This is a genomic window from Pseudomonas sp. P1_F7, assembly GCF_056405655.1.
The window spans coordinates 1-55,392 of record NZ_JBFUBR010000011.1 but is presented as its reverse complement, the minus strand read 5'-3'; the positions used below and the strand labels follow the sequence as shown (position 1 = coordinate 55,392).

Annotated in this window: 56 protein-coding genes, 1 tRNA gene, 2 pseudogenes and 1 riboswitch (1 of these 60 only partly in view); of the genes and pseudogenes, 33 read left to right on the top strand and 26 right to left on the bottom strand. The window is 59.9% G+C overall.

Features of this window, described 5'->3' with window-relative positions; translation table 11 throughout:
- The 17 genes in view from AC1D1M_RS17360 to AC1D1M_RS17280 are tightly spaced (at most 23 nt apart) and all read left to right on the top strand, a layout consistent with a single transcriptional unit that may run on beyond the window.
- Nucleotides 1–352, top strand: the 3' portion of a protein-coding gene (locus AC1D1M_RS17360; RefSeq protein ID WP_477776601.1) for a D-Ala-D-Ala carboxypeptidase family metallohydrolase. It extends 41 nt beyond the left edge of the window; only the last 352 of its 393 coding nucleotides appear in the window; the start codon falls outside the window, past its left edge; it ends in the stop codon at nt 350–352.
- Nucleotides 353–568, top strand: a complete 216-nt coding sequence (locus tag AC1D1M_RS17355) for a hypothetical protein (protein WP_477776600.1) — start codon at nt 353–355, stop codon at nt 566–568.
- Complete coding sequence (locus tag AC1D1M_RS17350; protein WP_477776599.1) at nt 558–920, top strand: DUF1353 domain-containing protein; 363 nt, start codon at nt 558–560, stop codon at nt 918–920. Before AC1D1M_RS17355 ends, AC1D1M_RS17350 begins: the two co-directional genes overlap by 11 nt.
- A 16-nt stretch (nt 921–936) precedes the next feature.
- Complete coding sequence (locus AC1D1M_RS17345; RefSeq protein ID WP_477776598.1) at nt 937–1,179, top strand: hypothetical protein; 243 nt, start codon at nt 937–939, stop codon at nt 1,177–1,179.
- On the top strand, nt 1,176–1,463 hold the full coding sequence (locus tag AC1D1M_RS17340) for a putative phage tail assembly chaperone (RefSeq protein ID WP_477776597.1): 288 nt from the start codon (nt 1,176–1,178) through the stop codon (nt 1,461–1,463). Before AC1D1M_RS17345 ends, AC1D1M_RS17340 begins: the two co-directional genes overlap by 4 nt.
- 23 nt (nt 1,464–1,486) lie before the next feature.
- Nucleotides 1,487–1,627 (top strand): DUF6890 family protein, encoded by a 141-nt coding sequence (locus tag AC1D1M_RS17335; RefSeq protein ID WP_033043937.1) that lies wholly within the window; start codon nt 1,487–1,489, stop codon nt 1,625–1,627.
- Between the two features lie 6 nt (nt 1,628–1,633).
- Nucleotides 1,634–3,616: a phage tail tape measure protein gene (locus AC1D1M_RS17330; protein ID WP_477776596.1), complete on the top strand. Its 1,983-nt coding sequence runs from the start codon at nt 1,634–1,636 to the stop codon at nt 3,614–3,616.
- The gene (locus AC1D1M_RS17325; RefSeq protein WP_477776595.1) at nt 3,613–3,930 is read left to right on the top strand and encodes a DUF2590 family protein; all 318 of its coding nucleotides are present in this window, start codon (nt 3,613–3,615) and stop codon (nt 3,928–3,930) included. Before AC1D1M_RS17330 ends, AC1D1M_RS17325 begins: the two co-directional genes overlap by 4 nt.
- Nucleotides 3,927–5,102 (top strand): baseplate J/gp47 family protein, encoded by a 1,176-nt coding sequence (locus tag AC1D1M_RS17320; RefSeq protein WP_477776594.1) that lies wholly within the window; start codon nt 3,927–3,929, stop codon nt 5,100–5,102. The genes AC1D1M_RS17325 and AC1D1M_RS17320 overlap by 4 nt, the downstream gene beginning before the upstream one ends.
- Nucleotides 5,095–5,688 carry a phage tail protein gene (locus AC1D1M_RS17315; protein ID WP_477776593.1) on the top strand — a complete coding sequence of 198 codons (594 nt, stop codon included), beginning with the start codon at nt 5,095–5,097 and terminating at the stop codon, nt 5,686–5,688. The genes AC1D1M_RS17320 and AC1D1M_RS17315 overlap by 8 nt, the downstream gene beginning before the upstream one ends.
- An 8-nt stretch (nt 5,689–5,696) precedes the next feature.
- Nucleotides 5,697–7,307, top strand: coding sequence for a phage tail-collar fiber domain-containing protein (locus tag AC1D1M_RS17310; RefSeq protein WP_477776592.1), 1,611 nt, complete (start codon nt 5,697–5,699; stop codon nt 7,305–7,307).
- A gap of 9 nt (nt 7,308–7,316) precedes the next feature.
- Nucleotides 7,317–8,027, top strand: a complete 711-nt coding sequence (locus AC1D1M_RS17305; RefSeq protein ID WP_477776591.1) for a DUF4376 domain-containing protein — start codon at nt 7,317–7,319, stop codon at nt 8,025–8,027.
- A complete protein-coding gene (locus AC1D1M_RS17300; protein WP_477776590.1) occupies nt 8,024–8,944 on the top strand; it encodes a hypothetical protein in 921 nt (306 codons plus the stop codon). Before AC1D1M_RS17305 ends, AC1D1M_RS17300 begins: the two co-directional genes overlap by 4 nt.
- Nucleotides 8,941–9,483 (top strand): baseplate complex protein, encoded by a 543-nt coding sequence (locus tag AC1D1M_RS17295; protein ID WP_477776589.1) that lies wholly within the window; start codon nt 8,941–8,943, stop codon nt 9,481–9,483. Before AC1D1M_RS17300 ends, AC1D1M_RS17295 begins: the two co-directional genes overlap by 4 nt.
- Nucleotides 9,480–10,190: a hypothetical protein gene (locus tag AC1D1M_RS17290; RefSeq protein WP_477776588.1), complete on the top strand. Its 711-nt coding sequence runs from the start codon at nt 9,480–9,482 to the stop codon at nt 10,188–10,190. Before AC1D1M_RS17295 ends, AC1D1M_RS17290 begins: the two co-directional genes overlap by 4 nt.
- Nucleotides 10,163–11,113: a hypothetical protein gene (locus AC1D1M_RS17285; RefSeq protein ID WP_477776587.1), complete on the top strand. Its 951-nt coding sequence runs from the start codon at nt 10,163–10,165 to the stop codon at nt 11,111–11,113. Before AC1D1M_RS17290 ends, AC1D1M_RS17285 begins: the two co-directional genes overlap by 28 nt.
- 1 nt (nt 11,114) lies before the next feature.
- On the top strand, nt 11,115–14,015 hold the full coding sequence (locus tag AC1D1M_RS17280; protein ID WP_477776586.1) for a hypothetical protein: 2,901 nt from the start codon (nt 11,115–11,117) through the stop codon (nt 14,013–14,015).
- 802 nt (nt 14,016–14,817) lie between these two features.
- Here the strand turns inward: AC1D1M_RS17280 and AC1D1M_RS17275 are convergent.
- A complete protein-coding gene (locus AC1D1M_RS17275; RefSeq protein WP_477776585.1) occupies nt 14,818–15,114 on the bottom strand; it encodes a hypothetical protein in 297 nt (98 codons plus the stop codon).
- 14 nt (nt 15,115–15,128) lie between these two features.
- Nucleotides 15,129–15,374: a hypothetical protein gene (locus AC1D1M_RS17270; protein WP_477776584.1), complete on the bottom strand. Its 246-nt coding sequence runs from the start codon at nt 15,372–15,374 to the stop codon at nt 15,129–15,131.
- 688 nt (nt 15,375–16,062) lie between these two features.
- Between AC1D1M_RS17270 and AC1D1M_RS17265 the strand changes: the two genes are divergently transcribed.
- The gene (locus AC1D1M_RS17265) at nt 16,063–16,893 is read left to right on the top strand and encodes a hypothetical protein (protein ID WP_477776583.1); all 831 of its coding nucleotides are present in this window, start codon (nt 16,063–16,065) and stop codon (nt 16,891–16,893) included.
- A 748-nt stretch (nt 16,894–17,641) separates the two neighbouring features.
- Here the strand turns inward: AC1D1M_RS17265 and AC1D1M_RS17260 are convergent.
- The 12 genes and pseudogenes from AC1D1M_RS17260 to AC1D1M_RS17205 form a co-directional block, all read right to left on the bottom strand.
- Nucleotides 17,642–17,715 (bottom strand) — tRNA-Gly (locus AC1D1M_RS17260).
- A gap of 178 nt (nt 17,716–17,893) precedes the next feature.
- Nucleotides 17,894–18,778, bottom strand: a complete 885-nt coding sequence (locus AC1D1M_RS17255) for an alpha/beta fold hydrolase (protein WP_477776582.1) — start codon at nt 18,776–18,778, stop codon at nt 17,894–17,896.
- Between the two features lie 314 nt (nt 18,779–19,092).
- The gene (locus AC1D1M_RS17250) at nt 19,093–19,785 is read right to left on the bottom strand and encodes a pseudouridine synthase (protein WP_477776581.1); all 693 of its coding nucleotides are present in this window, start codon (nt 19,783–19,785) and stop codon (nt 19,093–19,095) included.
- A 37-nt stretch (nt 19,786–19,822) separates the two neighbouring features.
- Entirely contained in the window at nt 19,823–20,038 is a 216-nt protein-coding gene (locus tag AC1D1M_RS17245; RefSeq protein ID WP_477776580.1) for a cysteine-rich CWC family protein, read from the bottom strand.
- Nucleotides 20,035–20,175: pseudogene (locus tag AC1D1M_RS17240) on the bottom strand (GGDEF domain-containing protein); the annotation flags it as partial. The pseudogene AC1D1M_RS17240 and the gene AC1D1M_RS17245, both read right to left, overlap by 4 nt.
- A gap of 60 nt (nt 20,176–20,235) precedes the next feature.
- Nucleotides 20,236–22,014, bottom strand: coding sequence for an allophanate hydrolase (atzF, locus tag AC1D1M_RS17235; protein ID WP_477776579.1), 1,779 nt, complete (start codon nt 22,012–22,014; stop codon nt 20,236–20,238).
- Nucleotides 22,015–22,039: 25 nt separating this feature from the next.
- The gene (gene uca / locus AC1D1M_RS17230) at nt 22,040–25,684 is read right to left on the bottom strand and encodes an urea carboxylase (protein ID WP_477776578.1); all 3,645 of its coding nucleotides are present in this window, start codon (nt 25,682–25,684) and stop codon (nt 22,040–22,042) included.
- Between the two features lie 305 nt (nt 25,685–25,989).
- Entirely contained in the window at nt 25,990–26,631 is a 642-nt protein-coding gene (locus AC1D1M_RS17225; RefSeq protein WP_477776577.1) for an urea amidolyase associated protein UAAP2, read from the bottom strand.
- Between the two features lie 11 nt (nt 26,632–26,642).
- Entirely contained in the window at nt 26,643–27,368 is a 726-nt protein-coding gene (locus tag AC1D1M_RS17220) for an urea amidolyase associated protein UAAP1 (protein ID WP_477776576.1), read from the bottom strand.
- A 13-nt stretch (nt 27,369–27,381) separates the two neighbouring features.
- On the bottom strand, nt 27,382–28,170 hold the full coding sequence (locus AC1D1M_RS17215; protein ID WP_477776575.1) for an ABC transporter ATP-binding protein: 789 nt from the start codon (nt 28,168–28,170) through the stop codon (nt 27,382–27,384).
- On the bottom strand, nt 28,167–28,982 hold the full coding sequence (locus tag AC1D1M_RS17210; protein WP_477776574.1) for an ABC transporter permease: 816 nt from the start codon (nt 28,980–28,982) through the stop codon (nt 28,167–28,169). Before AC1D1M_RS17210 ends, AC1D1M_RS17215 begins: the two co-directional genes overlap by 4 nt.
- Before the next feature lie 15 nt (nt 28,983–28,997).
- The gene (locus tag AC1D1M_RS17205) at nt 28,998–30,065 is read right to left on the bottom strand and encodes a putative urea ABC transporter substrate-binding protein (RefSeq protein ID WP_477776573.1); all 1,068 of its coding nucleotides are present in this window, start codon (nt 30,063–30,065) and stop codon (nt 28,998–29,000) included.
- A gap of 60 nt (nt 30,066–30,125) precedes the next feature.
- Nucleotides 30,126–30,226: riboswitch (guanidine-I (ykkC/yxkD leader) on the bottom strand.
- 296 nt (nt 30,227–30,522) lie between these two features.
- Between AC1D1M_RS17205 and AC1D1M_RS17200 the strand changes: the two genes are divergently transcribed.
- Together AC1D1M_RS17200 and AC1D1M_RS17195 are read left to right on the top strand one after the other, a co-directional pair.
- A complete protein-coding gene (locus tag AC1D1M_RS17200) occupies nt 30,523–30,795 on the top strand; it encodes a hypothetical protein (RefSeq protein ID WP_477776572.1) in 273 nt (90 codons plus the stop codon).
- 167 nt (nt 30,796–30,962) lie between these two features.
- Nucleotides 30,963–31,391, top strand: a complete 429-nt coding sequence (locus AC1D1M_RS17195) for a hypothetical protein (RefSeq protein ID WP_477776571.1) — start codon at nt 30,963–30,965, stop codon at nt 31,389–31,391.
- A gap of 127 nt (nt 31,392–31,518) precedes the next feature.
- On the opposite strand, the gene AC1D1M_RS17190 is transcribed toward AC1D1M_RS17195, so the two are convergent.
- The gene (locus AC1D1M_RS17190; RefSeq protein WP_477776570.1) at nt 31,519–32,631 is read right to left on the bottom strand and encodes an enoyl-CoA hydratase/isomerase family protein; all 1,113 of its coding nucleotides are present in this window, start codon (nt 32,629–32,631) and stop codon (nt 31,519–31,521) included.
- A gap of 132 nt (nt 32,632–32,763) precedes the next feature.
- On the opposite strand from AC1D1M_RS17190, the gene ung reads away from it, so the two are divergent.
- Complete coding sequence (gene ung, locus AC1D1M_RS17185) at nt 32,764–33,456, top strand: uracil-DNA glycosylase (protein WP_477776569.1); 693 nt, start codon at nt 32,764–32,766, stop codon at nt 33,454–33,456.
- A 102-nt stretch (nt 33,457–33,558) separates the two neighbouring features.
- Here the strand turns inward: ung and AC1D1M_RS17180 are convergent, their stop codons facing one another.
- The 5 genes from AC1D1M_RS17180 to AC1D1M_RS17160 are packed head-to-tail and all read right to left on the bottom strand — an operon-like array spanning nt 33,559 to nt 38,931.
- A complete protein-coding gene (locus AC1D1M_RS17180; RefSeq protein ID WP_477776568.1) occupies nt 33,559–34,599 on the bottom strand; it encodes an AbrB family transcriptional regulator in 1,041 nt (346 codons plus the stop codon).
- Complete coding sequence (locus AC1D1M_RS17175; protein ID WP_477776567.1) at nt 34,592–36,106, bottom strand: tripartite tricarboxylate transporter permease; 1,515 nt, start codon at nt 36,104–36,106, stop codon at nt 34,592–34,594. Before AC1D1M_RS17175 ends, AC1D1M_RS17180 begins: the two co-directional genes overlap by 8 nt.
- A 1-nt stretch (nt 36,107) precedes the next feature.
- Entirely contained in the window at nt 36,108–36,566 is a 459-nt protein-coding gene (locus AC1D1M_RS17170) for a tripartite tricarboxylate transporter TctB family protein (RefSeq protein ID WP_046041541.1), read from the bottom strand.
- Between the two features lie 58 nt (nt 36,567–36,624).
- Complete coding sequence (locus tag AC1D1M_RS17165; protein WP_110662037.1) at nt 36,625–37,602, bottom strand: Bug family tripartite tricarboxylate transporter substrate binding protein; 978 nt, start codon at nt 37,600–37,602, stop codon at nt 36,625–36,627.
- Nucleotides 37,603–37,641: 39 nt separating this feature from the next.
- On the bottom strand, nt 37,642–38,931 hold the full coding sequence (locus AC1D1M_RS17160; RefSeq protein WP_477776566.1) for an OprD family porin: 1,290 nt from the start codon (nt 38,929–38,931) through the stop codon (nt 37,642–37,644).
- A 237-nt stretch (nt 38,932–39,168) separates the two neighbouring features.
- Between AC1D1M_RS17160 and AC1D1M_RS17155 the strand changes: the two genes are divergently transcribed.
- Complete coding sequence (locus tag AC1D1M_RS17155) at nt 39,169–39,840, top strand: response regulator (protein ID WP_007979804.1); 672 nt, start codon at nt 39,169–39,171, stop codon at nt 39,838–39,840.
- Nucleotides 39,833–41,221, top strand: coding sequence for a sensor histidine kinase (locus tag AC1D1M_RS17150; RefSeq protein WP_223533470.1), 1,389 nt, complete (start codon nt 39,833–39,835; stop codon nt 41,219–41,221). Before AC1D1M_RS17155 ends, AC1D1M_RS17150 begins: the two co-directional genes overlap by 8 nt.
- A gap of 101 nt (nt 41,222–41,322) precedes the next feature.
- On the opposite strand, the gene AC1D1M_RS17145 is transcribed toward AC1D1M_RS17150, so the two are convergent.
- Entirely contained in the window at nt 41,323–42,144 is an 822-nt protein-coding gene (locus tag AC1D1M_RS17145; RefSeq protein ID WP_477776565.1) for an HDOD domain-containing protein, read from the bottom strand.
- 34 nt (nt 42,145–42,178) lie between these two features.
- The gene (ygfZ, locus tag AC1D1M_RS17140; protein ID WP_477776564.1) at nt 42,179–43,120 is read right to left on the bottom strand and encodes a CAF17-like 4Fe-4S cluster assembly/insertion protein YgfZ; all 942 of its coding nucleotides are present in this window, start codon (nt 43,118–43,120) and stop codon (nt 42,179–42,181) included.
- A 149-nt stretch (nt 43,121–43,269) separates the two neighbouring features.
- Between ygfZ and AC1D1M_RS17135 the strand changes: the two genes are divergently transcribed.
- Nucleotides 43,270–43,524 (top strand): FAD assembly factor SdhE, encoded by a 255-nt coding sequence (locus tag AC1D1M_RS17135; protein WP_057716026.1) that lies wholly within the window; start codon nt 43,270–43,272, stop codon nt 43,522–43,524.
- Nucleotides 43,508–43,960 carry a protein YgfX gene (locus AC1D1M_RS17130; protein ID WP_477776563.1) on the top strand — a complete coding sequence of 151 codons (453 nt, stop codon included), beginning with the start codon at nt 43,508–43,510 and terminating at the stop codon, nt 43,958–43,960. The genes AC1D1M_RS17135 and AC1D1M_RS17130 overlap by 17 nt, the downstream gene beginning before the upstream one ends.
- Here the strand turns inward: AC1D1M_RS17130 and nadB are convergent.
- Nucleotides 43,929–45,545: an L-aspartate oxidase gene (nadB, locus tag AC1D1M_RS17125; RefSeq protein ID WP_477776562.1), complete on the bottom strand. Its 1,617-nt coding sequence runs from the start codon at nt 45,543–45,545 to the stop codon at nt 43,929–43,931. The genes AC1D1M_RS17130 and nadB overlap by 32 nt on opposite strands.
- Nucleotides 45,546–46,097: 552 nt before the next feature.
- On the opposite strand from nadB, the gene rpoE reads away from it, so the two are divergent.
- The 4 genes from rpoE to AC1D1M_RS17105 all read left to right on the top strand — a co-directional run bounded on the left by rpoE (nt 46,098) and on the right by AC1D1M_RS17105 (nt 49,869).
- Nucleotides 46,098–46,679, top strand: coding sequence for an RNA polymerase sigma factor RpoE/AlgU (rpoE, locus tag AC1D1M_RS17120; RefSeq protein ID WP_003172477.1), 582 nt, complete (start codon nt 46,098–46,100; stop codon nt 46,677–46,679).
- 31 nt (nt 46,680–46,710) lie between these two features.
- Nucleotides 46,711–47,298, top strand: coding sequence for a sigma-E factor negative regulatory protein (locus AC1D1M_RS17115; protein ID WP_477776561.1), 588 nt, complete (start codon nt 46,711–46,713; stop codon nt 47,296–47,298).
- Nucleotides 47,299–47,306: 8 nt separating this feature from the next.
- Nucleotides 47,307–48,266 carry a MucB/RseB C-terminal domain-containing protein gene (locus AC1D1M_RS17110; protein WP_477776560.1) on the top strand — a complete coding sequence of 320 codons (960 nt, stop codon included), beginning with the start codon at nt 47,307–47,309 and terminating at the stop codon, nt 48,264–48,266.
- Nucleotides 48,267–48,444: 178 nt separating this feature from the next.
- Complete coding sequence (locus tag AC1D1M_RS17105; protein ID WP_477776559.1) at nt 48,445–49,869, top strand: DegQ family serine endoprotease; 1,425 nt, start codon at nt 48,445–48,447, stop codon at nt 49,867–49,869.
- 77 nt (nt 49,870–49,946) lie between these two features.
- Here AC1D1M_RS17105 and AC1D1M_RS17100 read toward each other — a convergent pair whose 3' ends face one another.
- On the bottom strand, nt 49,947–51,380 hold the full coding sequence (locus AC1D1M_RS17100) for a M48 family metalloprotease (RefSeq protein WP_477776558.1): 1,434 nt from the start codon (nt 51,378–51,380) through the stop codon (nt 49,947–49,949).
- A gap of 98 nt (nt 51,381–51,478) precedes the next feature.
- On the opposite strand from AC1D1M_RS17100, the gene AC1D1M_RS17095 reads away from it, so the two are divergent.
- On the top strand, nt 51,479–51,718 hold the full coding sequence (locus AC1D1M_RS17095; protein WP_223463000.1) for a sulfurtransferase TusA family protein: 240 nt from the start codon (nt 51,479–51,481) through the stop codon (nt 51,716–51,718).
- A gap of 31 nt (nt 51,719–51,749) precedes the next feature.
- On the top strand, nt 51,750–52,820 hold the full coding sequence (locus AC1D1M_RS17090; protein WP_150727526.1) for an AI-2E family transporter: 1,071 nt from the start codon (nt 51,750–51,752) through the stop codon (nt 52,818–52,820).
- 52 nt (nt 52,821–52,872) lie between these two features.
- Here AC1D1M_RS17090 and AC1D1M_RS17085 read toward each other — a convergent pair whose 3' ends face one another.
- Together AC1D1M_RS17085 and AC1D1M_RS17080 are read right to left on the bottom strand one after the other, a co-directional pair.
- Nucleotides 52,873–53,346: a peroxiredoxin gene (locus AC1D1M_RS17085; protein ID WP_477776557.1), complete on the bottom strand. Its 474-nt coding sequence runs from the start codon at nt 53,344–53,346 to the stop codon at nt 52,873–52,875.
- Between the two features lie 10 nt (nt 53,347–53,356).
- Nucleotides 53,357–53,917, bottom strand: a complete 561-nt coding sequence (locus AC1D1M_RS17080) for a glycine cleavage system transcriptional repressor (protein ID WP_007984753.1) — start codon at nt 53,915–53,917, stop codon at nt 53,357–53,359.
- Between the two features lie 328 nt (nt 53,918–54,245).
- Here AC1D1M_RS17080 and dapA point away from each other — a divergent pair, with 328 nt between their 5' ends.
- Nucleotides 54,246–55,124, top strand: a complete 879-nt coding sequence (gene dapA / locus AC1D1M_RS17075; protein WP_477776556.1) for a 4-hydroxy-tetrahydrodipicolinate synthase — start codon at nt 54,246–54,248, stop codon at nt 55,122–55,124.
- A 17-nt stretch (nt 55,125–55,141) separates the two neighbouring features.
- Nucleotides 55,142–55,392: pseudogene (locus tag AC1D1M_RS17070) on the top strand (outer membrane protein assembly factor BamC); the annotation flags it as partial.

Sequence of the window (55,392 nt, the reverse complement as noted above, 5' to 3'; positions counted from 1 at the left end):
GCGCTGTAAGTGTGGCAAGTGCAACAGCACCGGCGCCGAAATGGATCCGGCATTCATGTCCGAGCTGGTGACCCTGCGTCAGCAGTTTGGCCGCCCGATGGCGTTGAGCAGCGCTTACCGCTGCCCGAAACACCCGGTGGAGGTGAACAAGCCTGCACCAGGTGAGCACTGCACTGGCTTGGCGGTTGACGTGCGCTGCCGTGGTGAAGACGCGGTGGAGATCCTTCGCCTGGCCATGAACCTGAAGTTCACCCGCTTCGGCATCAGCCAGCGCGGCAACGCTCGTTTCCTGCACCTGGGCATGGCGCCGGCCGGTGGCCGCTTCCCCAGCCCCGCGATCTGGAGCTACTGAATGACACGCCTGTTGATGATTGCCGTGTTCACCGCCGTCGTCCTGGTCGGCTGCGTCTTCAGCGACACCCATGCGGTGGTGGCGCGCAGCGCTTCCACGTTGGTGGCGTTGTATTGCAAGGCCCCGGAGACCGGGCGCGTGCTGCTACGCACACAGATTGCCAACGACACGGCCCCGAACAAGATCCGCGTGGAGTGCACCGCCGATGGCCTTTAAAAGCGAGCTGGTCGTCAAGGCCGTGAAGGGCACCAAGCAATGGCAGTTGATCAGGCCGCTGTTCTACCTGACGGCCAGCAACAAGATGGTGACTGTACCCAAGTGCTACCGCACTGACTTGGCCAGCGTACCCCGGCCAGTCTGGTGGTTGATCCCCCGTGACGACGAGTGCGCCCGTCGTCCGTCGGTGGTGCACGACTTCATTTACACCCACGGCACCTGGTCCTTCACCAAGGCCGAGGCTGACCAGATTTTTTACGACGCCTTGCTCGAGGAGGGCATGCCCAAGCCTCTGGCCTGGCTGATGTACGCCGCCGTCCGGATCGGCGGGCGTGGCAACTGGAGCGCGTGAAATGGAGCTTTCAGCCATGGCCGTGAGCGTACTGCTGATGTTGACCGAACTGGTCCTGACCGGTGTGGTGGGCTTTCAGATGTACCTCTTCAAACAGATCAGCGCGGCCCGTCGTGAGCACCTGGAGTTTCGCATCGAGGTTGCCGAGCGATACGTGCGGGCCGAACACATCGACAAGGCCATGGAAAAGCTGGAAGACCGGCTGGAACAGCGCCTGCAGCACCTTTTTAACCAACCCCTGCAACGGAAAAGAACATGACCGAAAAACGCGATATCACCCTGGAAGTCGGCGAAAAGGAATTCACCTTCACCCTGACGCCTCAGGACGTGACCAAGTACTTCAACGCCATGACCGCGAACAACAAGGTGGCGCCTTCTCACAACCTGCTGAGCAACACCGTGGTGGCCGATCAGCGCGCCGATCTGCGTGCGCTGCTGGCCAATCCGGTGATGACCATGCAGATCGCCGGCGCGCTGCTCGAGGAGTACGCGCCGGACGTTGAGATCATCGTAAAAAAGCACTCGACCACGCTGAGCGCCTAAGCGAAGACGGGCTTGGCCAGCTACTGGCCCTGTCCAGTCGCTGGCTACCTGGTCAAGAGCCCACACCCGAGGTGATGGGCACGGCCAAGTGGCTGGAAGACGAACACTGGAAACGCATGGAAATCGCCGTGGCTAACGGCATCGCCCATGCACTGAACGGATAAAAACACATGGCTGACCGCGCCGCCCGCCTGGCCTTTATCTTGAGCCTGACCGACAAGGTCACCGCGCCCCTGGGCAAGGTGAAAATGGGTTTTTCCGACCTTGCCGAGCAGAGCGAAAAGAACATCAAGACGATGGGCCTGGGCTTGGGCGGCATGGTCGGCGCCGGTGTGGCAATCACCCAGTCATTGGCCCCTGCGCTGGAGATGAACCGTGCCCTGGGCGAGGTGAGATCGCTGGGTGTGGCTGAAGACGCACTGTCTGCCCTCAATCAAAAGGCGCTGGAGTTCTCCGTGGATTACGCCGCCAATGCCCGGGATTTTGTGGCATCGGCGTCGACGATCGATGGCGCCATCAAAGGCCTGTCCGCCAGCCAGCTGACCTCGATCACCAACACCAGCAACGTGCTGGCCAAGGCGACCAAGGCCGACGCGGAAACCACCAGCGCCTACGTGGGCACCATGTACAACCTGTTCAAAGGCCAGGCTGACGCCTTCGGCAAAACCGAGTGGATCGAGAAGCTGGGTGGGCAGACGGCACTGGCGGTGAAACTGTTCCGCACCGATGGCGCCCAGTTGAAGGATGCCTTCAAGGAAGTCGGCTCGATCGCGACCACGGCGGGTGTGGACCTGGCTGAGCAGTTCGCGGTGATCGGCTCGCTGAGCAGCACCATGGAAGGTGGCGATGCCGGCGGCATTTACAAATCGTTCTTCGAGAACATCGGCAGCGCCTCGGAAAAGCTGGGGATGAAGTTCGTCGACCAGAACGGCAAGTTGCTGCCGATGCTCGACATCCTCGGCAAGCTGGAGGGCAAGTTTGGCGATCTGAACAGTGCCAACGCAGGGGCCAAGCTGATCGACGCCTTTGGCGGCGAGGGCGCGCGCGTGATCACGGCACTGGCCAAGGACACTGATCGTCTGCGCATTGGCATGGACCAGCTGGGCAAAGTTCGGGGCCTGGAGAATGCCGAGCAGATGGCCAAAGCCATGGTGGATCCTTGGGCGCAATGGGCGGCCCTGGTGGAAAGCATGCGCGCCCTGTTTGGCCAGGTGCTGATTCCGGTATTGGCGCCGTTTATGGAAAAGATGGTGGCGATCGGTAAGACGCTGATGCGCTGGGTCACCTTGTTTCCGAACATCACCCGCGTGATCGGAATTACCACGCTGACCATCTTCGGCATCATCGCCGGCATGTCTCTGCTGACCCTGTCTGTAGGCATGTCGAAAATGGTTTGGCTGGGGATGCTGACCGTCTGGAAGCTGTTGACCTGGACCGGTTACCGCAGCATCGCGATGTTCCTATATCACTCCGTGATGACGATCGCCTTCGTTGCCGGCCTGGTCCTGCTGTACAGCTGGATGAGCCTGGTCAAAGTCGGGATGTTGGCGTGGCAGGCCGCTATCTGGCTGGTGAACGGCGCGCTGCTGGCCAACCCGGTCCTTTTGATCATTGTCGGGATCGTGGCCCTGGTCGCGGCGTTGGTTGCCGCCGTCTATTACTGGGACGAGTGGACCTCAGCACTGCTCAACAGTGACGCCTTCAAGTGGGTCAGCGACCAGTTCAAGACCTTGTCCGATTGGTTCAACTCCATGGGCGGCTGGTCAGCCATGGCCAAAGGCGCGTGGGACAGCATCGTCAGCGTCTTTTACAAAGCCATCAACAGCTTGATCGAGATGATCAACAGCATCCCCGGCGTAAATATCGAAGCGCGGTTTGGCGGCATGCCAGAAGTGCCGGGTGTCGACGCAGCGGTAAATGCGGCCAACTCCGCAAGCAGTGCGCAAAAGGCGCAGCAAACCATTAACGCGGCAATACCGAGTCTTTCCCCGACGCGAGCATCAGCTGTGCCCCCAGGCGGATTGCTCACCAGCATTCAGAACACCAGCAGCCAGAACAAGGGGGCGCACGTTGAGAACGTGAACATCCACACCGCCAAGCCAATGACCCCGTTGGAGTTGGAAAACATGGTGGCGATGGGGGTTGGCGGATGAGCCTCTACATCGATCTGCTGATCACCGATAACGACCTGACCTTGGACCCCTCGAACCAGCCGCTACTGGTGGACGACCGGGCCAGTATTGCCCAGGACATTGCTCACATGATCCGCGAAAGCGGGCTGCTGTTCACGCTGGTCGCTGAGCGCGATCGCTTCCGTCAAGCCGACTGTATCCAGCAACTGGAACTGCTGGCTGAGGCTGACGTGCGCCTGGTTCCGGGCACTGTCCGGATTCTTGAAGAAGAGAAGGGCAAGTACCTGGTCACGGCCAAAACCGTTGAATTTGGATCTGTCGAGGTAGTGCTGTGAGTGACGTAGATTTCAAACAGGCGTTGAGTGACGCCGGCATTCCGATCACCGAGGCCAAGTTGCGTGCGGCCTGGGAACTGGAAGTCGTTGCCCAGGGCAGCAAATTGAGCAACACCAGTGCATGGTCGCCGTTCTGGCGGGTGATCACCGCGTTGGTGACCAAACCGGTGATGTGGCTGATCGACTTTATCGCCGGCACCGTGTTGCCGAACTTCTTCGTGAAGACCGCTACCGGTTCCTGGCTGGATATGCTGGCCTGGGCGGTCAACGTCACCCGCAAGCCAGCGACCAAGGCCGAGGGGTTGTTGCTGTTCACCCGCAGTGCGCTGGCCGGCCTGCTGGAAATTTCGGCCGGTACCCGTGTGCAATCGATCGCGATCAACGGCAACGTGTACGAACTGGTGACCGTGGCAGCAGCCAGCTTTGCTGATGGTGAATCCCAGATCCGGGTGCTGGCCTGGGCAAAAAAAGCTGGCAGCGGGTTCAATCTCGCACCAGGTTACTTTTCGATTCTCCCGGAACCCGTGCCCGGGGTTGTCCAGGTAGTGAATGCTGACGGTTGGCTGAGCCAGCCCGGCGCCGACACTGAGCCTGACGATGAGTTACGCCTGCGCGTGCGCAATCAGTTTTCTGCGGTCAACCAGTGGCACACCGACGCCGTGTATCGCGCCATGATCGCGGCGTTCCCCGGTGTGCAGCCTGACGGCGTTTACTTTGAGCACAACGCTCCCCGGGGCCCCGGCAGTGCCAACGCCTTCGTGTTGTTCGAAGCCGACTCGCCGGCGCAGTCCTACCTGACTGAAATCAACAACTACATTCGCGACCAGGGCAACCATGGCCACGGGGATGACCTCCTGGTGTTGGAGATGCCCGCCACACTGCACGCTGTCAGTTTGACGGTCTGGACCAAGGCCGAGGTCGGCGCCGAGCGCTGGCCAGCGCTGAAAGCTGACATTGAGCTGTTCATCCGGGCCGCGTTTCGCGAGAGCACGGACAGCGACTATCAGCCGACGCAGACTCATCCCCAGTCGCGTTTTTCGTTCAGCCGCCTGAGTGAGGAGCTGCACCAACAATTTTCCGGCATCGACTCGCTTGACTTCGACAACGTCGACATCATTTCCGAACTGACCATCCCGCGCCTGTCCGGGGTTGAGGTGGAGCTGAATGCTTAAGTTGAGCCTGCCTTTTTGGCTCGACGGGCCGGAGTTGGCCAAGGTCAAAGCGGCCGCGCAAGCCTGGTGGAGCAAGGTCGAAAACTGGCTGCACTGGCCGTTGCTGCAAATGGATGCCGAGACTTGCCACCTGAGTATGCTCGATCTGTTGGCCTGGCAGCGCGACATTCAGCGCTTCCATGTCGAGCCTGAAACGCTGTACCGCCTGCGGGTCAAATACGCCTTCATTAATGCCGTGGACGCTGGCAGCACCGCCGGCATGGCTCGTATTTTCGAACGCCTGGGCGTGGGCTACGTGGAGATTCAGGAACGTCAGGATGGGCTGGACTGGGACATCGTCCTGCTGCTGCTTTCCGACACTCAACTCAGCCAAAACCCAGAACTGCTGCGCGTCCTGATGCAGCAGTACGGCCGCACCTGCCGGCGTTATGACTTCGTCACGATCACTCCCGTATCGATGCACATCACTGTCGCGGACTTCAACGACGACCAACAGACGTTGCTGGCTGCCCTGGACGACAGCACAAGCCGTTTGGCGGTGATCAACGAACTGACCGTGGTCGCCTCTTTGACCGATTCTTTTTAGGAGCCCCCATGGCAGCTAGCATTACCCTTGCCGGAGAAAGCCTCATTGCCCAAAAGCAAGGCGCCCAGGAGGTTCTGGACGTTGCTCGCTTCGTACTGGCCAACGTGCCGGCCCTCGATCCGAATGCGCCCGTCGACCGTGCGGCGCCCAAACCACCCGCCGACCAGATCGTCTACACCGCCAATGTCGACCGCAAAGGCTATGTGAACCCGCGCCAGGTGATTTACAGCCTGATGGTCGGTTCTGATGTCGGTGACTGGGACTACAACTGGATCGGCCTCGAGTCGGCCGAAGGGGTGCTGGTCGCAGTGGCTTACGTGCCGCTGCAGCAAAAGCGCAAGAACATCCCGCCGCTGCAGATCGGCAACAACATCACCCGCAACTTCTTAGTGGAGTTCAACGGTGCCCAAGCACTGACTGGGATCACCGTCGATGCCAGCACTTGGCAACACGACTTCACCGTTCGGCTGAACGGCATCGATCAGCGCGAGCGCTTGAACAATCGGGACACATTCGGCCGAGTTTGCTTTTTGGCTGACAGCCTGCAGATGAAACGTAGCTTCGGTCTGTACCAACTCAAAGCGGGCATTGCTTACGTTGAGGGGATCCGCGTCGAGTTGTCTGAGCCGACCCTGGTGCAGTTGCCGGCGTTGCCGGTTAAAGCCTGGCTGGACGTTGCGCTGGCCCGGGATACCAATGATGTGGTCGCCACCTGGAACGTCGTCTTTGGTGCGGCGAAGGCTGACTACACCGACGGCAATGGGATCGTGCATTACGTGGTGGAGCTGGCCAGCGTGGCCATCTCGGAGGAGATCTCAGACCTTCGCGTGTTCGAACCGATCACCGGCGCCCTGGTGAAACACTTCGCTGCACAAAATGGGGATTACGAGAACCTGCGCGCCCGGGCTACGACCAAGGACGACGTCGACCTGGGCAACCTGCCTAATTCCAAAAGCGACGACCCGGGTACCGACAGTAGCGAGATCCTGGCGACTACCAAGGCGCTGAACGCGCTGCGCAAGGTCATCGATGACTCCGAAGTAGGGCGCATCGGCACGTTTGCTATGGCCACACCGCCGGCCGGCTGGTTTCGGGCCAATGGTGCCGCGGTATCGCGCACGACGTATGCCGCGTTGTTCGCCAAGATCGGTACCACCTACGGTGCCGGCGACGGCGTCAGCACCTTCAATCTGCCGGATCCACGCGGAAAGTTTGTTCGCATCTGGGATGACGGACGGGGAATCGATGTCGGGCGAGCGTTTGGCAGCAACCAGGCTGATGAAATGCGCAGCCACAATCACTCGGGCAGCTCCGCTGGCGCCGGCGGCCATACACACGGTGCATCGAGCGACACCCAGGGCGCGCACACCCACAACGTCCACTACGGCGACCTCACCCCGGACGGTGCGGACTTTGGCACTCCGGGAGAACCACGAAACCCACTGAACGGGAGCGACTCTCCCGCCTTTGTAACCGCCACCACGTCAGCAGGTGCGCACGCGCACAACATCACCATAAATGCTGTGGGCGACCACTCGCACGTTATCACCGTCAACGCCACCGGTGGCAGCGAAACGCGCCCCACCAACATCGCGTTTCTCGCTTGCATCAAGTACTGAGGCCATCCCATGGACACGAAAATCGTCTATCAAACTGATCACCTGGGTATCTACACCGGCACAACCGTGGCCGATCGTTCGCCGCTGGAGCCGGATGTTTGGCTGATTCCTGGCGGGTGTGTCGAAGTTGCGCCGCCGGTGGTACCGCAACACAAGGCCGCGCTCTGGAATGGGAAGTGCTGGCAACTGGTCGACTCTTACCAAGGGCTGACGGTATACAACATCACCACCCGCGCTCCGATGGTGATCGAGCGTGTGGGCTCGCTTCCCGCCGGCTACACGCTGGAAGTGCCAGGCCCGGGGCAGATCTGGGGTGATAGTCACTGGATCGATGACATCCCGGCCGTGGTCGAGTTGCGCTACAGCGCGCAGCTTTTGATGGTTAATGCGGCCTGTCTGCAGGAGATCACTGGCGGATTTTGGTCGACGGCTCTGGGCGATCGGTATTTCTACGATTCCGAGCTTGAGGACCAGCTAAACCTGACTGGCATGATCTTGCGTGGCCTGGGTGGCGTGTATGCCTGCCGCGATGAGTTTGGGGTGAAAACCTTCCTGGATCACTCCAGCGATCAGCTTCGGCAGATTGGCGACGAGTTCACCGAGTTCAAGCTGCAGCGCCTGCGCAAAGCCAACGACCTCAAGCGAGCCTTGGCAGCGGCGCGATCGGCTTCGGATGTGGGCGCGCTCAACGCAGTGGCCTGGGAGACTGACCCGGTATGAGTTGGGACTCTATCACCCTGCGTTGGCCGGAGCAGTCCACCCAGTGGCTCAGCGGCCTCGATGCCGCCAAGGTCTTGGCCAGTAACGAACTGACCAGCACGGCACTGCGCCTGGACGGTCTGGCCGACTTGGCCACCACCTCACCCGGTCCCGTCGGTGCCGCCGCTGAAGCCGCCGTAGCCGCCGGCCGTGCCGCGCTGACCGAAGCCTTGGGCGAAGTGCCGGCTAGCCTGGTCGTGACGCCGTTTCAAAGTGGCGTGGGCCAGGGGCGCGGCTACCAGCGCTACCTGTCGGCTCCCAATCTGCTGCAGCAGCTGGGGGAGAAGCTTGAGGACACCGGCGATGATGGACGTCCGGCTGGCTCGCAATATGCGCTGGCGGTGATGTTCCTGGGCACGCGGTACGACCAGTTTGCCGCGACCCTGTCCCGATTTAATGCCGTGCTGCCGGTGCCAGACCTGCAGCGCGCAGAACGCCGAGCCAAAAACCTGTTCGCGCTGGACGCTGAAAAGTGGGAGCTGCCGACTGCTGGCACGCTGCCGCGTTGGGGTGAGTTGCCCCTGGAGCGGTGCACCGTGACCAAAGCCGCGACTCAGGCCCTGAACAGCCAGTTATCGGCCTTGGAAAGCTACGCGGACAGTTCGCCGATGGCCGATCTGGGTCGGTTGGCCACTCGCAAAGCCAACCAGGCGCTGGCACAGGCGCAGAAATTGGCCGATCTCAAGACTCAATTCGCCAATGGCAACGCCGACGACACCATGCGTGCGCGCCTCATCGGCCCAGGTAATGCCGCCGAATTGCGTCGCCAGCTGCTGCAGGGCGAAGCACCAGGTCACGAATGGGGGCTGTCTGCAGGATTGCTCCTGGTCGGGTCCCTGAAAGGGTTGGGCTTTGTTCGGGAATTGGTGGGCCTATGACCTTATTGCTCGATGGTGAACAGGTACGCGGCAAAAACCTCAAGGTCACCGCCAACCTGAGAATCGAAAGCGACGACTTGTCGGGACAGACCAGCAATACCGATTCGGCTCACAAAGGGTTCAAGCCCAAGACGCTGGCGGTCACTTTGCTGATCCCATTTATCGATGAGTCGAACCTGCGCAACCTGATGAGACTGGCCGAGGCGACCGGCACCGGTGGCCAGCTAAAAACCTACCGAGTCGTCAACGACACCGCGTCAGCGTTTGGTGTGCGCCAGGTGCAATTCTCCGACGGCGTCAGCGCCCGCGAAGACGATTCGATGAGGGCCTGGCTGGTTCAATTCACGCTGTCGGAAAAGCTCTCAAACCCGGAGCGTGTCGAGACCCGTCGAGCCGGGAAAGGTGTGACACAGCAAGGCGCCCCGGGGCAGTCCGTAACTGCACCAGGTGCAGCCGGAACCGGCGCGGCAGGGGAGGAGCTCACCGGCTTCGAAGTCACGTTGAAAAAGCTGGATAACTACTTGGGTGGTGGGTCATGAGCATGAAGCTGCATAAGGTGCTGACCATCGGCGGAGTGGTGTATCCGCTGGTCACGGATGACGTTCGCCTTGAACTGCGAACCCCCGGACGGGCAACGCTGACCATTCAGGCAGCGGCGCCGGTAAAGGGCTTGGTGACGCTCGATATTGGGTACAACGACAACCCGCTGCAGCGCCACTTTATCGGCTACGTCGAGCGCTGCACACCGTCCAACGCGATCGAGCAGGTGCTGTTCTGTCGCGAGCTGGCGGCGATCCTGGCCACCCCTTTACCGCTCAACCTGCGCCATGCGGATCTGAGCACGGTGCTGGGTGAAATCAACCAGAAAACCGGGCTGAGCTTTCGAGTCCCTGACAAGGCCTACGCCAAGGTTAAGGCCCCGTTCTTCTTCAACCTGGCGTCTGGATACCAAGCCATGGACAGCTTGGCCAAGGTGTTTGGCATCGCCGACTTCATGTGGCAGCAGCAGGGTGACGGCGAAGTGTTCGTGGGGAGTTGGAGCGACAGCTTCTTCGGTATCCGATCGTCGCTGCAGCTGCCGGTCGAGCTGTTCAATGGTTATCAAAACAATCAGAGCGCGATGATCGCGGCCCTTCCTGGGTTGCGTCCTGGTGCATCCATCAACCAAGGCGAGCGGATCACCAACGTGACGCTCACCGGCAACCAAATGGCGATCCGATGGAAGACGCAATCCGCCGCAGCGTAGAGCGGCAGTTTCCCGAACTCTCTGGTGGTTATCACCTGCCGCGATATGCCCGGGTAGCGGGGGTAGCTGATGCCCCGGCAGGTGCCGGGATCTGCGACGACTTCCGTCCGCGCTTCGCCGTCGACCTCGAACTACTGGGACCGGACGACGAGCCGGATCCAGATCTGCCAATGCTGGCCGGCGTGCCGCTGCCCATGCCCATGGGCGGGGATGAGATGGGGTTCTTCGGTTTTCCCGGGGAGGGCACGCGGGTTGTGGTGTGCTTCGCATATGGCATGCCCAGCAAGCCCTATGTTCAAACGATCCTGCCGCACGGTTTGAGCCTACCCAAGGTGCCCAAGGGCGACTTGGTGTGGCAGCACAGCGATGCCGCGCAGCAACGCGTCGACGCGGACGGCAACTGGCTGCGCCAGACCGATGGCCGGATCCGTGACCAGTCGATCGAGCGGGATGTGGAGAGCCTGACCAACACCGAACACCACCAGAGCAGCACGGTGGAGGTCGACGACCATTCGACTGAGTCAGTCGGTGGCATCAAGACGATCGAGGCGATTGGCGCGCTCAAGCTGCTGTCGGGTGGATCCGCCAGCCTGGCCGCATTGGATGACCTGCACCTGGCCAGCGGTCGAGATATCAACCAGGTCGTGGGCCAGAAACTGAACCTGGCGGTGGGTGGTGAGCTGCAGGAGCGAATCAAAGGCGCCCGCCGCAGTATCGCCCCCAAGACCTGGCTTGGCTCTGAATCGGTGAACGTCCTGCAGGTGCTGTGCGATTTGATCGACCTGGTCACCGAGATGAACGGCCAAATCGCTGCCCATGTCCACGGATCCGGTCCTGCCCCGACCAACGCCGCCGCCTTCACCACCAACGCCGGTACCGGCCTAGAGCTTAATGGGCAGCTTAAGCCCATCACCGGAGCCTAATTTGGAACTCAAGAACTACTTTGTCCAGGACGACGCGGGGAACATCCTTAGCGGAGCAACTTGTTACCTGTATGTACGGGGCACCGAGAGCCTCGTAGAAGAGCTACAGGAAGCTAACGGCTTGGCTCTGGGCAATCCTTTTGTGTCCGATTCACAGGGTCTAGTCCAGTTTGCCGCGCCCAACGGGCTTTATGACCTGCGGGCGGTAAAAGGTAACCGGGATTATCGGCTTCGGTTGCAGTTCAATGATGTGACAGAGACATCAGAAGCTATTCAGAATGCGGTCGGAGCGCTTGAGGAAAGGCTGAAAAATTCAACCGACCCGAGCAAAGGGGTAGGGATTCTGGGCTACCTGCCGGGCGGAGCTGGTGCGGTGGGCACTACTCTTGGAGAGCGGCTCCGGCGCGTCATCTACGTTGTGGACTACATGAGTCCTGCGGAAAGAGCGGACGCACTGCGATCCGCCCCCCTGCTCGATCACACCTTGGCTTGGCGCAAGGCCGTGGCAGCTTGCGCGGAGGGCGGCACCGTCTACGGCGACCCTCGCCATACCTACAGCATCAACTGGCAGCTGGATGGCTACTGCGTCCCGATCGAGAAAGGCATCACGATTGACCTACAGTGGGCGAAGTCGCGCTACAAGACGTACTCGGATGCGAACCCAGCCTTTATCCACTCCCCGGCCTTCTTCTTTCGGGGCAGCACGGGAGTTGCGAGAACTATCGTGCCAACCACTGGCCAGCCGGTCACTGTGACCTGCTCGACCCCTGCTCAAGCGGCGGACTTTGCAGCGGGCGACCGGGTGCTGATTACCACCGACGCCGCCCGCGTGCCGTGGAACTTCCCTGACGGCCTGTACGCCAGCTTTACCGGCTACGGCGAACTGCAAACCGTGCTAGCGGTCAACGTCGGCACGGGGGTAGTAACGCTGTCGCGGCCGTTGGAGGGTGTGTACCTGAGCACCGCCACCATCACCAAGCTGAATCTGCTCCAGCGCCCGAAACTGCTTAATGCGGGCGTGGCCATTGAGGTTGATCCGGGAGTCATCTCCACTAAGGCCCTGTCTGAGAACTGCGGCCACTTCGCCAGCTTCTATTGCTGCGAGAAGCCGGAGGCCACGGATATTTCAGTGGGTGGTTTCCGCTTGTTCGTCACCATGTTCTGGATGTGCTGGATGCCGCATGTCCAGCGCGTGAAAGGCTACCTGCCGAACCCGATCTACCCAACCAATGGTGGTCATGCTTACGTTATTCGGCACCACCTGTGTTTCGGGGCGTTGTCTTCCCATAACGAGGGCGTGGCTGTCCGGCACTTGATTGACTACACGACCTCGCACGGCTGTGTACAGCATGACAACGTGTGCCACGGACCGATTGCCGGGGCTTACGTGGCACATGGCCTTGGCGAGCGACGCATCACCAGCATGGATGACACTTCTCATGGGGGAGCAAGCGCCGGATGGAACTACGGCAATGAAGCGTTCCGGGGCGCTTACGAAGGTAAAATCAAACGGTTCAAGTACACCGGGGCTGGCGCTGCGATCAACGTGACCACGCTATCCGGTGACGTGTCGATTAGCGATCCCGATGTTCGTATGATTGGCGCGAGCGGTGCCGCGGTTCGTATTTCATCGGGTGCGAGTAACGTTCGGATCAAGGGTGGCATTCTCGATAAGTCCGCCGTGACTGTCGCCGGCGATGTTGTTTCAATCTTCCCCGCCTTCGGAACTTCGCAGGTGGTACCTGGGACATTGGTGCTGGCATCCGCCGCAATGGGCACTGATGCAGTCGTGACGGTGGTGATGTCGGTTGCCCACGGACTGGTGGTCGGCGATGGGATCTATGTGGGGATCCGCGCAGCGGGTAGCCCTGACAGTCAGTATGCGGGGCACTGGACCGTGGCCAGCGTGTCGACGACGTCCGTTGCCAATGACACCTTCACATTCGTGCGCACAGGCGTGACCACCGAAAACCTGTCCTATGCCGGGGTGACGAACCAGGTTTGGAGGGAGGCGAGCTTCAAGCCGGTGAACGGCGTGCGTATTACCGGAGTGCGTTTGGTGGCATCGCCAGTGGCGGGTTCGTCCACGGTTTCTGGTAGCTGCGCGGGTGAGCTGGAGATTGATGACTGCACGCACGTCATGAGCGCGCCAGGAGCGGCCATCGCCCTCGTCTCCAGGTACTCGGACGAGGCACCGCAGACGATCAAGCTCACGCGAAACTACTTCACCGGGGCCCATACCCGCAGCATTGACCTCGATGGCGAGTACGCGAAAAAGTCCCTGACGATTCGCGGGAATACTTCCAATGAGTACACGGATGCCTTCCTCAATTTGACGGGTACCGCGAGCCAAAAACGCGCTCGATATGTGATCGGCCGGCAATATGTCCTGGCTGAAAACAACACCGCCGCTGCCGCTCCGATCAATGGCCTGGTCACAATGGACCTGTGGAACGCGGTAGGACTCGGGGCATCGGTTTATGGCAACACRTATCCAGCGAACGCGGCCGTCGCCAACACCTATAACAAAAACTGGGAATACGGCTCCCTCACCCTCGGCCTTCAAGGCGGCAGCACGGCCGGTACCGCCAGCTACACCAGTCGCGCTGGCAACTACCAGATGGATGGCTACAGCCTGAACGTGCGTGGCCGGCTCAACTGGACGGGTTTTACCGGTACCGGGCAAATGCAGATCACTGGCATGCCTTACGACGCCGGCGCTTTCCCGATGCCGTGTGAAGTAGGCGACACCACCTTGCCATTTACCGGGCAATTAGCGCCTCGATGGTCCGGGAGTCAGGTTCACCTGCGTCAGCTGAATGGAGGGGTGCAACAGGACGTGCCAGTCAGTGCAAACGGGGATGTGTTGTTTTCTAGCCGATTGGCGCTTTCTGCAGCGTAAACAACAGCCCCTCGACGGAGGGGTTTTTTCTTGAACGAGCGCATTCGTTATCGGATACACAAAGTGTATGTTTTTATCGTCGTCGCTAGTGCATAAACTGTGGATAACCGAGATTTGCTATTGACTTACTCTTGACTGGGTAAATAGTTAACGACCGTTCGTCGGATAAATTCTGGATACAGGAGAGTTGTATCAAATGTGGTTCAGAAAAAGGAAAAAAATTCTTTCTCCCGGCAAACCCATGTAATCCGTGCGTTAGACCAAAAAACCGCCACTATTGTGTAGTGGCGAATAAGCGAAATTCGCCTGCGTAAACGCGAAACCCGCACAGGGTGCGGGTTTCGGGTGTATATCTTTGATGTGACATTGGTGCTGGGAACCTGTGGTAAAGTCCCTTCACCTGCTCACCAAGACATACTTTTGCAGCTTAGGAACTCAAAGGCTATGGCTTCGCAATGGACCCGTCAACATGAATCTAACGCTAAAGCGCTAAAGCGCTACAAACTTGCAAGTTTGTTATGTGGCCAGTTTGGTGGTTTTTTAAACTTGGGCGGTTAGTGATTGCCGGAAAGTTGCAAGAGTGAGCGGGATGCTCTGCATTTTGCTATGCGAGATGCGGGTTTCATCCATGCTTAGGAGTTGTTGCCAAATGAAGTCATTCATTCGGTTTCTTCCTGAAGAGCTGATTCGAGCGTTGCAGGCCGCCTATTGGTCTATCCGCTTGATCAGGATCATTCAGCAGTTGTAATGCAGTAACTGCAGGGGCCATCGGCCCCTGCTTTCATTTCAGCGCCAGACCTCATTACCCCAGCCGACACCACCACGACTGCGCATAGGCGCAACCGTCGATGTACTCAATGCCGCTTAACACGAAACCGGTAACCGCCATCCCTGCCAATGTAGCGTCCAGCAGTCGCGGTAAAGGATCCGGGTCGTTTGGCATGCCCACTTCTATACGAGCGACGTTAGCGCTTCGACCAAGCTCTCTGCTGTTCTCAGAATTCACCATCACATTCCCCCTGATCGGAGGATAGCGTCGCCGTTCCTGAGGCGTGAGCGCGATGCCATGGTGCCGCATGGGGGTAACAAGCATATGCATGAGACGGTCCCTATCTACTCGCCACTATGACGGTCGAGCAGCGCTTCCACCGCGTAGGCCAGCGCGCCGTCGGCTTGCTCCAGAAGATCGCTGAGATCATCCCGATCAATCACATGAGCTCGGTGCAGAGCGTATGCCTGAGTCAGCAGAGCTTTATGGTGAGCTCCAGGGTGATCGAGCAATGCGACATCATCCCGCAGCATTACTTCCCACAGCGCGATCGCCCTGGACTTATCAGTGGTCACTTGTTCCTGGTTCATCACCTGCACCCTCATCAGCTCATCAAAATACTGTATACATGAACAGTATATCAATGGAGGTGGTCGGACTACGTCTGTCCGATGAAAAGCCGACCAGGGCGAACAGTGAGCGCTGCGGAGGAAAAAACGTCCGGAGAAGAAAAAAACAGCTGAAAAAGCACTTATCCCCCTCCCGCCGACGGGCTTCGTGTCCTTTTTTTGTGCAAATCCGGTTGTAGTGCAAACGAACCCGCAGCCTAGGCGGGCCGTGGGGCTCGGCAGGTGATCGGCAATTTCACAAAATGCAAAGTTTTGAAAGGAAATGCAGTGCGATTGCACAGCTGCACTCAGGGCGGTCGCGGACTGGGAAGTGCTGGAACCCTTGGTTTATAAGGGAAGGAGCCTCGAAATCCGACTATTTTAGGTGTTTTAAAATAACAACAGCTCACGCTATCAGCGCTTGGGGTAGCGTGTTGATTGACAGTCGATGAGGTACCTACCCTATGCAATACGTGGCTTTCCGATCGACTGAGCAGTTTTGAATATTTGCATTTCGTTGAACTCACTACACGCATCATATTTGCGTTGAAACGGGCGGGTGGTTTCAAAAAAACTCGGAGAAATTATCTATTTTTTTTCAGCTGTAGTATGGAACGCTTAGAGACGAGTGATGTGCACTCGCTGACATTTCGAACAGGTAGGTGACGAAATGAATGAGTTAAGTCGGCATGTTGCATTGAAGCTGTCGCGTGCGGAGTCGCAGATAAAATCAGTGTGCGAATCAATTGTAGATTGGGCTACGTCCAACCCTCTAAAGGCAGAAGGCCGGATCCTTGATGACCACCTTGGATTTGAGCTTATCTTGAGTCCTTTTGCTGAAGCGCCACCGCAAGATAATTGGGGATTGACTGTTGGAGAATGTGCTCACAATCTCAGAAGCGCTCTCGATAACCTTGCTTTCGCCTTGGCTCGTTCCGAATGCGACCCTCCGCCGAAGCCAGGGAAACTTTCATTTCCAATTTATGCTGACAAAGCTGACTTTCATTCGAAGGAGCGCCAAAACCTTGAGCAATGGCCCGCCGGGGCAGCCGATTTAATAGAAAGTCTACAGCCATTTCAGCGGATCGGCGGACCGGGAGAAGGGCTTCCCGCCGACGACCCTCTCTTGCTGCTTCATTGGTTGAATATAATCGATAAGCACCGTGTGCCTCCGATCGCACTGATCGCGCCCAAGTCGATGAGTCCCGATTTGAAAGTGGATTTTTACACCGCCGAGGAAGCTTCGTTGAACGTTCCGCCCAATATGACAATCTGGGGTGGGGCACTGGTGCCCGGCGCAACTCTGTTGAAAATGACAACGGTGAGTCCACTTAAATCAGCCTCAATAGACTTCCAATGCGTGGCTGCCGTCTGCATCCTTCGCGATGGAGAGCCCTTACCAATAATTCATCTCCTAAACTATCTGTATGACTACACCAAGGGTGTGGTGTCCCGATTCGATTCTTTTTTCCCCAGCGGCGAAGAAATTCAGGATAAGTAGCATTCTCCTCAATACAGAAGCCCAACCGTCGATGGAAGCGATTCATTAGGCGGGGGCTTCCTCCCTGTATTGCATTTTCTAAAGGCGAGAAGAAGTTCTCCTGAAAGGGACGCCCTGAGGTTTTCAGCTGTTGCTTGAAAATGCGATCAGCAAGCACTGCCCTCAGGAATCTGTCCTAGAGCCCGGCCAGAAACTCAACGGCGAAGGCATTCGCGGCAGGGTAATTTCAACGATCTCTTGATTCCAGAATCTCAGCCAGGGGATAGGGCGAGCTGAGATTGATTCTTAAGGGGAGGGTGATCGTTTCAAAAAGAGCGATATCAGCTATATGGGGGTGGCAATGAGGCTGGAGGCCCCGGTTTTGCTGGGCTCTCGGTATTACAAGGGAAGGTAATATGAAGCGATATGAAAAGTAATATTTCTGTCAAACCCCCGGATTCATTGGGTTTTAAGGATTAGAAATATAGCTTTTAAGAAAGGTAATACTATCGCCTTCCTATCGCTTGAATATCGCCTTTTCCAAAAAACGCTGGAGGCCTTGATCTACAAGGGCTGTGGCTGTTTTTCGGAAGGGATATTACTAATATTACTGTTTTTTCGGACCCCCACGGATTTTAGGATTGGCACCTAGATGAGGGTTGGTATCAGGCTGTGCGGCTTTCTGCGTCAGTTCGCATCAAACGTCCCCCAATACGTCCCCCAGAGGAAGGTGGTAAAGGGTGAACAGCGCTGCAGGCCTTGAAAATAGTGGAGCGGGTGAAGGGAATCGAACCCTCGTTATCAGCTTGGGAAGCTGGAGTAATGCCATTATACGACACCCGCTCAGAGCGGTGACTTTGTACCAGATGTGCGCATGGAAATGAAGTTTTTCTTTGCACCAGACGGGTTTAGCGCAGGTGAAACCAAGCCTGGACCTCATGACGGTCGATCGCGGGCAAACCTCGCGCCTGCAGAATACGTTTAACGCAACAGGGCGGGGCTTGCTCGCGATGACGCTACTTCAGCTTGCCAATGCATGGTGGTCCTGGACGTAGTGGTAACGCGGTCGGCTTGCGTGTTGCGCTGGTTTCAGGAAGCCCATCAGTGCGTTGCGGCTGTCTCGGCAGGCGGCTTTGTGCTCCATGTCGAGAAAATGGCCGGTGGCCTGAATGGTACTGAACGTGCTGTGTTGCACGTGGCTGGCGAACAACCGGGCGTCGTCGGCGGCGGTGTATTCGTCCCATTCGCCGTTGAGGAACAGCAGCGGCACGTCGATTTTTTTCGCCGCGTGCAGGTAGCACTGGCGATCGCTGTGCAGCACATCGTTGATGTGGAAGTGCATCTGTCCGTACTCATGTTCGGCCAGGGAGCTGACGTGGCGATAGTTGAAGCGCTTGAACAACGACGGCAGGTGTTTGCCGATGGTGTCGTTCACCAGGTGCCCGACCCGGTCGCGGTCCAGGTTGCCGAGGTGTTCGACGCCGCGTTCGAGGTAGTCGAGCATGTGCGCGTTGATCACCGGGGAGAACGAGCTGATCACGGCTTTTTCGATGCGCCGTGGCCGTTGCGACAACGCCATCATGGTCGCGGCACCGCCCCAGGAGAACGACAAAACGTGCTCAGCGGCGAAGTGGTCGATCAGCTCAATAAGGATCTGACCTTCGATTTCCTTGGTGAGCATTTTTTCATGCAGGTTGTGGGCTTTTGACCGGCCCGCGTAGGGCTGGTCGTAGCAGACGACGTTGAACTGCGGATGGAGGTTTTTCACGGTTTGTGCAAACGACGCAGTCGTGGCCATCGAGCCGTTGACCAAGATAATGGTCTTCTCTGCGGCGTCTGCGCGATAGAACTCCGTGTAAACCCGATACTGACCCTGTATATCCAGCACAGCGATTTCTGGCCTCATGTCATAAGACTCCTGGCAAGCGGGTATGCGCGCAAATAGAGATTGCACGAGCTTTGTGACAGGTAGGCATACGCCTGGAATTTGAGAGGCCCATGTCGATCCATTGCAGTCCGGTCGACGGGTATTGTTATTGGCGGGCAGTCTGCCGGATGAGGCCGGAACCCAAGGGTTCCTACCGGCAAAAAGTTTCTTAGAAGTATGGGATGACTCGTCGGTCACATTTCGGCCGACGTCCTGATTCAAGCAGGGGTCACATCATTGCGCAAGTGCCGTTGGTAAATTGTTCGACAACTTTCTGCTGAGCGGTCGTGCGCTTAGATCGATCCGATCTCTTCATCGCTCAGTGGGCGGTATTCGCCCGGTTTCAACGTGTCGTCGAGCACCAGCGGCCCCATGCGTTCGCGGTGCAGGCGCATCACCTTGTTGTTGAAGTGACCGAACATGCGCTTGACCTGGTGATAACGGCCCTCGACGATGCTCAGACGCGCGGATTTTGGCCCGAGCAGCTCTAGTCCGGCCGGTTGCGTGGTGAGGTCTTCGAAGGCGAAGTACAGCCCTTCGTTGAATTTGATCGCGTATTCAGGGCTGATGTCCTGCTCGGTTTCGACGTAATAGACCTTCGACAGCTTGGTCTGCGGTTGGGTCAGGCGCCGCGACCAGTTGCCGTCGTTGGTGATCAGCATCAGGCCCGTGGTGTTGAAGTCCAGGCGTCCGGCGATGTGCAGTTCGTCCTTGTCCGGTTCATGGATCAGATCGAGCACGGTCGGGTGTTGCGGATCCCGAGTGGCGCTGACGCATCCGGCGGGCTTGTGCAGCATGAAGTGGCGCAGGGGTTTGCCGACTTGCAGCACGTCGTTGTCGACTTCGACGCGGCTGAATTCGCGGACTTCGCTGTGCGGGTCGCTGACGACTTTTCCGTCAACCCTGACGCGTTTTTCCACCAGTAACAGGCGCACCTGCTTACGGTTGAAGCACGGCAGGTTGCTGAGGAAACGGTCGACACGCATGACTTATGGATCGGTGAATAAAGGGGCGCGCATCTTACTAGATCGATTCGGGCGCTGCTTGCAACTGCGCCTCGACCTCGGCGCAGCGCGGGCACAGGCACGAGGCGTTGCGCAGTTCCGCCGGCAGCGACTGGAGCACGGCCGGGTCGATGCTGACGCCGTAGCACCAGCAGGCGCGGTCGGCGGTTCGCGGATCGGCCAGGGTGCAGTCGTTGGGGGCGCCGCAGGCAGGGCAGAGGTCAGGCAGGCTCATGATGAATAGTCATAGCTGGAGTGAGGTTTTTCCACGCAGGTTCGATTACGGCCGGTTTGCTTGGCCCGATACATCGCATGATCCGCCCGCGACAGCAGGCTGTGCAAGGTGTCATCGGGCTGCAGGGTGGTGAGACCGCTTTTGTGGCGATGGGGCTTGCCCCCTCGCCACAAATGCTCCCGCAGGGTTGAGTGTGTTTAAACCTGGGTTTTCAGATACATCCGCCACCCGCCCAAATGACTGATATTCACCGCACCCTCCAACCCATACGCCTCACAGATAAACCCGCTCTCCCAGCGACCATCCGCCAGTTGCACCTTGCCCAACCCCAGCGGTGCCGGAATCCCGGTCAGGAACGAACCCAATTCACGGCTGGGCAATTCCCAGACCTCCACCGCAATCGCCACCCCGCCATCCTTCACGCGGACCATGCCCGGACGAAACGGCGGGCCGCCGGCCAGGGCATGGAGTTGATAATCCGGCGAGCTGAAGGTCGTTTCCACCAAGCGGGCGCCGCGCTGCTTGAGCTGCCAGTTCAACGCCAACCCGTCCAAGTGCGCGCCACAGACCACCAGCCGCGCCCGGTCATGGCGTGCCACCGTCGTCGGCGCAGGTGCGGCCAAGCCTTGCTGACGCTGCAAGGCGTCCGCCACGCTCAACAGATACTGATCGGTGAAGGCCCGGCCAAACAGCGTCACGCCCCATGGCAGGCCGTTGTCCATGAACGCGCTGGGTACGGCGACGGCGGCGTAGTCGAGCAGGTTCATGAAGTTGGTGTAGTAGCCCAGTTCCGAGTTGCGCAGCACCGGTTCAGCTTCGAGCTCCGCCAGCGTCACCGGGCGGCCGATGGTCGGCGTGACGACGCAATCAAGGCCTTCCAGCGCTGTGTCGCACAGGGCTTTGAGCGCTTGCAGCCGGTATTGGGCGCGGAAAGTTTGCACACCGTCGACGGCGGGTGCCTTGGCCAATACGGCACGAATCACGGGCAACACGGCCTCGGGGTTGTGCGCCATCAACTCACCGGCCACGCTGTAGCGCTCGGCCACCCACGGGCCTTCATAGAGCAAGCGGGCGGCCTCCAGAAACGGTGACAGGTCCAGTTCTACCGCTTTGCCGCCCAAGGCCTTGAGGCGGTCGATGGCATCGCCGAACAACAGCGGGCCTTCAGGGCAACCGAAAAATTGCAGGTCCTGTGCACGGGGTACGCCGAAACGGAAGGGGCGTGGTGTACCGAACGCCGAGCCGTCGTTCCACAGTGGATTGCTGCGGCTGTATTCGTCCCGTGGGTCGAGGCGCGCGGTGAGCGCCAGCAACTGACTGGCCTCCCGCGCCGTGGCGGTGAACGTGGTGACGCAATCCAGCGTTCGACAGGCCGGTACGACGCCGGCCGTCGAAATCAGGCCCTTGGTGGCTTTCATGCCCACCAGATGGTTCAAGGCCGCCGGCACGCGCCCGGAGCCGGCGGTGTCGGTGCCCAGGGAAAAACTCGCGACTTCGAGCGCCACCGCCAGCGACGAACCGGCGCTGGATCCGCCCGACGGATACTCCCGCAATACGCTGTTGGGGCACGCGCCGTACGGTGAGCGGCTGCCGTTGAGCCCGGTGGCGAACTGGTCGAGGTTGGTCTTGCCCAGCGGAATCGCACCGAGGGCCAGCAGTTGCTCGACGATGGTCGCCGAACGCTCCGGTACGTAGGCAAATGCCGGGCACGCCGCCGTGGTTGGAATGCCCGCCAGGTCGATGTTGTCCTTGATCGCGAACGGCACGCCATACAGCGGCAGGCTGTCGAGGGCGCGACCGTCGAGGGCGGCGAGGTAAGGTTCCAGTTCCTCGGCGCTGAGCAAGTGGATGAACAGGTGATAGTCCGGGTTCAGTGCCGCGGCTTTGTCCCGCAGTTGCGGCAGCAATTGCCGTGGTGTGGTGCGGCCGTCGCGATAAGCGCAGCGCAGGGCGTCGAGTTGCAGATTGATGTTCATGGCATGAGTCCTTTTCAACATGGGTTCAGTCAAGTTCCAGCACCACGACGCGCTGTCCGGCGCGCACCGCCGAACCCGGTTGCACGCGAAGCTCGCGCACCACGCCGGCCATTGGCGCGAGCAGGGGGATTTCCATCTTCATCGACTCGAGGATCACCAGCACGTCACCGGCCTCGACGCGGCTGCCAGCCTCGACCTGGACCTGCCAGAGGTTGCCGGCGATGTGGCTGTCGACGCTCTGTTGACCGCTGGCCAGCGCTGCATCTTCGGTCGCTTCCGGAGCCGGCTCCTCACTGTCGAAATGGGCCTGGCCGTTGGCAATCCAGCGTTCGCGTTCGGCGTTGAACGCCCCTTGTTGCTGCGCACGAAAAGCGCCGATGGATTCGGCTTCCTGCGCCAGGAACGCCTGGTAATCCGCCAGGTTCAACTGACTGTGCTCGATGTTCAGGTCGAAGCGCCCGAGGGGGAAATCCCGGCGAATGCGCAGCAGTTCGTCGGCGCTGACCGGGTAGAAACGGATCTGGTCGAAAAACCGCAGCAACCACGGTTTGCCATTGAACGCGGCGACTTCGCGGTAGCGGTTCCACATCTGCAGCGTGCGCCCGACAAACTGATAACCGCCGGGGCCTTCCATGCCGTAGACGCACATGTAGGCGCCACCGATGCCCACCGAGTTTTCCGCGGTCCAGGTGCGCGCCGGGTTGTACTTGGTGGTGACCAGGCGATGGCGCGGGTCGAGCGGGGTGGCGACCGGTGCGCCGAGGTAGACGTCACCCAGGCCCATCACCAGGTAGCTGGCGTCGAACACCGTGCGTTGTACTTCATCGAGGTTCGGCAGGTCGTTGATGCGGCGGATGAACTCCAGGTTGTTCGGGCACCATGGCGCGTCCTTGCGCACGGTGGTCATGTATTTCTCGATGGCCAACTGGCACGCCGGGTCATCCCAGGACAGCGGCAGATGCACGATGCGCGAGGGTACTTGCAGGTCTTTGGCGGCGCACACGGCGTCCCATTCGCCGGCAACGATGCCGAGCAGATCCGACAGTGATAGTTGCTCGGGCTGATAATGGATTTGCAGCGAACGGATGCCTGGCGTCAGGTCGATCACGCCGTGCAGGTCTTCGCTTTCCAGCGCCTGCATCAGGGCGTGGGCGCGGAAGCGCAGGACGAGGTCCAGTTCGGGGGCGCCGATTTCCAGCAGCAGGTGGGTGTCGCCGGACAGTCTTGCCACCAGCCGTGTATCGTCCTGCCCAATGTCCAGAACCACAGGCGACTCAATCCCCTGTGCGAGCGAGCTTGCTCGCGATGACGGCATCACATCCGACATCTGTGTGACTGAAACACCGCTATCGCGAGCAAGCTCGCTCCCACAGTGATCCCATTTCAAGGCGAGGCTTCGGGCTGTCTTGAGGTCGACAGGAATGAACTGCACCCTGTCCCCAGCCTTGAGCTGCCCCAACTGCCAAAGATCCGCCTCGATCACCGTCACCGGGCACACAAACCCGCCAAGGCTCGGACCATCGGGGCCGAGGATCACCGGCATGTCTCCGGTAAAATCCACCGCGCCAATCGCATACGGATTGTCATGAATGTTCGACGGATGCAAACCCGCTTCACCACCGTCGGCACGCACCCATTCCGGCTTCGGCCCGATCAGGCGCACACCGGTGCGGCTGGAGTTGAAATGCACTTCCCACTGCGTGGCGAAGAAGGTGCCGATGTAGTTTTCAGTGAAGTATTCCGGCGCACCGTGGGGGCCATAGATCACCCGAATCTGCCGAACTGCTGGCAGCTCGGTGACCTGTTCTTCAGCCAGTTGCTGACCGGCACGGCGGTCATTCAGGGCTGGCAGGTGCAACACATCACCGGCTCGTAACGCGCGACCACCGTGGCCACCAAACTGGCCGAGGGTGAAGGTGCTTTTGCTGCCCAGATAATCCGGTACTTGCAGGCCGCCACGCAGGCACAGATAGCTGCGCGCACCTGCGCCGGCAATGGTGCCGAGGCTCAAGGTGGATTCTGCGGCAACCAACAGCGCAGTGTTCATCGGCACGGCTTCACCGTTGAGCAGCAATGGAATCACTGCGCCGGTCACCGCCACCACCGCCTCGCAATTGAAGCGCAGCAACGGCCCGCTCATGGTGATTTCCAGCGCCGCAGCGCCTTCGTCATTGCCCAGTAAACGATTGCCCAGACGCAGCGCGCGACTGTCCATCGGCCCCGATGGCGGCACGCCGACCGCCCAGTAACCGAGACGGCCGGGGTAGTCCTGAATGCTGGTCTGGGTACCGGCGCTGAGTACCTCGAAAGTGTTGGCCTGATAGACCAGGCCCTCCAGGCACCGGGTCCACGGCTGGCCGCTGGCGAAAGGCGCATCCAGCAGAATCTGCCGCAGGTAATCGCGGTTGGTTTCCACGCCGTAGAGCAGGCTGTCGCCCAGCGCCTGATGCAGGTCCGCAGTGGCCTCCTCGCGAGTCGGCGCCCAACTGATGACCTTGGCGATCATCGGGTCAAAGTAGGGCGGGATCTCGCAGCCAGCCTCGACCCAGGTGTCGATGCGCAGTTGAATGCCATCGGCCACCGGGAAATCCACGGCAGTGAGCAAGCCCGGACTGGGTTGAAAATCGCGGCCTGGATCCTCGGCATACAACCGCGCTTGAATCGCATGACCCTCCGGTTTCAGACCCTGTATCAGATCACTCAGTGGCGGCAGATCACCGGCCGCCAGTTGCACCATCCAGCGCACCAGATCGACGCCCCACACCTGCTCGGTGACGCCGTGCTCCACCTGCAAGCGAGTGTTCACCTCAAGGAAAAAGAAGCGCTGGGCATCGCTGTCGAAGACGAACTCGACGGTGCCGGCGCTGCGGTAATTCACCGCTTTGGCCAGTTTGATCGCCGCCGCGCACAACTCATCGGCCATGCCGTCGGGCAGGTTCGGTGCCGGGGTTTCTTCGAGAACTTTCTGGTTGCGCCGCTGCACCGAGCAGTCGCGCACGCCGAGGGCAATCACCTCGCCGCGACCGTCGCCGAACACCTGCACTTCCAGGTGGCGGGCACGCTGGATGTACTTCTCGATGAACACCCCGGCGTCGCTGAAGTTGTTCTGGCCGAGGCGTTTGACAGCTTCGAAGGATTCGCTCAACTCGGCCGCGCTGCGGCACACGCGCATGCCGATGCCGCCACCGCCAGCCGTGCTCTTGAGCATCACCGGGTAGCCGACCTGTTCACCGGCCAGCAGCGCGGCATCGAGGCTGTCGAGCAGTTCGGTGCCTTCAAGCATGGGCACGCCGTGTTGTTTGGCCAGGGCGCGGGCGGTGTGCTTGAGGCCGAACACGCGCAGTTGTTCGGGCGTCGGGCCGATGAAGGCGATGTTGGCGGCCTCGCAGGCTTCGGCGAATGCGGCGTTTTCCGAGAGAAAGCCGTAGCCGGGATGGATCGCGGTGGCGCCGCTGGTTTTGGCGATGGCGAGGATTTTATCGACTGCCAGGTAAGTGCCGGCGGCCGCACCTTCGCCGAGACTGTGGGCCTCAGCGGCTTGCAGGATGTGCAGGCTGGCGGCATCGGCTTCGGAATACACGGCGACACCCTGCACTTGCAGTTCGCGCAAGGTCCGCAGGATGCGGCAGGCAATGGCGCCACGGTTGGCAATCAGGACTTTTTCGAACATGGCATAACCCCCGGAGGCGATAGCGCATCAGCCTCGACTGGGATGCGGGCCGTCCCGCAGTTTTTCGACAGGCGCCGGGGTCGTCCCCGACGGCAGAATCAGTTTTATTCAAACCACCGCCGACCCCCTGTGGGAGCGAGCTTGCTCGCGATGACGTCAGCACTTTCAACATTGATGGTGACTGATACACCGCTATCGCGAGCAAGCTCGCTCCCACAGGGTTATTCAGTGTTTTTACTTTTTCAGGCACTGCCCTGAACGGGCCTGGCACAGGGCAAACAACCAGCGGCGCAGTCTCGGGACTTTCAGTTCCATACCAGCAGCTCCGCAGGGGTGGGGTTGTAGGCGTTGCAGGGGTTGTTCAATTGCGGGCAGTTGGAGATCAGCACGATCACGTCCATCTCGGCGTGCAGGTCGACGTACTTGCCCGGTGCCGAGATGCCGTCTTCGAAGGTCAGGCCGCCGTCGGCGGTGACCGGCACGTTCATGAAGAAATTGATGTTTGGCCCGATGTCGCCCTTGCTCAGGCGGCCATCGTGAACACAGGCGCGCAGGTAGTTGTCGCGGCAGCTGTGCATGTAGCGTTTCTCCAACGCATAGCGCACGGTGTTGCTCTCTTGCGCACAGGCGCCTCCCAGGGTGTCGTGACGCCCGCACGTGTCGGCGACGATGGTCAGCATCGGCTTGCCGAGGTTGGAATACAGCACGCTGCCGGTGCTCAGGTACACGCTGTTCTGCCGGCGCAGGGTGCGCTGCACGTCGTAGCGCTCCTTGGGGTTGGCGACGCTGTAAAACAGGGTGTCGACCGCCTGGTTGCCTTCCAGGTCGAGGATGCGCAGGGTTTGCCCGGCCTTGACCTCCATCAGCCAGGGTTCGCCGGCGGGGATGGTGGCGCGGTAGACGGCCGTTTCAGGCGACTGTGGAGCGGTGGCGATTGCGAGTGACATGACAGCGATCCTCAGGCAAACAAACGGTCGGTGTTGATGAAGCCGCGCTCGTTTTCCGGGCGCGAGGTGCGGCAGTGTTCGGCGACGCTGGCGTCGGCGTTCATCCAGCTGAGCTTCAGCGGTTTCGGTGCATATTCCGGCGACGGATCCATTGGGTGCTGCAGGGCGGTGAGTACCACCAAGGTGTCCATCGGCGCGTACAACTCGATGTAGTCGCCAGCCTTGGAATTGCCCTCGACGAAATGGAAGCGCCCGGCGTCATCGACGTTCACGCGGCTGAACAGGTTGAGGGTCATCAGCAGGTCGGACAGGCCCAGCCCCCACTTGCCCAGCTCCACCAACAGGTTGTCGGTACCGTTGCGGAAGAAGCCGTTACGCAGTTCCTGATAGCGGCCCGCGCCGTACTTTTCCGCCACCTCTTCAGCGCAGAGCACGCCGCCGAGGCTGTCGCTCCAGCCGCAGGTGTCGGCGGTGATGGCGACCAGCACGCGGCCCATGTCCGAGTACAGGCAGTGGCCGGCGGTGAGCTTGGCGGTGTGTTGGCACTTGAGGCTGTCGGGCAGATTCAGGTGTTCGGTTTTTTCATTGGCGTTGAGCAACGTCAGGCTGACGTTGGCGTCGCCACGCAGGTCGGTCAGGCGCAGCAATTGGCCGCGTTTGAGCACGAAGGAACGATGGCCGCCGCCGGGGAGCATTTCCTCGACGAAGGGCGGGAACAGTTGGGTCGAATCAGTCATTTTGAAAATCCTCTCAAGCGGTTCGAAACGCGCCTGCCAGCTGTATCGGCAAGGCGTCGACGGCGGCACGGCGGGTGCGGCGGTCGCTGTTCAAAGGGATGTCGTAGGTGATGCGTGCGCCATAGCGGCCGGGTGCGTGCGGGTCGAGACGGACCTTGTCGAACACCAGCAGCCGCGTGCCAAGGCTGAAGCCTTCGGACAGGTCATGGGTGACCATGAACACCGTCAGTCGGGTCTCGCGCCACAGCTCCAGCAGCAAGGCGTGCATGTCTTTGCGGATGCCCGGGTCGAGGGCGCCGAACGGTTCGTCGAGCAGCAACACGCGCGGCTTCATGATCAGCGCCTGGGCAATCGCCAGCCGTTGTTGCATGCCGCCGGAGAGCTGCGCCGGGTACTTGTCCAATGAGTGACCGAGGCCGACTTTGTGCAGCAGCACTGAAGCCTGTTCGCGGGCCTCTTTTTTCGCGCTGCCAAACAGGCGTCCAAGCAAACGCGAACGTGGCAGTTCAAGGCCGAGGGCGACGTTGTCCAGCACACTCAGATGTGGGAACACCGAGTAGCGCTGGAACACCACGCCACGGCTGGCGTCCGGCTCTGCGGCCAAGGGCTGGCCGTCGAGCAGGATCTCGCCGCGACTGGCTTGTTCCTGGCCGAGCAGCAGGCGCAGGAAGGTCGATTTGCCGCATCCGGAGGCGCCCACGAGCGTGCAGAACTCACCCTCGTTGACGTTCAGGTTCAAGCCTTCTAGCACCACCTGATCGGCGTATTGCTGCCAGACGTTTTTCACCGTGATGAAACTCATGCCCGCGCTCCTTCATACCAAGGGAAAGCACGTTGGGTCAGGCGTTTCAGGCCCCAATCCATCAGCCAGGCGAGCAGGGTGATCCACACCACGTACGGCAGGATCACGTCCATCGCCAGGTAGCGGCGCACCAGGAAAATCCGGTAGCCGAGGCCGTCGGTAGAGGCGATGGCCTCGGCGGCGATCAGGAACAACCACGCCGAACCGAGCATCAGTCGCAGCGAAATCAACAGGCGTGGCAGCAGTTGCGGCAGCACCACCCGCAGCATCAGGGTCCAGGTAGACGCGCCGAGGGTCTGGGCCTTGATCAGCAACTCCACAGGAATTTCCCGGGCGCGCTGTTCCAGGTCCCGGGCCAGCGCCGGAGTAATGCCGATCACGATCAGCATCACTTTCGACAACTCACCCAAACCGAAGACGATGAACAGGATCGGCAGGATCGCCAGCGGTGGCACCATCGACAGCACGGTCAGCAAGGGTGACAACGGCGCACCGAACAGCGGCAGAGTACCGGCGGCGATGCCCAGGCACAGCCCGGCCAGGGCGCTGATGCCCAGGCCAATGGCCAGACGCTGCAGGCTCGACGCCGTGTCCTGCCAGAGCAGGTATTCGCCGGTGCGGCTGTCGGCCACGAAGGCCAGGCGTTTCACCGCATCGGTCATCTGCATGGCGCTAGGCAGCAGCTTGTCATTGGGGTTGTCCGCCAGTCGCTCGGCCGAGCCCATGAAGTAGGCGAACAGCACCAGGGCGAACGGCAGGATCACCAGCAACAGGCGACTCGGGCGGTCCGGGTGACGGTTGATCAGGCGCATGGCCAGTCCTCCTGATTACAGCTTGGCGTCGGCGGCCATCTGCACGTAACTCGGGTCGAAGCGCAGCTTGAGGTTGCCCTTGTCGCCGCTGGTCACGCCGTTGGCGAAGGCCATGCCGACCGCGCTGGTGTCCTTGGCGCCTTCACCCAGCAAACCGTGCTGGAAGGAGAACTCGGCCACCTTGCGCATTGTTTCCGGCAGTTGCTTGCTGGTACTGAACGCGAGTGCTTCCTTGGGCGTGGCGAACAGCCTGGTGGTGTCCAGTTGTGCCTGGAAACCCGCCAGGTCAGTGCCCGAAGCTTTGGCCATGTGTTCCAGCGCGGCTTTGCTGGCGGCGTTTTTCGCGCTCATCAACTCGACCACTTCGAACCAGGCGCCAGTCAGTGCCTTGCCCAGGGCCGGGTTGTCTTTGAGGGTGGCGCTGTTGACCACCATCATGTCCATGATTTCGCCTGGGATCTGGCTGGAGTTGAACACCTCGGTCACGGCAGGCTTGGCCTTGATGTCCGAGAGCATCGGGTTCCAGGTGGTGACGGCGTTGACCTGTTCGGTGTTGAAGGCGGCGGAGATGTCGGCGTCGGAGGTGTTGACCACTTTCAGGTCTTTCTCGGTGAGGTCCACCGAATCCAGCGCCCGGGCCAGCAGGTAATGGGAGACCGACAGCTCGACCAGATTGATGTCCATGCCCTTGAGGTCGGCGACTTTCTTGCCTTCGCCCTTGAGCACGATGCCGTCGTTGCCGTTGGAGAAATCGCTGACGATCAGCGCGGTGCTGTCGACGCCACCGGCCGCCGGAATGGTCAGCGCGTCCATGTTGGTCATGGTGCAGCCGTCGAACTGGCCGGCGGTGTATTGGTTGATGGATTCGACGTAGTCATTGAGTTGCACCACGTCGATCTTGATGCCGTATTTCTTCGCCCATTTGTCGACGATGCCCTGGCTGCCGGCGTATTCCCACGGCATCCAGCCGGCGTAGATCGTCCAGCACACGCTGAAGTGGTCTTTCTGGGCGGCCTGGGAAGAGAAGCTTACGAGGGCTGCGAACGCAGCGGCGAGCAGGGCGGGTAAACGAAGCTGGGACATGGTGGTTCTCCAGTTGATCAAGGACGGACAGGAAGGCAGCGGCACCGCGAACGGTGGCTTGTCTCCCGGGCTTTTGTCCCGCCGTGTAACCTCAACTGGAGGTCGCCAACTCTCGGACCAGTCACTCGCGATTGCGAGCCGGAACCCTAGTCAGCCATTTGCAAATTGTGGTGCCGCGAACCTGTGGTGACGCCTGCACATTTTTTTGGAACAAGTGCGCTAAAGCGAGAGACGTGCCAAGTCGGTCCGAGCGCTCTAGCGTGGGGGACGGGGTGATCGGCGGGTTTGATCGGGAGGGCGGACTGCCTTGTGATGGTGCGCAAGTGCACCGCATTGGAACGTGTCCGCCGCTGATCAGAAGGTGGGTGCGGCATTGCACTTGGCAGAGATTTACCAGTCAAAAAAGGTGTCAGCCGGTTTGTGCCGACTGCTGTCACTGGTCTTTACGGAGGCCGTCATGTTGCGTCGATTGTTGTTCGGTGCAGTGCTCGGTATTGGATTGTCTGGCTGCTACTACTACGACGGTCCTGCCGACGTCTACGGGGCACCTTATTACTCCCCCGGTTACTACTCGCCCTATTACTACGGTTACTACGGCCCACGTTATTACGGTGGTTATCGCTCCTATTACTACGGTGGGCATGGTTACTACGGTGGCCACGGCTATCGCGGCGGTGGGCATTACGGAGGTGGACATCATGGCGGTGGATTTCACGGTGGCCACCGTTAATCAGGGCGTGAATGGATGAAAAACCTTTCATCGGCCAGATGTTTCTACTTGTTTCAAGAGCGCACCAGATTCCGAATTCGATGTCTGATATTTCGACAGTCACCGAACATTTGACTGTCGCCTGCCAGCGTCGCTGGTGTGGCTCATCCGCGGTCCAGGAGGCCGCTATGTATTGCCGAATTCTTCTGCTTGCTGTGTTGGGATTGTCCCTTGGTGGGTGCGTGCCTTACTACGACGAAGGAGGCAGTTACTACAGTTCCGAAGTCTATACCTCGCCTGCGCCAACCCATTACGCCGGGGGGAGTTCCTACTATTCCAATGGTTATTACACACCGCAGCCTCGGTATTACATGCCGCCAGCGCGGTATTACCAGCCGACACCGCGCTATTACTCGCAGCCGCGGATGTATCAACCACGCTATTACCAGCCCGCTCCGCGTTACTATCAGCCATATCGGGGCGATTACCGGATGCATCAGAACCATGGCTGGGACGGCCGTAACCGCGGGAGCTGGAACAACGACTATCGCGGTCACGACGGGCGCAACCATCATGGCGGACGTGGCGATCACAACTGGCGGGGTAACCACCGCTAATCATTCAGTTAAATACAATTCCTGTGGGAGCGAGCCTGCTCGCGATGGCGGTGTGTCAGGCAGCATTGATTTCGACTGACACTTCCTCATCGCGAGCAAGCTCGCTCCCACATTTTTTGCCCGGACTTTAATACTCTGACAAGTCCGCCAGCGGATGCCGACCTTCCCACGCCTTGTGGAAATGCGCCTCTACCACCGCGTCCGGCACGTTGTTGATGTCCGGCCAGTGCCAGTGCGGCTTCTGATCCTTGTCGATCAACCGGGCTCGTACGCCTTCGCTGAATTCCGGATGACGGCAGCAGTTGAGGCTCAGGGTGTATTCCATCTGAAAGACTTCGGCCAGCGACAGGTGACGGGCACGGATAATCTGCTCCCACACCAGATGAGCGGTCAGCGGCGCGCCTTCGCTCATGGTCCTGGCTGCGCGGCTCAGCAATAGATCAGTGTGATCGCGCAAGGCGCTGATGGCCTTCCAGGCACAACGCACGTCGCTGACATCCAGCAGCTCGTCGATCTGCTGGCGCCGTGGCAACCACTGGGCTTCGGGCAACTGTGCCACGGCTTCCTGCTGCAAGGCCTTGAGCAGGCTGTTGAGCTGCATCGGTGTCTGTTCCTGCCAGTTCAATTGCAGCAGGCCTTCGATCAATTTCGGTTGCTGCTCATCGAGCAAGAAGCGATCCGCCAGGTCCAGGTCGATGGCATCGCGGCCGTTCATGTGTGCACCGGTCAGGCCCAGGAACAACCCGAGCTTGCCGGGCAGGCGCGACAGAAACCAACTGGCGCCAACGTCCGGGTACAGGCCGATGCTGATCTCCGGCATGGCCAAGCGGCTGCTCGGCGTGACGATGCGGATGCTTGCCCCTTGCAACAGTCCCATGCCACCGCCAAGCACATACCCGTGGCCCCAACAGATCAACGGTTTCGGGTAGGTATGAAGTTTGAAGTCCAGGCGATATTCCGCCGCAAAAAAGTGCGCGGCCAGTAGTGGCACTTCCCCGGGTTGCTCGCGGCAGGCTTCCACCAGGCTGCGCACTTCACCCCCGGCGCAAAAAGCCTTGGCGCCATTACCGCGCAACAGGACGCAGACGATCTGCGGGTCCTTGGCCCAAGCCTCCATGCGGTCGCGCAGGGCGTTGATCATCGGCAGGGACAGGGCATTCAGGGATTTTTCGGCATCCAGGCTGGCGATGCCGATGCGGGCGCCGTCGGTGCCGGTGAGTTCTTCGAAGTGCAGATTCATCGTGACCTCGCTCGGGAAATTGAGGGTTAAGTATGATCGCTGTGTGGGAAAATGCCGGATCTGTGTCAGATCAATTGACAAGCGTGGTGAGCTTTCCTAGGGTTCGCCCCATTGTTTTTGCCGGATGTAACCATGACTGCTGAAGACCGTATCAAACTCGAACCGGGCTGGAAGGAGGCACTGCGTGCCGAATTCGACCAGCCCTACATGGCAGAGTTGCGAAACTTCCTGCAACAGGAGCGGGTGGCCGGCAAGGAGATCTATCCGCCGGGGCCGATGATCTTCAACGCGCTCAATTCCACGCCGCTGGACAAGGTCAAAGTGGTGATCCTCGGTCAGGATCCTTATCACGGTCCGGGTCAGGCCCATGGTTTGTGCTTCTCGGTGCAACCCGGCGTGCCGGCGCCACCGTCGCTGGTGAACATCTACAAAGAACTCAAACGCGACCTGAACATCGACATCCCCAACCATGGCTACCTGCAAAGCTGGGCCGATCAGGGCGTGCTGATGCTCAACACCACCATGACCGTCGAGCGCGCCAACGCCAATGCGCACAAGGACAAGGGCTGGCAGTTTTTCACCGATCGGGTCATTGAAGTGGTCAGCCACCAGCAACCGCACCTGGTATTCATGCTGTGGGGCGCCCATGCCCAGAGCAAGCAGAAGCTGATCGATGCCACCAAGCACCTGGTGTTGACGTCGGTACACCCGTCACCGCTGTCCGCCTATCGCGGCTTCCTCGGTTGCGGGCACTTCAGCCGGACCAACAAGTTTCTGGAGCAGAATGGCGAGACGCCGATCGAGTGGCGGTTGCCGCCGGTTTGATGTGCAGACTGGACCGGCCCCATCGCGAGCAAGCTCGCTCCCACAAGGATCACGCGAACCCTGTGGGAGCGAGCTTGCTCGCGATGAAGGCAACTCGGTCTATCAGACTGAATCCGGATTCCGGTTCCAGTACTTGAACAACGGCTCCGCCAGAAACAACACAAACAACAAGCGCATCACCTGCATCGCCGTCACCAGCGGCACCGACAGTTGCAGGGTCTCCGCCGTCAGGCTCATCTCGGCAATACCGCCCGGCATCATGCCCAATGTCAGTGAACGCAGATCCAGGTGGGTCAGCGCACTCAAGCCCAATGCCGCCACCGTGGCGATCAGCATGGTCAACGCCGTGCCAATCAAGGTGCGGCCCATGAACGATGGCGCACGCCGGAAAAACTGCCGGTTGAAGTGACAACCCAGACCGCTGCCGATCAACCATTGGCCGATCTGGCTACCGCCGTTGGGCAAACCGATGTGCAGATCCCAGCCGATGCTGACTGCCGCACTGACCAGCAACGGCCCGAACAGCCAGGGGTTGGGTTGACGCAGGCGTTCCCAGATCCAGGCCGCCAATGCGCCTGCCGGGAACAGCAGGGCCAGCCAGCGCCAGTCCACAGCGGAGGTATGTAAAACCGGGGCACCGTCGCCCAGCAAATACTTGAAAGCCGCCGGCACGCATAGCACCACCACCAACACCCGCAAACTCTGCCCCGCCGCCACACGGCTGAGCACTGCGCCGTTGCGCGCGCCGAGGTTGACCATCTCCCCGGAACCGCCGGGCATGCTGGAAAAAAAAGCCGTGGCGCGATCTTCACCGGTACGCCGCATCAGCCACACGCCGACGACTGCCGAAAGGCTGGTGACCAAGGCACCGAAGAAGATCAAGCCGAAATGACTGAGTACCTGCTCCATCACCAGCGGGGTGAAGTGCAGGCCAATACCGATACCGACGATCCACTGGCCGCACTTGCGCCCGCCAGGGATTTCGGCCAATTGCCAGGGTGTCATACAGCGCACGAGGATGATTGCCAGCAACGAGCCGACCATCCACGGCAAAGGCCAGCCGACCTGGCTGGCGAGGTAACCGCCGAGCAGGCCGACCAGCGGGGTTCCCCACCAGGTTCTGAAGGGTGACCGATCAGACATCGGCGATAACGCGTTGCGCGGCCGAACGTTTACGCCAGATGCGGATGAGCGGCATCAGCAACATGATCGCCGTCAGCACCCAGCAACCGAAGGTGATCGGGCTCGACCAGAGGATTTCCAGCGCACCGTTGGAAATCGACAGGGCGCGGCGCAGGTTCTGCTCCATCAGTCCGCCGAGGATGAAGCCCAGCAATACCGGCGACAGCGGGAAGTCCAGCTTGCGCAGGATATAACCGAAGATGCCGATGCCGATCATCAGGAACAGGTCGAACGTTGTCGCGTGCACCGCGTAGACACCAATCCCGGTAATGATCGCGATCACCGGCACCAGTGCCCAGTTCGGCACGGCGAGGATGCGGGTAAAGATGCGGATCATCGGGATGTTGAGGATCACCAGCATCACGTTGGCGATGAACAACGAAGCGATCAGGCCCCAGACGATGTCCGGTTGCTGTTGGAACAGCAGCGGGCCCGGAGTGATGTTGTACAGCGACAGGGCGCCGATCATCACCGCCGTGGTGCCCGAACCTGGAACACCGAGGGTCAGCATCGGCACCAGCGCACCGCAGGCTGCGCCACCAATGGCGGTTTCCGGGGCGGCGAGGCCGCGCTTGTCACCTTGACCGAATTTGCCACTGGCACCAGCGATGCGTTTTTCGGTCATGTAGGCCACGGCACTGGCCAGGGTCGCACCGGCACCCGGCAACACGCCCATGATGAAACCCAGTACGCCGCAGCGAATGTTCACCACGAATACCGACGCTGCTTCCTTGAAGTTGAACATCATGCGGCCCGTGGCTTTCACCGCTTCCTGGCCGTGGTGGGTTTTTTCCAGCAGCAGAAGAATTTCGCTGATGGAGAACAGGCCCAGCACCAGTACGACGAACTGAATGCCGTCGGTCAGGTGGATGTTGTCCCCGGTGAAGCGATACACACCGCTGTTGGCATCGATGCCGACGGTCGACAGGAACAGACCGATCAGCGCCGCGATGAACGTCTTGAGCGGGCGGTCACCGGCCATGCCGCCAAGACAGACAATCGCAAACACCATCAGCACGAAGTATTCCGCCGGGCCGAAGGCAATCGCCCATTTCGCCAGCAACGGGGCGAACAGCACCATACCGCAGGTAGCGATGAAGGCGCCGATGAACGAGCTCCACGCCGACAGCGACAGCGCCACGCCAGCCAAACCCTGGCGGGCCATCGGGTAGCCGTCGAGGGTGGTCATAACAGTGGAAGCTTCGCCCGGAATGTTCAGCAGGATCGAACTGATCCGGCCGCCGTATTCGCAGCCCAGATACACTGCCGCCAGCAGGATCAGTGCCGACTCCGGTGGCAGGCCGAGGGCGAATGCGATCGGGATCAACAGTGCCACGCCGTTGATCGGCCCCAGGCCCGGCAACAGGCCGACCACGGTGCCGATCAGGGTGCCGCACAGAGCGGTCACCAGGTTGTACGGGCTCAGCGCGACGCCGAAACCCTGACCCAAATAGCCAAGAGTATCCATATCAGTTCTCCAGAACGTCGAGCACACCCAAGGGCAGCGGCACGTCCATCAACTTGTCGAACAGCAGGTAGAGGCCGACGGCCATCAGACTGATGATCACGATGCTTGGCACCCAGCGACCGCCATACAGACGGGCCATGGGCACGCCGATCAGGATGCTGGCGACGATGAAACCCAGGGGTTCGAAAGTGCCGGCGAACACCAGCAACAGCACCACGCAGATGCCGATCTTGGTCAGGGTTTCGCGATCCAGCGGCGGCTCGTCAGCACTGTGCTTGATCGGTGCCGGACGGAACACCATGTACAACAGTGCCGAGCCCATCAGACCAAGCATTAGCAATGGAAAGGCCCGAGGCCCGACCGGTTCGTAGGAAAAAGCCGCTTGATACGGCCACGCCATGAGCGCGAGGCCGAGGCAGACCAGCAACAGCACCGAAGCAAAAATGCGTTGTAAGAGCATGGGGAACTCCTGTGCCGCGACTCCGCCAAACGGAGCCGCGGCCGCTAGACAGAGACGATCACTGGATCAGGCCGAACTCTTTGGCCAGCACTTTGTAGTCCGCGACCTGCTTCTTCACGTAGGTGTCCAACTCCGGGCCGGTCATGGCGAACGGGAAGAGCTCGCGCTGATCGCGCAACTTGGCGAAGTCTTCGGACGCCAGCAGTTTGTCGAAGGCGGCTTTCCACCAGGCGTAGTCTTCGTCGCTGACTTTTGGCCCTAGGTAGAAGCCGCGCACCACCGGCCAGACGATGTCGTAGCCTTGCTCGCGGGCTGTCGGAATGTCCTTCATTTCCGGCTCGTCCAGGCGCTTGTCGGAGAACACCGCCAGCAGGCGCATGTCGCCGCTCTGGATGTGCGGCATGGAGTCGGAGATGTCGGTGCTGCCGACCTGGATGTGGCCGCCGAGCAGGGCGGTGGCAATCTCGCCGCCACCTTCGAGGGCAACGTAACGCAGGTCACGCGGGTTGATCCCGGCGGCCTTGGCGATCAGCGCGGTTTGCATCCAGTCCTGGCTGCCGACGGTGCCGCCGGAACCGATCACCACTTTGCTCGGATCTTTCTTCAGTGCCTGAACGAGGTCGTCGAGGGTCTTGTAAGGCGAATCGCTTTTCACCGCGATGGCGCCATAGCTGGTGCCAACGGCAGCGAGCCAGCGCACGTTGGTTTCATCGAAACGACCGAACTTGCCTTGGGCCAGGTTCAGCAGCGAACCGCTGGACCAGGCCACCAGAGTGCCAGCATCGGCCGGACGCTGGGCAACCACCGCGTTGTACGCCACCGCGCCGACACCGCCGGGCATGTAGGTCACGCGCATCGGTTTGGTCAGCAGCTTTTCATTGACCAGCGCGCTTTGCGCCAGTTTGCAGGTCAGGTCGAAACCACCGCCGGGCGAGGCCGGGGCGATGCATTCCGGGCGTTTGGGTTCGGCAAGCGCTTGGCCGGTGAACAGCAGGACGCTGGCGGCGAGGGCTAGTTTACGCATTGACAGGTTCATTCAAGTCTCCTTGGGAGTTGTTGTTATTGACGTATTGAATTACCAAAGGGCAACGCTATAGCTCACCAGCAGACGCACTTCATCGGCATCGCGAGCGGAGTAGTTGGAACGGTAGGTGGCATTACGCAGGCGCACGGCGACATCCTTGAGTGCGCCGCTTTGTACAACATATTTAATCTCGGAGTTGCGTTCCCATTCTTTGCCTTCGTCACCGTTCTTGAGCTTGATGTTGTCACCGCTCACATAACGGCTCATGAAGGTCAGACCGGGGACGCCGAGAGTGACGAAGTCGAAGTCATAACGCGCTTGCCAGGAGCGCTCTTCGGCCCCGGCAAAGTCGTTGATCTGCACGAAGTTCACCAGGTACGGGTCGCTGCCATCCACATACGGAAACGCGCTGTCGCCAGACATGTTCTGGTAGCCCGCGCTGAACTTGTGCCCGCTCAGGGCGTAGCTCACCAGACCATTGAGGGATTTGTTGTCGATCGGGCCGCCGCGGGCTTCGCCCTGGTCGTCACTGATGGCAAATCGCAGGTCGGTGCCAAAGGTGCCGGGGCCGAACGGTTGCGAAGCAACCAGCCCGATAAAGTGCTGGTTGTAGACTTCATCGAGTTGCGCGAAGTGGTAGCTGCCGGTGATTTTGTCGGTGAACTTGTAGTCCACGCCGCCAAAATCGAAGTGCTTGCCAGCCACCGTTCCGGCGAAGCGGCTGTTCTTGTTGTTGAGGGCTACGTCCTCGAAGTCGGTGCTGTCGCGATCCTTGGCCTTGTCCAGACGCCCGCCGGTGAAGGTCAGGTTCTTGATCTCTTTGGAGGTCAGCATGCCGCCCTCAAACGTCTGCGGCAGGATGCGCCCGTCGTTGGGTTTGAGGATCGGCAGTTCCGGAATCAGGGTGCCGATTTTCAGCTCGCTGGCGGAGATTTTCATTTTGCCGGTCAGGCCGAGCTTGGAGTATTCGTCGACGGCTCGCCCATCGTCGGTCGGCAGCAGGCCGGTACCGGTACGGTCCGGGCTCGAATCGAGCTTGACCCCCATCATGCCCAGCGCATCGACACCGAACCCCACGGTGCCGTCGGTGTAGCCTGATTTCAGATTGAGCATGAAGCCCTGGGCCCACTCGTCACGCTTGGACTGTTGGGCACTGGTACCGTCGCGATAATCGCGATTGAAGTACATGTTGCGGGTTTCGAAAGTGGCCGAGCTGTCTTCGAAGAATGCGGCCTGGCTCAACGGTGAAAAGCCGGCAAGGGCGGCAGCGCTGGCAAGCGCAGTGTGGTTGAAACGGGAGAGGCGGGCAGGCGCGATAGCCTGGGTCTGCAGGGACTGCATGGATGACTTACTCCGTTTATTGTTCTTATTTGTCGAAAACGCTTCGAGGCGTTTTTCGTATCGCTGTGTGGCTGCAGCGACGGCAGTCGAAACTGTCCGTGGCTGGACTGTAACGGGCTAACCTTTCGCTAACCTTTCAGCTGACTTTCACGGTTTTCGGGCTTCACAGCGGCGGTTGCGGCTGTAAACTTCGCGCCAGAGAATGGCGTCGACCATCCCGGAATGAGGTAAAGATCCATGCGTGTTCTGCTCGTCGAAGACCATTTGCAGCTCGCCGAAAGTGTCGCCCAGGCGCTCAAGAGCACCGGGCTGACCGTTGACGTTCTGCACGATGGCGTGGCAGCCGACCTGGCGCTGGGCAGCGAGGAATACGCGATGGCGATCCTCGATGTCGGCTTGCCGCGCATGGATGGCTTCGAAGTGCTGGCGCGATTGCGGGCGCGGGGCAAGAATCTGCCGGTGTTGATGCTGACTGCCCGCAGCGACGTCAAGGATCGGGTCCACGGCCTGAACCTCGGCGCCGACGACTACCTGGCCAAACCGTTCGAACTGACCGAACTCGAAGCCCGGGTCAAAGCCTTGTTGCGCCGCAGCGTGCTGGGCGGTGAACGCATTCAGCGTTGCGGTGTGCTGGCCTATGACCTGGAAACCCGGCGTTTCACCCTCGGCGAAGAATTGCTGACCCTGACCTCCCGCGAACAGGCCGTACTCGAAGCCCTGATCGCACGCCCCGGCCGGGTGATGAGCAAGGAGCAACTGGCTTCGCAAGTATTCGGCCTCGATGAAGAAGCCAGCCCCGATGCGATCGAAATCTACGTGCACCGCCTGCGCAAGAAACTCGACGGCCAGCCGGTCGCCATCGTGACCTTCCGCGGCCTCGGTTACTTGCTGGAAAGCCGCGATGCATAAGCCCAGCAGCCTGCGCTGGCGGTTGCTGTGGAACCTGGCGCTGCTGCTGGTGGTGTTGATGTTGGCCAGTGGATTGAGCGCCTACTGGAACGGGCGCGAAGCTGCCGACACGGCCTATGACCGGACCCTGCTGGCCTCGGCGCGAACCATCGCCGCCGGCGTCTCCCAGCGCGACGGCACCCTGAGTGCCGACGTGCCTTACGTGGCCCTCGATACTTTTGCCTACGACAGTGCCGGACGAATTTTCTACCTGGTCAACGACATCAATCAGAAGCTGATTTCCGGTTACGAAAACCTGCCGGCGCCACCGCCGGGAACGCCGCGCACCGATGACTATCCGGCGCTGGCACGTTTCTACAACGCCCAATATCGTGGGCAGAACGTGCGTGTGGTGAGCCTGCTCAAGCCCGTGAGCGAGCCGAACATGAACGGCATGGCAGAAATCCGCGTAGCGGAAACCGATGAAGCGCGCGTCAGCATGGCCCGCAGTCTGGCGACAGATACGTTGCTGCGCCTGGGCATGCTGGCGGGTGGGGCCTTGATGTTGGTGTGGTTCGCAGTGAGTGCCGCGTTGCGCCCGCTGGAGCGCTTGCGCACGGCTGTGGAGGAGCGTCAGCCGGACGACCTGCGGCCCTTGCCGCTGGTGGAGGTACAGCGCGAGTTGTGGCCGCTGGTACGCGCACTCAATCACTTTACCGAGCGCTTGCGTGGGCAGTTCGAGAAACAGGCGCAATTCATCGCCGATGCCGCCCACGAACTGCGAACACCATTGGCAGCACTCAAGGCGCGGCTGGAACTGGGCATGCGCTCGGCCGAGCCCGATACCTGGCGCAGCACGTTGGAGACCGCCGCCCAGGGCACTGATCGCTTGACCCATCTGGCCAATCAGTTGCTTTCCCTGGCGCGGGTCGAAAATGGCGCCCGGGCGATTGCCGAAGGCGGCGCGCAGTTACTGGACCTGAGTCAATTGGCTCGGGAGCTGGGCATGGCCATGGCGCCGTTGGCCCACAAACGCGGTATCGCACTGGCGCTGGAGGCGGATGAACCCGTCTGGCTGCGGGGCGAGCCGACGCTATTGAACGAACTGCTGAGCAATCTGGTGGACAACGCACTGGCTCACACGCCGCCAGGTGGCAACGTGATTTTGCGCGTCTCGGCGCCCGCGGTGCTGGAAGTCGAAGATGATGGCCCCGGTATACCTCTTGAGGAGCGCGATCGGGTATTCGAGCGCTTTTACCGACGCAATCAGCAAGTGGCCGGTTCCGGGTTGGGTCTGGCGATCGTCGGTGAGATCTGCCGCGCGCATCTGGCGCAGATCAGCCTGCATGATGGTGAGCACGCAGGGTTGAAGGTGCGGGTGAGTTTTGTTGCGGGAGATTGATGGGGCTTGTTCTGGCCCCATCGCTCCCACACTGGATCTATGCAGCACCACAAATCCTGTGGGAGCGAGCTTGCTCGCGATGGTGGCGGCGCGGTTTTGGATCAGTAAAACATCGAGCGCGTTTCTTCCAGGTCGGCACACATCGCCTTGTCGTCCGGATCGATCCCGAGTTTGACGAAAGCAGGCACGCTGAAGGGATCGATGCGCGAGATCGGATGGTCAGTGTCTTTGTGGCAATACAGGCTGGCCACCTGCACCAAATCCACATAGTCGACCTGCGCAGACTGGCGTTTGAAGTTCAGGTACAACCGCGGTACTTGCACCAGCATGTCGGGAAATTCCCAGACTTTTAGCAGTTTTTCGCCGATCAGCGGATGAATCTGGTCGATCACATGATTGAGGCTGACCGGGTCGGACAGCAGCTCATAGTGATCTTCGGCATAGGTCAGGATCGGCAGCACGCCGATCTGATGGACCAGCCCGCCAAGGGCCGCCTGATCGGGCTTGAGTCGGGTGTAGCGGCGGCACAAGGCATAGCTGACGCCGGCGATTTCCAGGCTTTTACGCCAGACATCGCGCATCTTCTGTTCCACCACGTCGGAGCGGGCATGGAAAATCTGCTCCATGACCAGGCCGATCGCCAGATTGCAGCTGTAGTTGATGCCCAGGCGGGTGATCGCGGTATGCAGATCGGTCACTTCCTGGGCCGCGCGCAACAGTGGGCTGTTGACCACTTTGATCAGGCGTGCCGACAGCGCGGTATCACGGCCGATCACTTTGCTCAGGGTACTGACGCTGACTTCCGGGTTTTCTGCGGCCTTGCGAATTTGCAGGGCCACTTCCGGTAACGTTGGCAGAACCAGGTCATCGTTATTGATGGCCTCAACCAAATCCTTTTGGACCTTTTCCGCCAGCTCGCTCATTTAGTCTCTCTAGGTGTCGCACCAAGTGCTGCCGTTATTGCTGGATTTCGCGATCGCGGTCCAGTTCATATGGCAGGTCGAGCAGCTGCAGGGACGGCCCTTCGAGCGCGCCCAGGTGGATGTCTCCACTCTCTGCTGCTTCGGCTTGCAACACCGCCAGGAGTTCAATGTCTTGCCCGGCGCGGGCAGCCAGCACCACTTCGCCGATGGAGCTGCCGTGGGTCGGGGAAAACAGCGCAGTACCCGGTTCAGGCAATTCGCTGGCAGCCAGTTGCAGGCGATACAAACGGCGCTTGAGTTTGCCCAGGTACTGCATCCGCGCGACGATTTCCTGCCCGGTGTAGCATCCTTTCTTGAAACTCACGCCTCCGACCGCTTGCAGGTTGAGCATCTGCGGGATGAACAACTCGCGGGTGCCGGGCATGACCTGGCCGATCCCTGCGCGGACCTGGCCCAGCAGCCATTGATTCAGATCGCCTTCGCTCAGTACTGCCGAAAGCTTGCCTTTGACCGCATCGGCTTGGCCGGCGGCGACCCACAGTTCGGCACGTTCAGGCGAGACACGGACGGCGATCAGCCCATCGTTGCGCACGACGCTGTCGGTTTCTGTCGGCAGATCCAGGCCGAGGCTGACCAGTGCGGCGTCGCCATGGTCGACGCCGAAGCGGACCCAGGCGGCACTTTCGTCGGTCAGTTTCGACTTGGAGAACACCGCGTATTTTTTCAGGTCCGCCAATTGCGGTTCGAGCAGTTCGGTGGCCATGGCCAGGACCACACCGTCCCCTTCGAGCAGGATGCGGAAACTCGATTGCATCCGGCCTTTTTGCGTACAGCGCGCACCGAGGCTGGCCCGGGAATCGCTCAGGTAATTGAGATTGCAGGTCAGTTGGCCTTGCAGGAATTTGCTGGCGTCCGCGCCGCGGACCGCGAGAACACCTTCATGAGAAAGGGTGCAGAAAAAAGCAGAATCGGCCATGGGTCATCGCAGGGTAAAGAGTCTGGCGGACATCATAAGGGGGCGCCTTCGAAATGGGTAGTTCACAAAGGATCACCGGTGCCCGACCAAAGCCGACTGTTCGACCGGGCGCGGGCCTGTATACTTGCGGCCTATTTGAGGAGCGCTCCATGGTCGAAGATGTTGAACTGAACCGCCTCTACTGGCACAGCCGCCGCGGCATGCTTGAGCTTGACGTGTTGCTGGTGCCGTTTGTGAAAGAGGTTTATCGGCACCTCAACGAGGTTGATCGCGCCTGCTACGTCAGGTTGCTCGAATGCGAAGATCAGGACATGTTCGGCTGGTTCATGGAACGCAGCGAATCCGAAGATCCTGAGCTGCAACGCATGGTTCGCATGATCCTGGATCGTGTCCAGCCCAAGTAATTCGTTCGAATGCCGCTGGCATGCCTCTCGGCAGTTGCTGGCGGCGTATCTTCTGGCCCAGCTGTTCGCGTTGGGTTCGTTGTATTTACTGTCAATTCCGCTCTGGGCCAGCTCGCTCGGCGTTGTGCTGTGCGTGGCTCATGGAGTCTGGCTGTTGCCCCGGCAAATCCTGCTGACCCACCCGCAAGCCTTTTGCGGCTTGCGGCGCGATGTCGATGGCTGGCAGTTGTGGAGTCGGGCCAAGGGTTGGCAGCCTGTGCAGCTACGGCCGGACAGCCTGGCGCTGCCGTTGGTGGTGGTGCTGCGTTTCCGTCTGCGTGGCGAACGCCGGGTCAGGGCCATTTGCGTGCCCCGGGATGCGCAGGCGGCGGATGTGCACCGACGCCTGCGGGTCCGGCTCAAATTCAGCCGACGTAGGTGGGCGGCACCAGAATAGTGTCCAGCGCGACCGGCAACAGGTTCGGGTAGTCGAGGGTGTAATGCAGGCCACGACTTTCCTTGCGCTCCATGGCTGACAGAATCATCAGCTCGGCCACTTGGGCCAGGTTGCGCAGTTCGATCAAATCCCGGCTGACCTTGTAGTTGCTGTAGAACTCGTCGATTTCATCCAGCAGCAATTGCACGCGGTGTTGCGCCCGTTGCAGACGCTTGTTGGTGCGCACGATGCCGACGTAGTCCCACATGAATCGCCGCAGCTCATCCCAGTTGTGCGCAATGATCACGTCTTCATCGGAATCGGTGACCTGGCTCGCATCCCAGACGGGGAGGGTGGCGGGCATCGAAACCCGGGGCAACTGTTCGAGAATGTCCGCGGCCGCTGAGCGGGCATAAACGAAACATTCCAGCAGCGAGTTGCTGGCCATGCGGTTGGCGCCGTGCAGGCCGGTGAAACTGGTTTCGCCAATGGCGTACAGCCCCGGCACGTCGGTGCGGCCCTGTTGATCGACCATCACGCCGCCGCAGGTGTAGTGCGCCGCCGGGACCACCGGAATCGGTTGCTTGGTGATGTCGATGGAAAATTCCAGGCAGCGTTCGTACACCGTCGGGAAGTGCGTCTTGATGAAGGCTTCGGGCTTGTGGCTGATGTCCAGATAGACGCAATCGACGCCCAGACGCTTCATTTCATGGTCGATGGCCCGGGCGACGATGTCCCGTGGCGCCAACTCGGCCCGTGGATCGAAGCGCGGCATGAAGCGCTCGCCGTTGGGCAGCTTCAGGTGCGCGCCTTCGCCTCGCAGGGCTTCGGTGACCAGAAAGCTCTTGGCTTGCGGGTGATACAGGCAAGTAGGGTGGAACTGGTTGAATTCCAGGTTCGCTACCCGGCAGCCCGAACGCCAGGCCATGGCGATGCCGTCACCGCAGGCGCCGTCAGGGTTGCTGGTGTAGAGGTAAACCTTGGCCGCACCGCCGGAGGCGAGTATCACAAAGCGGGCGCCGTAGGTGTCGACTTCGCCGGTGCCACGATTGAGTACATAGGCGCCGAGGCAGCGATCACCCTCGAGTCCCAGGCGTTTCTCTGTGATCAGGTCAACCGCAACCCGCTGTTCCAGCAGTTCGATGTTCGGTCGTTTCCGGGCCTGGTCGAGCAGGGTTGTGAAAATGGCAGCGCCCGTGGCATCGGCGGCGTGGATGATGCGCCGATGGCTGTGACCGCCCTCGCGGGTCAGGTGGAACTCGAACCCGCCATCTTCGTTACCCGATTGTTCATCGCGGGTAAAGGGCACGCCCTGGTCGATCAGCCATTGAATGGCTTCCTTGCTGTGCTCGACGGTAAAGCGCACAGCGTCCTCGTGGCACAGGCCGCCGCCGGCATTGAGCGTGTCATCGACATGGGATTCAACGGTATCGGTGTCATCCAGCACGGCCGCAACGCCGCCCTGGGCCCAGAAAGTCGAGCCATTGGCGAGGTTGCCCTTGCTCAGTACGGCAATGCGCAAATGACCGGGCAAGGTCAGCGCAAGGCTCAAGCCGGCAGCACCGCTGCCAATTACCAGAACATCGTGTTGAAACTGTTGGCTCATTTCAGGATTCCGCTCAAAGCGACCCGGGTCGGGGGTGGCGCAGCTGGACTGTCGAGTCAATGCAGCCGCGCAGCCCACTAGTATATAGAGGGGGGGAGCGGCACAATACCCGAGCTAGCATGGCATTGTGAAACTACTGTGACGCAAAACATGGGTCGCTTCGTCGGATGTTTTTCTGCCCGTTGGGCGCCAGAATGACTGTATCGCCGATTTAACAGTCTTTTTCCCTTCACGGTTGCACAATGTCGGATTGGCACAGCTATAAATATTTGGAACTTTTGCCAAAGGGCCAAGATCAATAGACGGTTGCCTGAAACAAGGGACAGCGTCGGTTTCAGTGAGGGATTGCAGTTCGATCCTTGCTGAAGAATCCGATGACAAGATTATCCGCGCAGCCGGGTCAACTCGCGCTGCGCTTTTCGTGCGTGCCAAATCAGAGCCCGCAGGAAACTTGCCTGGAGGGGGAGAACTTTTGCGAAAAGCCCGAGTCTATGTTTGCAAGTCTGGTGGTTTACTTCTGCAATCCTCCTCCGAGCTCATCGAGGAGTGTTCATGCTAACCCAGGAAGAGGATCAGCAACTGGTCGAACGCGTTCAGCGCGGCGACAAGCGTGCTTTCGATCTGCTAGTGCTGAAATACCAGCACAAAATTCTCGGGTTGATCGTGCGTTTCGTGCACGACACCCATGAAGCCCAGGATGTGGCACAAGAAGCCTTTATCAAGGCATACCGTGCACTTGGAAATTTTCGCGGAGACAGCGCGTTTTATACGTGGCTTTACCGCATCGCCATCAACACGGCGAAAAACTATCTGGTTTCACGCGGCCGCCGGCCGCCGGATAGCGATGTCAGTTCCGAGGATGCAGAGTTCTACGATGGCGATCATGGCCTCAAGGATCTCGAGTCGCCAGAGCGGGCTTTGCTGCGGGATGAGATCGAAGGCACCGTCCATCGAACCATTCAGCAACTGCCGGAAGATTTGCGTACGGCTTTAACTTTACGTGAATTTGATGGTCTGAGTTACGAGGACATTGCGAGCGTCATGCAATGTCCGGTAGGCACCGTGCGCTCCCGGATCTTCCGCGCCCGGGAGGCCATCGACAAAGCCCTGCAGCCGTTGTTGCAGGAAAACTAAAGACAGCGGCGACAGCCAAGAGAGGAACGCCATGAGTCGTGAAGCCCTGCAGGAATCGCTGTCCGCAGTGATGGATAACGAAGCGGACGAATTGGAATTGCGTCGGGTATTGAATGCCTGCGACGATGTTGAAACCCGTGAAACCTGGGCTCGTTATCAGATCGCTCGGGCAGTGATGCACAAGGATCTGCTGCTTCCACGTCTGGACATCGCTGCGGCTATTTCTGCTGCTCTGGCTGACGAAGCCGTACCGGCAAAACCTTCCCGTGGTCCATGGCGCAGCCTGGGTCGTCTGGCGGTCGCAGCTTCCGTGACCCTGGCGGTGCTGGCCGGTGTGCGTCTGTACAACCAGGATGAGATCGCCGGTGTCGAATTGGCCCAGCAATCCAGTCAACCCGCACTGGCCGTTCCTCAAGTAAAAGGTCCTGCTGTTCTGGCAGGCTACAATGAGAGTTCGGAAGCTACCGGCCCAATGGCCAACGGCGTTTTGCAAGGTCAGCCAGGCTGGCACGATCAGCGTCTGCCAGGTTACTTGCGCCAACATGCACAACAGGCTGCACTGAAAGGCACTGAGAGCGCTCTGCCGTATGCTCGTGCCGCAAGTCTGGAAAACCGTTAAGGAGGATCATGCGCGCCATACCTCTACTTTCGCTTCTGCTCAGCGGCTGGTTCATCGTTCCAGCCCAAGCCGATGATGCCCAGGACTGGTTGACCCGCCTGGGTCAGGCAGAGCAACAGCAAAGCTTTCAGGGTACTTTCGTCTACGAGCGTAATGGTAGTTTTTCTACCCACAACATCTGGCACCGCGTCCAGGATGGAAAGGTCCGCGAGCGATTGATCCAGCTCGACGGTTCCGCTCAGGAAGTCGTTCGCATTGATGGGCAAACTCAATGCGTCAGCGGCACGCTGATAGCAGGTCTCGGGGACTCCCCCAACTCCGCTGCCCGTGCACTCGATCCTCAAAAGCTCAAGAATTGGTATGACCTCGCCGTCATCGGCAAGTCGCGTGTCGCCGGGCGTCCGGCGGTGATCGTATCGCTGACACCCCGCGATCAGCACCGCTACGGTTTTGAACTGCATCTGGATAAAGAGACCGGCCTGCCTCTGAAGTCCTTGCTACTGGACGACAAGGGGCGGTTGTTGGAGCGCTTCCAGTTCACGCAACTGGATACCGCTGACGTTCCTTCCGAAAAAGACCTGCAGGCCAGTAATGATTGCAAACCGGTCAATCTTGAAAGTGACAAGGCTTCTGCCGTCAAGTCTGCCCAGGTCTGGCGTTCCGACTGGTTGCCTCCCGGCTTCGAACTGACCAGCAGCACCGCTCGCAAGGATCCGGAGACCAAAACCCAGGTCAATAGCCTGATGTATGACGATGGTCTGACGCGCTTTTCGGTATTCCTCGAACCGTTGAATGGCGCAACAGTCACCGACACCCGTACTCAGTTGGGGCCGACCGTTGCGGTTTCCCGGCGCTTGAGCACGGCACAGGGTGACATGATGGTGACCGTCGTCGGCGAGATACCGGTCGGTACTGCTGAACGGATAGCGCTTTCGATGCGTACCGACGCCGCTGCAACCAAGCAGTGAGCTGAATTCGAAATGTTTCGTGAGCATTTCAATTTGCAAAAAACCCGTAAATTTCTTATAGGTCAGAGCCCCTCGGCTCTGGCCTTGTTTGTTGTTCCCGGAACAAAAATACCGGCGTATTGTTCCCGGTGTTCCTTGCTCCATATCGCTTAACCATGCTCGTCGTAACGGGAGCCGTATGTCGATACCACGCTTGAAGTCCTACCTTTCCATTATTGCCACCGTGCTGGTGCTCGGTCAGGCGGTCACCGCCCAAGCGGTCGAATTGCCTGACTTTACGCAACTGGTCGAACAGGCCTCGCCTGCGGTCGTGAACATCAGTACCACGCAAAAGCTGCCGGATCGCAAAGTCAGCCAACAGATGCCCGACCTCGAAGGCTTGCCGCCAATGCTGCGCGAGTTCTTCGAACGGGGCATGCCCCCACAATCCCGCTCACCTCGTGACCGTCAGCGCGAGGCAACGTCCCTGGGCTCGGGTTTCATCATCTCTTCTGATGGCTATATCCTGACCAACAACCACGTGATCGCCGATGCTGACGAAATCCTCGTTCGTCTGGCTGATCGCAGCGAAATGAAAGCCAAGCTGATCGGTACCGATCCACGTTCCGATGTGGCGCTGCTGAAAATCGAAGGCAAGGATCTGCCGGTGCTCAAGCTCGGTAAATCCCAGGACCTGAAGGCAGGCCAATGGGTGGTCGCGATCGGTTCGCCATTCGGCTTTGACCACACAGTGACCCAAGGCATCGTCAGCGCCGTCGGTCGCAGCCTGCCGAACGAAAACTATGTGCCGTTCATCCAGACCGACGTGCCGATCAACCCGGGTAACTCGGGCGGCCCCCTGTTCAACCTGAACGGTGAGGTGGTCGGGATCAACTCGCAGATCTATACCCGCTCCGGTGGCTTCATGGGCGTGTCGTTTGCAATCCCGATCGACGTGGCCATGGATGTTTCCAATCAGCTGAAATCCGGTGGCAAGGTCAGCCGTGGCTGGCTGGGTGTCGTGATTCAGGAAGTGAGCAAGGACCTGGCCGAGTCGTTCGGTCTGGAGAAGCCGGCGGGTGCGCTGGTTGCCCAGATCCAGGATGATGGCCCGGCTGCCAAGGGTGGCCTGCAGGTTGGCGACGTGATCCTGAGCATGAACGGCCAGCCAATCGTTATGTCGGCCGACCTGCCGCACCTCGTTGGCGCATTGAAGGCTGGTGCAAAAGCCAATCTGGAAGTGATTCGTGACGGCAAGCGCAAGAATGTCGAACTGACCGTCGGTGCAATTCCGGAAGAAGGCAAGGAGATGGGCGCCGAGCCAAAATCCAGCATCGAGCGCAGCAGCAATCGCCTCGGTGTTTCCGTGGTCGAGCTGACTGACGACCAGAAGAAAACATACGACCTCAAAGGTGGTGTGGTGATCAAGGAAGTGCAGGACGGTCCTGCCGCTCTGATCGGCTTGCAGCCGGGTGATGTGATCACCCACCTGAACAACCAGGCTATCGGTTCCACCAAGGAGTTCGCGGACATCGCCAAGGCGCTGCCAAAGAACCGCTCGGTGTCGATGCGGGTACTGCGTCAGGGTCGTGCGAGCTTCATCACCTTCAAACTGGCTGAATAGCCCGGTTGTTGGTTGAATGAATAACCGCCTCGAAAGAGGCGGTTTTTTTGTGTCCGGACTTTTTGTCTCCGAGGGCGTCAGCCCATCATGTCCTTGATCATGCGCTCTTGTTCCATCAGTTCGCGTTGCCGTGCGTCGATCCGCGAAGACAGCGGGAAGTTCGTGCCGGCCTTGCGTTTGGCGAAGTCCAGTTGCTGAATGGCCTGTTTGTAGTCCCCGACCAGTGCAAAGTATTCGGCGCGAGCCTGATGCAGGCCGATGATATTGCCCGACAGGCCGCGCGTCTCGGCAACCTGATACCACACGTCCGGATCATCCGGGCGCGACTTGAGCAGGCCTTCGAGGGCTTTCTCCGCATCCGCAGTACGGTTCTGCTTGAGCAGCAGGTCGACTCGCACCTGGTTCAGCGGGTAGTTGCCAGAGTATTGACCCATCAACCGGTCAACCCGGGACTGGGCATCCGCCAGGCGATTGTTGGTGATATCCAGATCGACCTGAGCCAGGTTGTAGATGATTTCGTTGGGTGACTTGGCCAGCAGCGGCTTGAGGTTTTCCCGTGCTTCGTTCAGTTGGCCACCCTTGATCTGGGCGATCGCCAGGCCGTAGCGTGCCACGTCGTTTTTCGGGTTCTCGTCGAGCTGGGCGCGGAAGCGCTTGGCACCAAGCCCCGGTGTTTCTTCATAGATCAGTTGTACGCGTGCGCGGATCAGTTGGTAGCGCATGCTGTCTTCGATACCGCCCGCTGGAAACTGTTCGGCGCGGTTGCGGGTGTCGGCGATACGCGACTCGGTGACCGGGTGAGTCAGCAGAAATTCCGGTGGCTTGGCATCGTAGCGGTACTGACGCCCCAGGCGCTCGAACATGCTGGGCATCGAGCGGGGATCGTAACCGGCCTTTTCCAGATTGAGGATGCCGATACGGTCGGCTTCCTGCTCGTTCTGGCGGGAGAATCGCCGCTGTTCCTGGATGGCTGCGGCCTGTGTGCCGGCAATGGCCGCGATCCCTGCGTTACCGCCACCTGCGGCTGCCACCACGATACCCGCCAGCAATGCAGCCATCATGGGTACTTGCATGCGTTGCTGCGCTTCGACGCCCCGGGCAAAGTGGCGTTGCGACAAGTGAGCCAGTTCGTGCGCCAGTACCGAAGCGTATTCGCCTTCGGTCTGGGCGTAGAGGAACAAGCCACCGTTGACCCCGACGATCCCGCCCGGCGCCGCAAAGGCGTTGAGTTGCGGGCTATTGATCAGGATGAACTCCAGGCGCCGGTCAGTGACCTGGCTGGTCTCCACCAGTCGGTAGACGCTGGATTCCACGTAATCCTTGAGTTGCGGATCGTTGAGCTGCGAAACCTGACTGCGCAACATGGCCAGCCAGGCGCGGCCGAGCTGATATTCCTGTTGCGGCGAGACAATGGCAGAACTGGCGTCGCCGAGTGACGGCAGGTCGTCGGCGAAGCCCGGTGAGGCGAGCAGGCAAGCGAGCGTCAGCAGGGTGGGGCGCAAAAAAGTCATGCACAGAGCCTTAGTCGACAAAGACCTTACTGTAGCCGGACACCGGCGTTGCGACCAGATATTCTAGGCAACTCAACCACCTGACCCGGAGTGATGCAATGACCGACGCTGTAGAGCATGACGTTGAACTGGACGCCAGTGGCTTGAATTGCCCGTTGCCGTTGCTCAAGGCCAAGATGGAGCTCAATCGGCTGGCCAGTGGTGCGGTACTCAAGGTCATCGCCACCGATGCGGGTTCGCAGCGCGACTTTCGCACCTTTGCCCGATTGGCCGGTCATACCCTGCTTCTTGAAGAAGAAGATGCGGGTGTTTACCGCTACTGGTTGAAAAAAGCCTGAAATCGGCTGCGTTTGCCCCTAAGGATTATTGATGTTCAAAGTGTTACGCGACTGGATTCAGCGCTATTTTTCCGATGAAGAAGCGGTGGTGCTGGCTGTCCTGCTGTTTCTGGCGTTCACCGTCGTTCTGACCCTGGGCGGTATGCTGGCGCCGGTGCTCGCCGGGATGGTGCTGGCGTACCTGATGCAAGGGCTGGTGGTGACCCTCGAGCGCCTGCGCGTACCGGGCTGGGTCGCGGTGGGGCTGGTCTTTGCACTATTCATGGGGCTTTTGCTGGTGTTTATCGTGGTGGTCGTACCGTTGCTGTGGCATCAGTTGATCACGTTGTTCAACGAATTGCCCGGCATGCTTGCCAAGTGGCAGTCACTATTATTGCTGCTACCCGAGCGCTATCCGCACCTGGTGTCTGATGAGCAAGTGCTGCGAGCCATCGAAGTGGCGCGGGGCGAAATCGGCAAGTTTGGTCAGTGGGCGCTGACGTTCTCGCTGTCGAGCCTGCCATTGCTTGTGAACATCATGATCTACCTGGTGCTGGTGCCGATCCTGGTGTTCTTCTTCCTCAAGGATCGGGCCATGATCGGCCAGTGGGTGCGCGGTTACCTGCCCCGTGAGCGGGCGTTGATCACCCGGGTCGCGCATGAAATGAACCGGCAGATCGCCAACTACATTCGCGGCAAGGTCATCGAAATCTTCATTTGCGGTGGCGTGACCTACATCGCCTTCGTTGTTCTTGAGCTCAATTACGCGGCGTTGCTGGCACTGCTGGTAGGGATTTCGGTGGTGGTGCCTTACGTCGGTGCCGTGGTGGTGACTGTGCCCGTGTTTCTGATTGCGCTGTTCCAGTGGGGCTGGAGCGATCAGTTCATTTACCTGATGGCGGTCTACGGGATCATTCAGACGCTGGATGGCAACGTGCTGGTGCCATTGCTGTTCTCGGAGGCGGTCAACCTGCACCCGGTGGCGATCATCTGCGCGGTGCTGCTGTTTGGTGGGTTGTGGGGCTTCTGGGGGGTGTTCTTCGCGATTCCCCTGGCGACGCTGTTCAAGGCCGTGCTGGACGCTTGGCCGCGCAAGGAGCCGGTGGTATCGCCGCTGCTTTAAGTCGGTGGAGATAAAAAAATCGCAGCTCATGGCTGCGATTTTTTTGAGGTGCTCAGGCCTTGTTCAGTGCCTGAGCTGCAGCCAAAACGGCATCAACATGCCCCGGCACCTTCACGCCGCGCCATTCCTGGCGCAGTACGCCATCCTTGTCGATCAGGAAGGTGCTGCGATCCACGCCCATGTATTCCTTGCCGTAGAGCTTTTTCAGCTTGATCACGTCGAACAGCTGGCAGATGGCTTCGTCCTTGTCGCTGATCAGCTCAAAGGGGAATTCCTGCTTGCACTTGAAGTTCTCGTGGGATTTCAGGCTGTCGCGAGACACACCGAACACTTCGGTATTGGCGGCCTTGAACGTAGCGTACTGATCACGAAAGCCTTGCCCCTCGGTCGTGCAACCCGGCGTGCTGTCCTTGGGGTAGAAGTAGATCACCACCTGCTTGCCTTTCAGGTCGGCGAGGCTGACGGTTTGTCCGCTGGTGGCGGGGGCTTCGAAATCGGCAACCGGTTGGTCGATGGCAACGGCCATGAAAGCTTCCTTACATTGGGTTCTGTGGGCGCCAGGGTTCGATCAGGGCATCGAGGTTCAGCGCGTCGGCAAAATCCAGGAACTGATCGCGCAGCCAGCTGATCTGCACGCCAGGCGGCAAGGTCACGGTAAACGTGGCGTTGAGCATGGTGCCGCCGGTCTGCGGAGCCTGATAGGTGTCGCAGGTCAGGTTTTCCAGTTCGACATTGTGGTCCATGAAGAACTGGCACAGCTCGTTGATGATGTCCGAGCGGTAGGCAGAGCTGACATAAGCGACGTACGGCAGGGCCTGGGGGCGGTTTTCCAGAGCGGCGCTGCGCACCACGTTGACCGTGAACGCATGCCGCTTGGCCAGCACTGGCAGGCTGCCTTCCAGGCGTGCCAGGGCATCCCAGCTACCGGAGATTTCCAGCACCAGGGCACTGCATTCGCCATGGCGCGTCAAGCGAGAGGTGACAACGGCGCAGCGGTTTTCATGGCTGGCGCGGCACAGGACGTTGGTCAGCTCCATGGGGTTGGCGCCGAGGGCACTGATGACAAGGAATTGTTCGCGAACTGTGGGGGTGGACATGCAGCATTCCTAAAGCGATGAGCGGTCGATACGTCGAAGGGCTGATTTGCCGGGAGCGAGCCTGCGGATGCGAACTCAGAAAGCCTCAAGTGACAGGTTGCGACCTGCTCCGGCAGGGCGGGAGCGAGGCGTGGCAACGCTGGATCAGGGCTTGTGATGCCGAAAATGGAGGCTGAAACCCGACGGACGAGCTTGTCTGTACCGATCAAAGTCTGAAGGGTAGCGAAAACCGGCGCCAAGGGGAATGGCGGCAGCACAGTACTTCGCTTGTGCAAGCATCTTGGCGCCAGTACCATTACGGCTCTCTTTTTCCGGCAGGAGCGGTTTCATGATTGCGGGCAGTATGGTGGCACTGGTCACACCCATGGATGCACAGGGGCGTCTTGACTGGGACAGCCTCAGCAAACTCGTGGAGTTCCACCTTGAAAACGGCACCCATGCCATTGTCGCCGTCGGCACCACCGGCGAATCGGCAACCCTCGACGTCAATGAGCACATCGCAGTCATCCGCGCTGTGGTCAAGCAGGTCAATGGCCGCATTCCGGTGATCGCCGGTACCGGCGCCAACTCGACCCGCGAAGCCGTCGAATTGACCCGTAATGCCAAGGAAGCCGGCGCCGACGCCTGCCTGCTGGTCGTGCCGTACTACAACAAGCCGACCCAGGAAGGCCTGTACCTGCACTTCAAGCACATCGCAGAAGCGGTCGACATCCCGCAGATTCTCTATAACGTTCCCGGCCGCACCTCCTGCGACATGCAGGCCGAAACCGTGATCCGCCTGTCCACTGTGCCGAACATCATCGGTATCAAGGAAGCGACTGGCGACCTCAAGCGCGCCAAAGCCATCCTCGATGGCGTAAGCAAGGACTTCATCGTCCTTTCCGGCGATGATCCGACCGCCGTCGAGCTGATTCTGATGGGCGGCAAGGGCAACATCTCCGTCACCGCCAACGTCGCTCCACGTGAAATGGCCGATCTGTGCGAGGCTGCCCTCAAGGGTGATGCCGCAACTGCACGGGCAATCAACGAAAAACTGATGCCGCTGCACAAGGACCTGTTCATCGAAGCCAACCCGATTCCGGTGAAGTGGGCTTTGGTTGAAATGGGCCTGATGCACGAAGGCATTCGCCTGCCGTTGACCTGGCTGAGCGCACCTTGTCACGAAACGCTCCGCACGGCCCTGCGCCAGTGCAGCGTCCTGGTTTAATTGAGGAAGTACAACGCATGAAGCGAATGGCCGGACTTTCCGCACTTGCCTTGATTATCTCCAGCACCAGTGGCTGCGGATGGATCTGGGGCCCGGAAGGTTATTTCCGTGACCGTGGTAGCGATTACCTGCAAGCGCAACAGACTGCACCGATGCAAATACCGCAGGATGTCCGTACCGCCAAGCGTCTGGATCCGCTGTTGCCGATCCCGCGCAACGTGGCTGACGACACTGAGAAGGGCGAGTACACCGTGCCTCGTCCGCAGCC

Bases quoted from the DNA above. Each gene is read 5' to 3' on its own strand.
- AC1D1M_RS17355 (WP_477776600.1), top strand. From the start codon at position 353: ATGACACGCCTGTTGATGATTGCCGTGTTCACCGCCGTCGTCCTGGTC.
- AC1D1M_RS17350 (WP_477776599.1), top strand. From the start codon at position 558: ATGGCCTTTAAAAGCGAGCTGGTCGTCAAGGCCGTGAAGGGCACCAAG.
- AC1D1M_RS17345 (WP_477776598.1), top strand. From the start codon at position 937: ATGGCCGTGAGCGTACTGCTGATGTTGACCGAACTGGTCCTGACCGGT.
- AC1D1M_RS17340 (WP_477776597.1), top strand. From the start codon at position 1,176: ATGACCGAAAAACGCGATATCACCCTGGAAGTCGGCGAAAAGGAATTC.
- AC1D1M_RS17330 (WP_477776596.1), top strand. From the start codon at position 1,634: ATGGCTGACCGCGCCGCCCGCCTGGCCTTTATCTTGAGCCTGACCGAC.
- AC1D1M_RS17325 (WP_477776595.1), top strand. From the start codon at position 3,613: ATGAGCCTCTACATCGATCTGCTGATCACCGATAACGACCTGACCTTG.
- AC1D1M_RS17315 (WP_477776593.1), top strand. From the start codon at position 5,095: ATGCTTAAGTTGAGCCTGCCTTTTTGGCTCGACGGGCCGGAGTTGGCC.
- AC1D1M_RS17310 (WP_477776592.1), top strand. From the start codon at position 5,697: ATGGCAGCTAGCATTACCCTTGCCGGAGAAAGCCTCATTGCCCAAAAG.
- AC1D1M_RS17305 (WP_477776591.1), top strand. From the start codon at position 7,317: ATGGACACGAAAATCGTCTATCAAACTGATCACCTGGGTATCTACACC.
- AC1D1M_RS17300 (WP_477776590.1), top strand. From the start codon at position 8,024: ATGAGTTGGGACTCTATCACCCTGCGTTGGCCGGAGCAGTCCACCCAG.
- AC1D1M_RS17295 (WP_477776589.1), top strand. From the start codon at position 8,941: ATGACCTTATTGCTCGATGGTGAACAGGTACGCGGCAAAAACCTCAAG.
- AC1D1M_RS17290 (WP_477776588.1), top strand. From the start codon at position 9,480: ATGAGCATGAAGCTGCATAAGGTGCTGACCATCGGCGGAGTGGTGTAT.
- AC1D1M_RS17285 (WP_477776587.1), top strand. From the start codon at position 10,163: ATGGAAGACGCAATCCGCCGCAGCGTAGAGCGGCAGTTTCCCGAACTC.
- AC1D1M_RS17275 (WP_477776585.1), bottom strand. From the start codon at position 15,114: ATGCATATGCTTGTTACCCCCATGCGGCACCATGGCATCGCGCTCACG.
- AC1D1M_RS17270 (WP_477776584.1), bottom strand. From the start codon at position 15,374: ATGAACCAGGAACAAGTGACCACTGATAAGTCCAGGGCGATCGCGCTG.
- AC1D1M_RS17265 (WP_477776583.1), top strand. From the start codon at position 16,063: ATGAATGAGTTAAGTCGGCATGTTGCATTGAAGCTGTCGCGTGCGGAG.
- AC1D1M_RS17255 (WP_477776582.1), bottom strand. From the start codon at position 18,778: ATGAGGCCAGAAATCGCTGTGCTGGATATACAGGGTCAGTATCGGGTT.
- AC1D1M_RS17250 (WP_477776581.1), bottom strand. From the start codon at position 19,785: ATGCGTGTCGACCGTTTCCTCAGCAACCTGCCGTGCTTCAACCGTAAG.
- AC1D1M_RS17245 (WP_477776580.1), bottom strand. From the start codon at position 20,038: ATGAGCCTGCCTGACCTCTGCCCTGCCTGCGGCGCCCCCAACGACTGC.
- atzF (WP_477776579.1), bottom strand. From the start codon at position 22,014: ATGAACATCAATCTGCAACTCGACGCCCTGCGCTGCGCTTATCGCGAC.
- uca (WP_477776578.1), bottom strand. From the start codon at position 25,684: ATGTTCGAAAAAGTCCTGATTGCCAACCGTGGCGCCATTGCCTGCCGC.
- AC1D1M_RS17225 (WP_477776577.1), bottom strand. From the start codon at position 26,631: ATGTCACTCGCAATCGCCACCGCTCCACAGTCGCCTGAAACGGCCGTC.
- AC1D1M_RS17220 (WP_477776576.1), bottom strand. From the start codon at position 27,368: ATGACTGATTCGACCCAACTGTTCCCGCCCTTCGTCGAGGAAATGCTC.
- AC1D1M_RS17215 (WP_477776575.1), bottom strand. From the start codon at position 28,170: ATGAGTTTCATCACGGTGAAAAACGTCTGGCAGCAATACGCCGATCAG.
- AC1D1M_RS17210 (WP_477776574.1), bottom strand. From the start codon at position 28,982: ATGCGCCTGATCAACCGTCACCCGGACCGCCCGAGTCGCCTGTTGCTG.
- AC1D1M_RS17205 (WP_477776573.1), bottom strand. From the start codon at position 30,065: ATGTCCCAGCTTCGTTTACCCGCCCTGCTCGCCGCTGCGTTCGCAGCC.
- AC1D1M_RS17200 (WP_477776572.1), top strand. From the start codon at position 30,523: ATGTTGCGTCGATTGTTGTTCGGTGCAGTGCTCGGTATTGGATTGTCT.
- AC1D1M_RS17195 (WP_477776571.1), top strand. From the start codon at position 30,963: ATGTATTGCCGAATTCTTCTGCTTGCTGTGTTGGGATTGTCCCTTGGT.
- AC1D1M_RS17190 (WP_477776570.1), bottom strand. From the start codon at position 32,631: ATGAATCTGCACTTCGAAGAACTCACCGGCACCGACGGCGCCCGCATC.
- ung (WP_477776569.1), top strand. From the start codon at position 32,764: ATGACTGCTGAAGACCGTATCAAACTCGAACCGGGCTGGAAGGAGGCA.
- AC1D1M_RS17180 (WP_477776568.1), bottom strand. From the start codon at position 34,599: ATGTCTGATCGGTCACCCTTCAGAACCTGGTGGGGAACCCCGCTGGTC.
- AC1D1M_RS17175 (WP_477776567.1), bottom strand. From the start codon at position 36,106: ATGGATACTCTTGGCTATTTGGGTCAGGGTTTCGGCGTCGCGCTGAGC.
- AC1D1M_RS17170 (WP_046041541.1), bottom strand. From the start codon at position 36,566: ATGCTCTTACAACGCATTTTTGCTTCGGTGCTGTTGCTGGTCTGCCTC.
- AC1D1M_RS17165 (WP_110662037.1), bottom strand. From the start codon at position 37,602: ATGAACCTGTCAATGCGTAAACTAGCCCTCGCCGCCAGCGTCCTGCTG.
- AC1D1M_RS17160 (WP_477776566.1), bottom strand. From the start codon at position 38,931: ATGCAGTCCCTGCAGACCCAGGCTATCGCGCCTGCCCGCCTCTCCCGT.
- AC1D1M_RS17155 (WP_007979804.1), top strand. From the start codon at position 39,169: ATGCGTGTTCTGCTCGTCGAAGACCATTTGCAGCTCGCCGAAAGTGTC.
- AC1D1M_RS17150 (WP_223533470.1), top strand. From the start codon at position 39,833: ATGCATAAGCCCAGCAGCCTGCGCTGGCGGTTGCTGTGGAACCTGGCG.
- AC1D1M_RS17145 (WP_477776565.1), bottom strand. From the start codon at position 42,144: ATGAGCGAGCTGGCGGAAAAGGTCCAAAAGGATTTGGTTGAGGCCATC.
- ygfZ (WP_477776564.1), bottom strand. From the start codon at position 43,120: ATGGCCGATTCTGCTTTTTTCTGCACCCTTTCTCATGAAGGTGTTCTC.
- AC1D1M_RS17135 (WP_057716026.1), top strand. From the start codon at position 43,270: ATGGTCGAAGATGTTGAACTGAACCGCCTCTACTGGCACAGCCGCCGC.
- nadB (WP_477776562.1), bottom strand. From the start codon at position 45,545: ATGAGCCAACAGTTTCAACACGATGTTCTGGTAATTGGCAGCGGTGCT.
- rpoE (WP_003172477.1), top strand. From the start codon at position 46,098: ATGCTAACCCAGGAAGAGGATCAGCAACTGGTCGAACGCGTTCAGCGC.
- AC1D1M_RS17115 (WP_477776561.1), top strand. From the start codon at position 46,711: ATGAGTCGTGAAGCCCTGCAGGAATCGCTGTCCGCAGTGATGGATAAC.
- AC1D1M_RS17110 (WP_477776560.1), top strand. From the start codon at position 47,307: ATGCGCGCCATACCTCTACTTTCGCTTCTGCTCAGCGGCTGGTTCATC.
- AC1D1M_RS17105 (WP_477776559.1), top strand. From the start codon at position 48,445: ATGTCGATACCACGCTTGAAGTCCTACCTTTCCATTATTGCCACCGTG.
- AC1D1M_RS17100 (WP_477776558.1), bottom strand. From the start codon at position 51,380: ATGACTTTTTTGCGCCCCACCCTGCTGACGCTCGCTTGCCTGCTCGCC.
- AC1D1M_RS17095 (WP_223463000.1), top strand. From the start codon at position 51,479: ATGACCGACGCTGTAGAGCATGACGTTGAACTGGACGCCAGTGGCTTG.
- AC1D1M_RS17090 (WP_150727526.1), top strand. From the start codon at position 51,750: ATGTTCAAAGTGTTACGCGACTGGATTCAGCGCTATTTTTCCGATGAA.
- AC1D1M_RS17085 (WP_477776557.1), bottom strand. From the start codon at position 53,346: ATGGCCGTTGCCATCGACCAACCGGTTGCCGATTTCGAAGCCCCCGCC.
- AC1D1M_RS17080 (WP_007984753.1), bottom strand. From the start codon at position 53,917: ATGTCCACCCCCACAGTTCGCGAACAATTCCTTGTCATCAGTGCCCTC.
- dapA (WP_477776556.1), top strand. From the start codon at position 54,246: ATGATTGCGGGCAGTATGGTGGCACTGGTCACACCCATGGATGCACAG.